We start from the raw sequence: 57671 nt of genomic DNA on the forward strand, positions 1-57671 counted from the left end.
TACTACCGCGTGGTGGAATCGCAGCCGGAGTATTACATGGATTATACCGGTACGGGCAACACCCTGGACCTGACCCATCCGCGCGTCCTGCAACTGGTCATGGATAGCCTGCGGTACTGGGTTGAGGAAATGCATGTCGACGGCTTCCGGTTCGACCTCGCCACGGCGCTGGCGCGAAACGAACACGAAGCCGGGCGGGTATCGTCGTTTCTGGACACCGTTGCGCAGGACCCCATCCTGGCCCGCGTTAAGTTAATAGCTGAACCCTGGGACATCCAGGCGTATCAGGTTGGGCATTTTCCGGTTCGCTGGGCGGAGTGGAACGGCCGTTTCCGCGACTGTGTCCGGTCGTTCTGGAAAAGCGACGAAGGCAAAGCCCACGAAATGACGCTTCGGTTGCTGGGCAGCCCTGATTTATATGGCAACGATGGTCGCTCACCGACACACAGCGTGAACCTGATTACGGCCCACGATGGCTTTACGCTGAATGATCTGGTGAGCTATAACCACAAACACAACTGGGCAAACGGCGAGGAGAACCGCGACGGCCACAACCATAATCTGAGCTGGAACCATGGCGCTGAAGGACCAACCAACGATCGGGGCATCATTGAACTCCGCGAACGTCAGAAGCGTAATTTCCTGACTACGCTGTTTCTGAGCCAGGGCATCCCGATGCTGGTGATGGGCGACGAATGCGGCCGTACGCAACACGGCAATAACAACGCCTACAACCAGGATAACGAAATCAACTGGTTTAACTGGAAGTGGACAAAGCGGCAGCAGCACCTGTTTAACTTTACGGCCCGGCTGATTGCCCTTCGGCGCGACATCCCGCTGCTGCACCGTCGCCGGTTCTACCATCATGAAGAAATTATCTGGCTACGTAGTGACGGCCTCCCCATGAGCCAGGCGGATTTTCATAACCCGCATACGCGTTGCTTCGGCTTGCTCATTGACGGCTCCAAAGTCGAAGAACAAGCCGAAGATGGCTCCCTGATCGGTGTACGTGAGGATAAACCGGAGTTGTTGCTCTGGATTCTGAATGCATACTGGGAAGAGCTTTCCTTTCATCTACCCCGGATTGGCCTGGCTGGCTGGGAGGTGGTAGTCGATACGGCCAGCGGGCAAATTTTCCCCAAACAGGCCCCCATTCAGGGTGGAAGCCCTTACTTCATTCCGGCCCGTTCATCAATCCTCTTGCGAGGACACCAATGAACGGGCAGGCGGTATCCGGGTCAGTAATGGTACGCCTACTGGCCCGGATACAGTCGCCGGATCAGTCGTTCCATGGTTAGCCCCTGCCCAATGACCGAGAACAGCACAACGGCATAGGTAATGGTTACGATAAAGTCTTTCTCCGGCACCGACGGATCGATTGACAACGCCAGCGCAACGGACAGTCCCCCGCGAAGGCCGCCCCAGGTCAGCATCAACGGCGCTTTATCGTCCAGATCGAGCCAACGCCGGGCCAGTGAAAACGGCAGCAGAATCGCTATATACCGCGATATCAGGACCAGTAGCACCACCAGCACATAGATGGTCCACTGCGTTATCTCGAAGTCGATCAGGAGCAGTTCAAAGCCTATCAGAACAAAGAGCAGTGCGTTCAGGATCACGTCGATTGTTTCCCAGAACCGGTCAACGTACTCTTCCGTCAGTTCGCTCATTACATTCGGCTGGGCATTGTGTCCCATCAGTAGGCCTGCTACTACCATAGCCAGCGGCCCCGATACGTGCAGGTACCGCGCCAGCAGATAGCCCCCCATCACAGCCGCTACGGTGATGATGACTTCCGTCTGGTAATGATCGATGGAGCGCAGCGCAAAAAAGAGCCCGTAGCCGATGGCCAGCCCCAGCACAACGCCCCCGCCAGCTTCCTTTATAAACAGCCAGGCAATCTCGCCCCCGCTGATGCTGTCGGCTCCGTTGAGCACAACCTGGTAGATGGTCGCAAATACGACGACCCCAACGCCGTCGTTGAACAATGACTCACCAACGATGTTAATCTTGACGCTTTCCGGTAGTTTAAACTTGGTCAGAATACCCAGTACCGCAATTGGATCGGTGGGTGAAATCAGGGCACCGAACAACAGGCAGATCGGGTACGACAGGTTCAGAGCGAGCCAGTCGGCCAGCAGGTAGAGCCCCGAACCGATCAGAAAAGTACTGAGCATGACCCCTACGAAAGCAAACAGAATAACCGATCGGCGCTCAACCCGTAGCTGAGCAACGTCCGTATGGAAGGCCCCGGCAAATAACAGGAAGCTGAGCATGATGTCGAACACGACCCGGTCAAAATCAATCTGAGCCACCGTTTCGCGCACAATTTGTAGCCATTCTGGCCGTATAGAGTTAAGACTGTTGAGCAACAACGAAACGCCCAGCGACAGCACCATTACACCGATGGCTCCCGGCAGTTTAAGCAAACGGGTATTCAGGTATGAGAAAAGTGCAGTGGCAACGATAAGAAGGGTAAACAGGTCAAACAAATCCATTGGCGGAATTAATTAGCTAACAATTGTGCTATATTTCGTTTAAGTATATAACTAAATTCTGTATTCGCCCGCAGCGAACCTGATTTAATGATTATTAATGAACGCAATACCTCCCCCACCAAACGGCCAGACGTACTGACCCGCATTGGGCATTTTCTACGCGACCACTTTAGTCTCGAAGAGGACAAAGACGACGAAGCCGGGATTATCCAGTCCATCAGCCGGGGTATTGAGTTTCGGGGCGTTAATCTCTGGACCCTCATCTTCGCCATATTCATTGCATCAATCGGTCTGAATGTCAACTCTACGGCGGTAATTATCGGGGCCATGCTGATTTCGCCCCTAATGGGCCCCATCATGGGTATTGGGCTGGGGGTTGGTATCAACGACCTGACCATGATTCTGCGGGCATTGAAAAACCTAGGCATCGCGGTTGGAATCAGTTTGCTTACCTCCACTGTCTATTTTCTCATCAGCCCGTTGCATATCGCGCAGTCAGAATTGCTGGCCCGTACCTCACCAACGGTCTGGGATGCCTTCATTGCCTTTTTCGGTGGCCTGGCGGGTATTGTAGCCGGGTCGCGCCGGGAGAAAGTTACCAACGTAATTCCGGGGGTTGCCATCGCTACAGCCCTCATGCCACCTCTCTGTACGGCCGGCTACGGAATCGCTACCCTGAATCTGTATTACTTTGCTGGTGCCTTTTACCTGTTCATGATCAACAGCATCTGCATCAGTCTGGCTACGTACCTGATCGTGCGGTTCCTGGGTTACCACCAGAAGGAGTACCCAAGCGAGTCCGTCGAACGGCGCGTACGGCATACCATCTGGATAGCGGTTCTGATTGTTTTTGTTCCCAGTACGTACCTCGCTTATCAAATTGTCCGGAAAACCATTTTCGAACAGGCAGCTAAACGGTTCGTGACCAATGAATGCAATTTTCAGTATCGGCAGGTCATCAATTACGCAGCGTACTACGGTCGGCAGCAGAGCATCCTGGAGCTGACCATGGTCGGCGAGCCACTCCCCACCGACTCACTGAATGTTCTCCGTTCGCGCATGCCCGCCTATGGTCTCGGCGATGTAAAATTGACCGTCAAGCAAGGCAGCTTTAAAAACGAAGACGTTGACGTTAACGCCATTACCAGCACCGTTACCGACCAGGTGATCAAATACAGTCAGTCGTCCATCGCCCGCAAGGATCGAACCATTGATTCGTTGCAGCGCCGGCTCGAACAGACGCAGTCGTCGGGTCTGCCCGTTGCCGATCTGCGTAATGAACTGAAGACACTCATGCCCGACGTGCAGAATTTTACGGCGGCCCAGACATTAATCATGGACCGAAATACGAATCGCCCCGATACGGTTACGCTGGTCTACGCCCGTTTTGCCCGCCGACATACCGCGGCCGAACGCCGACGTATTGAGCGGTGGCTGCAAAGCCGAACCAAAAGCAAAAAAGTCAAGCTCCTGGTTGAATAACCTGACCAACCAGATACGCGAGTTCCTGTGCGGTTGCAGTTCCCCCGGTCTTGAAATACACGAATGGCATATCCGTAAGCCAGACAATCAGCAGCGTTAAAAGCAGTAACCCAATAATGAGCAGCACCAGCCAGTCGGGCCGGCGGGGTGGCTCTTTGTTCGTCGGGTTTTCCTGCGAAATAGGCGGCATCTCCAGCCGGTTGTTGATCGGTGGAGGCAACGGTATAGACTGATGCAGTGATTTTTCGTCTGTCATTGAATACATTAATCCTGATGAAATGTATGCAAGCAAAGATGCTCACTGCTGCTTAACCCTATCTAAGAATTTGCTTAAAATGTGCTTAGAACGGACTAAAAACTGATCGGCTTTACTACCAGAAATTGCTCCTGTTACAGCATATAAAAACGCCGTTGGCCCACGGATTTCCCGCTGCGCAACGGCGTTGCTGTATCAAACGTATTGAGGAGAACCAGTCTGTTAGCGACTCGGTCGGCGGCTCCCGTTACCTTTATACGTCACATAAAAGTACGGCTTCTTTCAGGCTCACCAGTGGGTCGCGTTTCGGAATAAATTCCTGCGCTACGTATCCCTTAAAACCTGTGTCGACAATAGCCTTCATCACAGCCGGGTAGTAGATTTCCTGCGTATCGTCGATTTCATTACGACCGGGATTTCCACCTGTGTGGTAATGCCCGATGTATTTACTGTTCTCGCGGATTGTCCGGATAATATCCCCTTCCATGATCTGCATGTGGTAGATATCGTACAGGAGCTTGAAGTTATCTGAACCAACGGCCTTGCATAGCTCAACGCCCCAGGCCGTGTGATCACACATGTAATCTTTGTGGTTCACCTTGCTGTTGAGCAGTTCCATGATCATCGTGATACCGTACTTCTCCGCGCTCGGCATCAACCGTTTGAGTCCCTTTGCGCAGTTGGCAATCCCGTCGGCGTCACTCATGCCCCGGCGGTTGCCCGAGAAGCAGATGATGGTGTTCAGTCCGGCGTCTTTCAGTTTTGGGAAAATGGCCTCGTAGCTAGCTACCAGTTCATCGTGCAGCTTAGGATCGTTGAATCCATTTTCAATGCCTTTGCCGGCTCCCTGTGGCAGAGCGGAAGTCAGACCGTACTTTTTCAGAATGGGCCATTCGTCGGGCCCGGTCAGCTCAATTGACTTAATCCCGATTTCTTTTGCAGCCTTGGCGAGATCTTCGAGCGGAATTTTGCTGTAGCACCACCGGCATACCGAATGGTTGATGCGGCCTTTGAGGAGGGTTGGCGCAACACCGGTACCCGGTGCGGCTGGTTCTGACTCTTTCATGAATTGAGCAAAGGTTTCGGTGCCCACCAGCGACAATGCTGCGGAACCGGTCAGGGTTTTAAGGGCCGTTCGGCGGATCATAATGAGCGAATGAGTGAATGGGCGAAAGAGTGAATAAGTCGAAGCGGCCGCATTCACTCTTTCGCGGATTAATTAAAGTTCACGAATACGGATGTTACGGTACCACACCTGATCGCCGTGATCCTGTAGCGCAATTTTGCCGGACTGGGCTTTACCGAAAGCCTCCCAGCCCTTGAATTTGCTGTTTTCCACCATCTTGTCCCACTCGGGGCCGCTGGTAGGGTATTCAACGATCTTCTTGCCGTTCAGGTAGTGCTCGGCTTTGCCGTTATTGACCACAATCCGAACCTTGTTCCACTCGCCGGCGGGTTTGTAGGCCGACGCGTCGGAAGGCGGCAGCATGTCGTATAGCGACCCGGCCGTACGGTTGCCGTTACGTCCCTGCTTGGCGTCGGGATGGCGCTCATTGTCAAGCACCTGCACTTCCGGGCCGGTCATATACGTAGTTTTATACTTCGGGTCTTCAACAACATGGTACATGATGCCGCTGTTGCCTTTTTCCGCGATCTTCCATTCGAGTTCCAGCTCAAAATTGCCGTAATCTTTGTCCGTTAGAATATCGCCTGCCCCGCGGCCGTTCAGGTGAATGGCACCGTCCTCAACCTGCCATTTGTCGGATACCGGCTGACCGCTTTTGAGGTAGTTGTGCCAGCCCGTCAGCGTCTTACCGTCGAAGATTTTTTCCCATTTGCCTTTCTTCATACGCTTGGGCGCATCGGGTGTATCGGTAGCAGTGGCATTGAGCGTTAACGTCAGCGCAGCCGTAAGAAGGCTACTCTTGAAGATCAGAAAGTAATTCATAGTTAGTAAAAAAACAGTTTTATGGACTAAGCCTTTTTTAAAGAGCAATTTGGCAAAACCGATTGAACTTTGAAACGAATATCAGATAAAGCACGGCAAAACATGTATTTACTTACATCAAAAACGGTTGTAGCCATAACGAACGTTTAAGATTCGTTATGGCTACAACCGTTTTTAATGCATCACAACCCGAACAGGTGTCAGGAACGTCGGCGGTTAGCATACAGCCGCTGATCGTCAAAATAACGCTGGTCGTAAAATGAGCTGTCGCTGCCAACGGCGGGCTCTTCGGTTCGTACCAGCTCCGAACCGGCGTTTTGATCCGGGTCCGATCGCCAATAGTATCGAATTATTTTTTGTTCGTAATCGCGGTTAATCAGCCCACGGCGCCCCGTAGGGTAGGCCCGTAAACTGTCGATGGAAGCAATCTGATCCAGATACACATCGTCGTCGTTGTCGTCGAGCCGGGCCACTCCGATCGGCACCAGTGCATGGTCATTGTCATCGTCCGACCGCACGTCTTGATTTATTTCCAGATCGATGTATCGAACTTTCATCGCTGTTGTATCCACAATGAGATCGTCTACCTTACCAATCACCGAACCGTCGCGTGTTTTAACCGGCCAGCCCCGAATGTCGGGGTTATCGTCGGCAACCTCATAATCGTCGAGTTCATTCAGGCTGTATAAGTGGCGATTATCTGAGTTATAGTCATCCTGAACGTTTGTTACTTCTTCTGAATGTGCCATATTGGTACGAGTTTAGAGTTAATCTACCTGCATATCCATTTTGCGCACTACGTCCGCAGCCGCCCGAAAAACGTCTTTCACCTGCTTGCGCTGATCGAGCGTGAGCGTGCTCGTATCCATGTCGTTGATCTGCTGCGTTACCGTGGCCACATCTTGCTGTAGTTCCGGAAACGAAGTCTGTTGCAGGTCACCCATTACGTCGGCGCTGGCCCGAAAGGCGTCCTTGATCATGTCGCCGTGCTTACCGCTCTTCCAGTTGCGGGTAATCTCATCAGCTCTTGCTTTCATGACGTTAAGTTTGCCATCGAACTGAGACCGGTTTATGCCCTCCGCCTGGTCGGCAACGGCCGCGAGCGCGTCGGCGAGGTTGGTCAGGCCATTGTGCGTAAACTCGTGGTCAAGACCCATCTCCTTGTTGTCCATGTCGCCCACCCAACTGACGTAGGTATTGACCGGCTCCGACAGCGTACCAGTATTCGTGGCGGTAGTCGTCGCGGTCGTGTCGGATACGGGTACGACGGCAGTTTCAGTTTCGTCATCGCGGAACCAGAAAACGTACGCCAGAACGACTATTAAAGCCAGCAAGGCCAGAATCCACGGCCAAATTGGCGAGGAGCTTTTCTTTTGAATATCAATCTCTGCCATAATCAGTACGTGTTTGCTACTGATTATATAACCCTATAAAATCTACCCTGTTTATAGAAAATTACTTGAATTCCATTTTTGCCTGATAATCAGAACAAAATATACCATATTGATTACCATAAGCTTATCAACATTAAACCCGGCTAAGCTGCTTAGCCGGGTTTAATGTTGATAAAAGAGACGAAAATTCGCCGGGTAATGACCCAACACGGAAATCGGGTAGTCAGGTATTAGAAGGAGTCCACGGTCTCTTTGAGAAAGGCCTTAAATTTTTCCGCAAATTCGGGGCGCTTCAGGGCAAACTCGACGGTCGTTTTCAGAAAGTCAAGTTTATTGCCGATGTCGTGGCGTTTCCCCTCAATACGGTGTGCGTATAGGTTTTCGCGCTTGAGCAGGAGTCGCATCGCATCGGTCAACTGGATTTCGCCGTTTTTACCAACGCCCGTTTGCTCCAGCATCGTGAAAATTTCCGGCGTCAGCACGTACCGACCCGCAATGGCCAGGTTCGACGGGGCTTCGCTGATGGCGGGTTTCTCCACGAGCGTATCCAGTTCCAGAATCCGGTCGCTCAGCGACTTTCCGCCTACAATACCGTAGCGGTTCACCTTATCGTGCGGCACTTCTTCAACGCCGATCACCGAGCAGCCGTACTGCTCGTACGTATCAATCAGTTGCTGCGTGACCGGGATCACCGAATCCATGATGGTATCCCCCAACAGCACGGCAAAGGGTTCGTTACCGACATGGTGACGGGCATAACGAATGGCATCGCCAAGCCCATTCAGTTCGCGCTGGCGAACGTAGTGCAGATTGGCCATATCCGATAACCGACGCATCTCGTCGAGCAGGAGTTGGTCTTCCTTCTCTTCCAGTCGGTTTTCTAATTCAAAATTGCGGTCGAAATGGTCCTCGATGGCCCGCTTTCCCTTTCCCGTAATGATCAAAATGTCTTCAATTCCGGAATCAACGGCTTCCTGAACGACGTACTGGATCGTTGGGCGGTCGATGATGGGCAGCATTTCTTTAGGCTGGGCCTTCGTAGCAGGCAGAAACCGGGTACCAAGTCCCGCAGCGGGTATAACAGCTTTCGTGATCATAGTTTGTGCATGGGCTGAGGGCTGAGGAGGTGGGGGTGGCCGATGTGCCCTAGTCCCCATGCCCCCAGCCCTGCGCTAGACTACATACGGTTTTATAACACGGGCATTAATTTTCTTTAGTTCAACGAACAGCCGGTTCAGCATGGCATCGTCGCGGTATACACCGATGATCGAGCCGCCCGAGCCGGTAAACGAAGCCGATGCACCACAGGTCCGGGCTGTTTCGATCAGGCTCAGATTCCGTTCACTAATTGTGTAGATTTCCCGGCGCAGATCAAAGTTCCGGTTGATGAGACCGTGCAGCGCATCGGTATCGTGCTGCAGCAGAGCCTCGCGTCCCTGAAGGGCAACGTCGGCAATGGCGCTCATAGTCTGCACTACTTTCTCTTCGCCTTTCTGCCAGCGTGTCCGAACATCGTTGTGCACACGTCCCGACTGCTTACCCAGCTCGGTATTGTAAGCGATGTAGAGCTTCGGGAGCAGTCGCGGGTCCAGCGGTTCATACTGGCCGTATCCCTGGCGTTCCATCGTCGTGCGGTCGAAATCCATATACACGCAACCTTCGTAGCATTGAATCACACGGTCCTGCAGTCCGGCCGCAATGCCCAGCTCGTCGGTTTCGGTAGCGAGTACCAGATTAGGCAGCACTGGCTGAGGAATGTCCACACTGTAGAACTGCATGAGTGCCCGGAACGTAGCGACGATGATGGCGCTGGACCCTGACAGACCCACCTGCCGGGGAATCGACGTTTTATAGCGGATCGAAAAATTCTGATTCGGTAATCGGATCTGCTGCTGTTCGCAGTACTCGGCAAATTTCTTGATAGCAGCTTTGATGAGCGGCACCCCCCCATGATATCCTAAGGTACCGACAGCATCGCGCAGGTGAAAAATGCTCCGGAAGATGTTACTGTCCTGCAACTGCGCTTCGATGTGCAGTTCCGGAGAGGGATACAGCGTGACGGATGCGCCGAAATTACGAACGGAGATGGCAATTGTTTTACCAAAAAAGCCGTCGGACGGATTGCCAAGCAACCCCGCCCGGGCATATGCACGGGTTTCGATGAGCAAAACTAAGGGGCGGACCGCCTGTCCGCAGTAATGTGAAGGGGCAAGTTTACAAAAGAACTACAGTAAAAAAAGCGGCCGGGTGGTCTGCCCTACTCAAAAAAACAGCCAGACACAAGGCTATAACACCCTGGCCTGGCTGTAGAAAGAAATAAGCCGCGCTCAAACTGCTTACTTTCTATCGTTATCTTTTTTCTTTTCGTTGTTGCTATACCCCACATTGTGCGGGTCATATCCCTGGTTCGGATCGTCATCCTGTTCGAGATACGTAGCATCAGCCCGGTGGAACAGCGCATCGTCCGACGGGTTTTCGGCTACTTCGTCCAGTTTCCGCGAAGCCTCGTCGCTCATCATATGCCCTTTCGGCTGAGTGGTGATGGATTCGGGATTAACGTCCCACTCCATCGTTACGCCGTAGTTCTCGCCCGCGGGTAGATCTGGGTCTCCGACGTTGACGTTCTGTTCCCGGCGAACGGCCATATCTTCCGAGGTTTCGCCCCGGTCTTTAGTCGTTACGCTGTTATACTGAGCATTGCCAACCCCTTCCGATTCACGGCCATAATCCGAGTCGCCGTGCTGATTAGGGTTTTGCGAATAAAATTCTGGATCAACGTTATCCGGATCAAATGGTGATGTAGTTGCCATGTCGTTGAGTGGTTTTTGAGATATAACCCAAAACAGAGCAACTTGTTTTCTGAGAACGAGAACAGAAGAAGGTTGGCAAAGGACAAAAGAATGGCCCTAATACGTCCTGTTCCAGTCACCGTTTAGTTGTAGCACAAGCCGGATAAATGGGCGTCATGAAAACTCCCACTAAAATTATTGACGGTTTAATTAGACATCTTCCTGACAGAAAAGCCGGTTATCCATTAAACCGGTCATTTTGTTGCAACAAGTACAGTAAACCTATCGTAAAGGCTCCTTTCTTCGTGTAAAGATTTTTCTTATAACTAAAAAAATTATCATATTCGCAGCAGCTTGAATTTGAGCTAACCAGAGCATTCTCAATTGTCCGCCCAGTCGTTGGTGAGTCCAGAAACATAACGTCGATCATTCACAAGCCAGCCCGCCGGCGCATCCATACCCCGGCCGAGGTAATCAGGTAAATTCATAAAGTTTTTAAATCAACACCAGCTTTGTTCAATTCTAAAGTCCTTTTCATTGGTCACGATGCAAATCGGGCAGGCGCGCAATATCTGCTCCTGCACCTGCTTACTTACCTGAAGCAGGCCGGTGTGCAAACCTCCCTGCTGCTAACCGGCGACGGCCCCCTACGCCCCGAGTATGAACGGGTGACAACTGTCTACACGGGTTTCGTCCATCCGCATAATCCGTCGATCGGCACCCGAATTCTACGTCGGTTGCAGACGGGTAACCGACAGAAGCCGGCCTCGCCCGTTACGGTGTTGCCCGCCGGCCTGCTCGATACGCTCCGGGCTCAGCAGTTTGACCTTATTTTCTCGAATACCATTGCCAACGGTTCTGTTCTGCGGACCTTGCAGCCGCTGGGCATTCCGTTTGTATCCTACGTCCACGAACTGCAAACCTCCATCGGCATTTACACCCATCCGGCCGATCTGCAATTTCAGCTTAGTTTCTGCCGCCACTTCCTCTGCGGCTCCGGGGCCGTTCAGGATAATCTGATCAATAATCATAAGGTAGATCGCCGGAAAACAACCGTACTTAACTCCATCGTGCGGGCCGAAACCCTGACCAATGCACTGGCGAACGTAGACCGGCTTTCTGTTCGGAAGCGACTCGGTATTCCGCCCGATGCGGTTGTAGTGGGTGGCTGCGGCAACGCGGAATGGCGCAAAGGTGTGGATTTGTTCGCGCTGGTGGCGCAGCAGGTGCTTAGCAAAAATAATGCCCTTGCACGCCCCGAAGTACATTTCATCTGGGTAGGTGTGCCCCAGGCGAGTGAAGAATACCAGCATCTGACGTATGATCTGGCGCGTATGGGCCTGACCGACCGGGTTCACCTGATTGAACCCGGGGGCGACTACCTCAACTACGTGGCCTGCTTTGATCTCTTTACCCTTACTTCACGCGAAGATCCGTACCCCCTGGTAATGCTCGAAGCCGGGTTAAATTACAATCCAGTACTGACTTTTCAGGGATCAGGAGGTAGCGCCGACTACGTGGGGCACGACACGGGCTGCCTCATTCCTTACGCGGATGTATCGGCGATGGCGACTGTGCTCGATCGCCTGATTAACGATCCTTTTGAGCGCCGGGAGTTAGGCGAAGTTTTTTATCAACGGGCTATGGCGCACGATACGAGCGTATTGGCCCCTCGTTTGCTGTCTATACTAAGTACCTTTATAAACCACCAGCCCGTTTCTCATGGTTATCGGTAATGGGATGATTGCCCGGCGCTTCAGTTCACTGGCCCACAATGATGAAGTTATCCTGTTTGCATCGGGCGTATCAAATTCAAAAGAGACCCGGAGTGAGCCATTTGTCCGGGAACGAAAGCTGGTCGAACACTGGCTTCATCAGGCCAGGGGCCGTCTATTCGTTTATTTCAGTACGTGTAGTGTAAATGATCCGACCGAACGTAATTCGCCCTACGTAGCCCACAAACTCGCTCTTGAGTCGTTGATTGCTGAGCGGGCCGACCGATACCTTATCTGTCCGGCGTCGAACGTAGTAGGTGGTACGGGGAACCCGAATACGGTGCTCAATTACTTCATGGCACGGTGCCGGAGTGGTGAGTACTTTGACGTTTGGCAGGGGGCAACCCGCAACCTGATCGACGTGGATGACCTGTATCAGGTTGTTATGCAGCTAATCGAGGAACCTGTTTTTCACAACCAGGTCATCAATGTGGCTTATCCGGTCAGCATCAGCCCGCTGCAGATTGTACAAGGCATCGAACGCTTCACCGGCCGGCCGGCCCATTACCGCCTGATTGACAAGGGGCATCCCTTTCGGATCATAGCTTCCGAATGTGCGGCCATTCTGGAGTCGTTCGGCAAACTGATTGACCCCGAGTGTTATCTCAACGCCTTATTGCACACCTACTATCAGTGGGCGTTTGAACCTTGCCTGGTCTAGTGTTACCCCTTCGCAAAATCATTCTTCCTCTCCAATCGCATTCAATAACACCAACGGCCGATCGCTCGATCGGCCGTTGGTGTTACAAGTGTAGCAGTTTGTTGGCTTAGCCCCCTTTGACTGACCATCAATGGTGCTGTTCAGCTTTTCCTCAATGAGCAGGAAGAGCAGGTAAACTCCCAGATTAGGCAGAACACGCTGAGCTACTTAGCGTTCAGCGCAGCCAGTTCGGCCCGCAGCAGATCGTTCGTTTGCTGGAGCAGTGCCATCCGTTCATTGAGCTGAAACAACAGGTACTCCACGTTACGTAGCCGTTCTTCCGTAGTAATGGCCGCCGAGGGCGAATCGAGCGTCTTGAACATGAGCCCTTCGCCCCGTAGCAGCCAGTCGGCGTTGACCTGCGGATAGGCCAGCAAAATTTTTTCAATGGTATCGTAGCGGGGCTTCAACCGGCCGTGCAGAATATGGTACACTTTTTCGCCCCGTCGCTCGCCTAACTGCCGGGCAAACTCCAGCACACTAATATCAAGGGCGTCGATCAGTTCCTGCAGGCGAGTGTGAATATTCATGAGGCTGGCGGGATAAATTTACACAAACTTATGTAAAAAATAGTTGTCTCGTACCGCCCTGACTGACACGTCCGCCAAGGGGGCTAAAAGTGGGACAATACGGGCAAAACAACAGCTTTGACAGGTGATTTCATTCGGCTCGAAAACTTTGCTGAGCGGCTTTGCAGATTACACGAAACTGTGTATATTTACTTGTTAAACGAACCCCCTGTAAAAGGCAAAAGGGACCGCAATATGGGCCCCCTGCTTGAACAGTAAACAACAAATACTAATGAACACGCAAAACAAAAACACAATTGAGACAATTCAAAGCGTTGGCGCCTTGAAATCTTATCAAAAAGTGCATGAAGTGACTGGCGAAGTCGTAAACAAATATAAATATTTGGAAGGACATCCGCGTCAGTACCGTTTTGACGCTAAAGAAGGCGTGTTCAATATCAACGGAACTGACAAACTGGGACGCACGCTGACCTTCCAACCAATTGCCTGGCGGATCTTCACCGACAACATCCTGAACATGGGTACCAAGAACTGGGCGGAGCTCTTTTTCATCGACGAAAAGAACTGCGTTTCGGCGGTGCTGTTCCACGGCTATTCAGTCGACAATATCTTCCGGCTCATCGAACCGCTGTACTACGATGACCTGACACTGGCCGACGTAGTGATTACGGCTGTGGCGGAGAAAAAAGAAAACACGAAGATTCAGCCGAAAGGCGTGTACTACATCGCTACGTTCTCGTACAAGATGGGCGACCCTGAGAAGACCAAAGAATTGAAGCAGTTTGCGCAGGATGTCAAGGTTTTCCGCCAGGAGACGCTTACCGACATTGCGAACATCAAAACGGCCTTCAACTACTATAACCCATTTGCCCACGCAGCCGAGGAGCCCGAACTCCTGACCAGCGGAGAAGGGTGAGAATACGGTTTACGGGATTCGGTATTCAGTTCACGGTGGACGGGCACGTGAGGCTCTAAAACCGTAAATTGAATACCGTAAACCGGCTAGTATCCTCTTACCCAGATTGTTCAACCCAAAACACATGCACAAATGGATTATCGTGCCATTGCCCGGGTATCGAACTCGGATTTGACGCGGCTTAAGGAAGAACACCTCGGCTACTGGTCGGTGCCGTCGGCGCGCTGGGCTACCGAACAGACCAAGACCTTCGGCAAGGCGTTTCATCAGCACCTGCTGGAACCAGAATCGGTTGGTACTGTACTTGAGCAACTCTTACCCGACCTGGCTCCCAAGCAGGCCGTGCAACTCGGTACCCTGATGCAAACGATCCGGCAGGATGCGTTCTGCCGCCGGTACCTGCGGCTGTCGGAGCGGGAGCGGGTGGTTCTGTTTACGGACCCGATGAGTGGAATTGACTGCAAGGCCCGGCTCGATATGGTGTACACGAGTCCTAAACGCCGGAATGCGCTGGTGATGGACATTAAGACCACCTCAGCCCGAACCCAGGCGCAGTTTCTACAATCGTGCTACGATTACGACTATGACCGGCAGGCTGCGTTTTACCTTGATAGCCTCCGCTACGCCGATCACGACGAATGGGCCACAACCCGCCAATTTCGGTTTGTGTTTATCGGCGTGATGAAACAGAAACCCTACCGGCTGTTTGCCGTCGATGCTACGTCCATCCCGGGGTTTATTGATTATGGCCGGAAAAAGTATCGCTTCTGGCTGCGCAAATGGCGCGACGAACAGGAATCGGACCGCCGTCCGACCGACCGCGTATCATCCGTGACGGCTCACCCGTTTCAGCGGGTAGCCTGACGTAATCAACAACGCTATGAACATGACCGTCATCACACTGACACCAAGCCAGCTCCACTTCGACTGGGGCACCGATGGGCTGGTGTTATGGATTGAAGAATTAGACGGAGCCGACACCCTGATCGGCGAGATGAACGAAGTGCTGAGTCGAATTGGGTTCGCTATCGAACTGCAAACCGGCTGGGACCACCGTACCGACGGCAATACACTTCATCCTCTCTACGGCTACAAGTTGCTGCTCCGCGATGCCAGCGGTCGCTGGAATGCCATCCGTACCGACGAAGCCGGACAGTTTGCCGGCCTGATTCCGCTGGAGGAAATGGACTACGAAGTCGCTTATGACAAAGTGATGTGGCTGGACTAAGCTACTTTTCATACAACCTGATCTGAGAGCCGGACCGCAAAGTCCGGCTTTTTCATTTATGGAGTTCATCATGCAACCCACCGTAGCGAAACTGCATCTTTGAGAAAAACACGGAAAACCGCCCATGAAAGCACTGTTAACTTCCTTCCTGCTTGCCGTCGTTGCGTTGTCGCCGGCGCTGGCCCAGCAAACTATCAACGCTAAGGAAATTATTGCCAAACTAAACCGCAAGGAAGCCGTTTCGTACCAGAACGTAATCATCAACGGAGACCTTGACCTCACCAGCCTCGACAACCGCAAACTGGAGCGGGAGGGTAGCTGGCGGGGCGAAGCCGAAAACTACCGCAGCACCGTTGAGGTACCGATTTCGTTCCGCAATTGTACTTTCAAAGGTAAATTTCTGGCGTATTACGCCGATGAAGGCCGGATCATGAATATCAATAATAAAGTTTTCAACGCCGACTTCCGCGAATCCGTTACGATCGAGAACTGCACGTTCGAAGACGACGCAACGTTCAAATACTCAGATTTCCGGCAGCGGGCTATATTTACCGGTAATATGTTCCGTAACCTGGCTTTGTTTAAATACGCCCACTTCAACGATGCGGCTGATTTCAGCGGTTCGAAGTTCCGGGGCTATGCCGACTTCAAATACACCAGATTCAACGAAACCTCCGCATTTCAGCAGGCTACATTTGGCCGGTACGCTGATTTCAAATACACCAAGTTTGACGAACCGGCTGATTTTCGGGATGCCCGCTTCTCGGACATGGCAAGCTTCAAATACACGCACATGCCCCGGGGCACCAGCTTCGACAACGCGGCCTTTGAGGGCGCAACTGACTTTAAGTATGCTACGCTGGGTGGCCGCAAGTTTTCGCCAGGCCGGTAAGTCCTCTGTCAGTTTTGTGAGTAACAACCGAAAGCCTTCCTGTGGGGAGGCTTTTCGGTTGTTGTAACCCTATGCGTGTTTTTTGGTTTTAGTATCCAGTCACCAACGATATGAATAGCTTTGAAACGAACAGGGAAAATTTTGCTGGCACTTGTGGTGCTGATCATCATAGCCCGACTACTGTTACCGTATTTCGTGCTCCGGTACGTAAATAAGGTCCTGGCCGACATGGGTAGCTATACGGGCCACATTGAGGATGTGGATATTGCCTTGCTACGGGGCGCTTACCAGATCGACGATCTCCGCATTCAAAAGATCAATAACAAGATTAAAGAACCGTTCCTGTACATTCCCAAATCAGATCTATCGGTCGAGTGGAAATCGCTGTTCAAGGGGAAACTGGTCGGTGAGGTTGAGTGCTACGAACCGGAGCTGAACTTCGCGTTCAGCGATGATGAAGCAGCCAGCCAGACGGGAGCCGAGGTCGACTGGACGCAGTTGGTCAAAGATCTGCTACCCATCCAGATCAACCGTTTTGCCGTAATCAACGGCCGGGTCGACCTGACCAGTCTGATCTCGCAGCCCCGCGCCGACGTATCGCTGCAACAACTCAACGGCGAAATCCGTAACATCCGGAACGTAGAGGAAAAACCGGGGAGTTTGCCGTCGCCGGTCTGGGCTACGGGCAACATGCCCGGCTACGGCGGCACAATGCGCTTCAACGCTAATATGTATCTGCTCAAGCCGATGCCGGATTTCAACTACAACCTTGAGTTTCGGGATGTGCAGTTGGTGAAGATCAACAACCTCGCCCGCGAGTACGCCAATCTGGATTTTGAGCGCGGTACGGTCAGTGTTTATAACGAAATGGCCATGAACGACGGGAAGTTGGCGGGCTACATAAAACCACTGACCAAAGACATGAAGATTTTCAAGCTCAACGAAAACGAGAACCGGAGCGTTGGGCGATTTTTCACCGAACTGGTGGCCCAGGTCGGAACGGCGGTGCTGAAAAACCAGAAGAAAGATCAGGTTGCAACTCGAATTCCACTCAGCGGCACGGTCGACAACATCGAAACAGCCGTTTGGCCGACCATTTTTGGTGTGCTCCGTAACGCATACGTTGAAGCGTTCCGGGGCGAGTTCGACAATACGATCACCTTCAAGGATGCCCTGGAAAACGTCAAAAACGATTTCAAGGCCAAGCGGGCGGAGCGCAAAGCCGAACGGCAGGAACGGCGCGAAGAGCGTAAACAGGAGCGCAAGGAGCGACGGGAAGAACGTAAGCAGGGCAAATAGATCGGCTTACGTTCGGGTTTCGGGCCGCTCGCCATTGGGAAGCCGCCAGTCGCGCTGCGGCCCGAACGGCATTTTGAGCAGCTTCATGAAGGTAAGCTCGTGCTCGTCGCGATAAGCCGGTACGCCAATGTCAATCTTGTCCTGCGGAATGTCCATGCGCCATGTACCATGCAGCCGGTCCCAGAATGAAAATACTGTTCCCCAGTTCGAATTCAGTTCGTCGCGAATGATGGAGTGATGAATCCCATGCAACCTTGGGGTTATGATTACCTTGCTCAATACGTCCTCAACCCGTTTGGGCAGCCGCGTATTGGAGTGGTGAAACTGTGTAGCCAGTTCAAATACGCCTTCATAGATCACAGCCGCCCAGAAGCCGATCCCAAAGACCAGCACCACCAGCGCCCGGAACACGGCCCCGACAACCATATCTGAAAAGTGGAAACGCACGGCCGTCGATACGTCCATGTCGAGGTCGGTATGATGAACATTGTGGAACCGCCAGAAGGCTGGCCAGTAGTGTGTAGCCTGATGCCACCAGTAATAGCTGTAATCGAACAGCAGAAACCCCAACGCCCCCTGCACATACTGCCAGCCGCCCGTTTCGGGAAATAACCAGTGCAGTAACCCGATTTCCTGCCGTTCGGCCCACAACGCCGTCAGCAGCGGTACCGGTATCAGCAGCAGCCGGAACACAATGAACATCGGGATCGAGACGCCAACGTTACGTACTACCCGGCGCAGGGTACTGGTCCGCTGCCGACGCAACGGCCGACGCCACTGTACCCAGAGCAGCAGGCTAAAAGCCAGCACCATCAGGGGAAAAATGACAAAATCGAAAGGCGGAAACGGAAACAACGACATACCAAAACGTTGAGCGGGTTATCAGTACGATAACCCGCTCAGTATGGATAGGTTTACTTAGTTTGGCTATTGTCCCGAATGATCACCGAACGGTGTCGACGCGCGTAGCTCCACCCCGACGTAGCGAGTCGGGCGGCAACCGACGCTGTCGCCGGTTCCTGGGCTGCGTCGTATCAGTTGGCACCTGGTCGCGCAGCCCGCTTTTTTTCATTTTAGTTTTAACGGGACTGGTGGTGCGCGTGTTGGTTGTTGAGGTCGACTGTTGCATGGTCGGTGACTGGTTCTGAGCCAACGCACCCGTTGTCACGCCCAGCCATAATGATATACTTAAAAACAGGAAGCCTTTCATACCGTTGCTGATTGATTGTATGTAGTCAACAACTACCCTGCCCATAAGTTTGCACCCACTCCTTTCCATCAGGCGCTTACCGTCATGCAGCGTCTGGTACGAAAGCCGAGCTGTTTAGAGAAAATCGCTTTAAATCCTGTTTAGGTGAGACAAAAACTATCTCCTGATTGAATTTAAAGTATAAAAATTTAGGCTATTTTTAGGAAAATTATCTTTATTGGTTTCGTCTAGGCCACAAGCGGTATAAACAGGTTAATCAGGAAGTTATTACAGGCACCAGGCCGTTTCTTATGAAAGCTTTTCTCTACGTAGTAGTACCTGTCCTTTTATTCACTGCTTGCCGACGTAATCAGCAAGAACCCACTCAACCTGCTGCTCCAGGCACTGCCGATTTTAGCCGCTATCTGGCCGTAGGGAACGCCCTGACCGCCGGATTCAGCAACGGTGGCCTTTACCGCGAAAGTCAACTCAACGCTTATCCGAACCTATTGGCACAACGGTTTCAAACGGCTGGCGGATCAACCTTCGTGCAACCCCTTTTCAACGAAGATCAGGCCAACGGTTCCGGCTACCTCCAGCGCACCAACGGGCCAGTCATAGCCGGTTTCCCCACCCTCGGATACGTCACCAGCGGAACGGCGGTCCGGAGCTGGAATCCGATGCTGTTTACCAAATACACCGGTCCGGCCCCGGCCAATCTTGGCATTCCTAACCTGCGGCTGGCCGATCTTACCACAGCCGGTTACGGCTCCGCACAGGGCAATCCGTTTTTCGAACGGTTACTGGTCACCGGGCAGGAACAGAGTACGTACCTCGATTATGTTCAGGCACGGTCGGCGAGCCAGAACGGGCATACGTTCTTCACCTGTTCGGTGGGCAGCGATGATGTTATGCAGTTCGTCACAAGTGGGGGACGCGAAGCCATCACCAGCACAACAACATTCACCTCCAATCTTCGGCAGTTGCTCGACGTTCTGACGAACCGACAAGCCAAAGGGGTACTCAGCAACATACCCGACGTTACCACACTGGCCTACCTGACCACCCGCACCATAGCCGCTTTGCAGGGACCGAACAAAGTGATTGTGTACATCCGAACGGGCAAAGGCGTTGTGCGACCGGCAACCGCTGAGGACCTCGTTCTGAACGACGCCGATTCGATTGGACTGGCCAACAAGACAGGGCTACAAAAAGGGTACTTTTCGGCGTACCCGCTTCACAACGAAGATGTACTGGATGCCGACGAGGTCAAACAGGCTCAGGCTGCCGTTCTTGCTTTCAATACCCTTATTCAGGCCGAAGCTACAGCCCGCAAGCTGCCCGTTGTTGATCTTTATGGCCTGTCGGGGCGACTAAAAGCGGGACTAACTCAGGACGGCACCACTCTCAATACAACCTTCCTGACGGGTGGGTTTTACTCCCTTGATGGCCTGTATCCAACGTCGCGGGGATACGCGCTGATTGCCAACGAATACATCAGCGTGATTAACAAGGCTTACCAGAGTAATTTCAAAGCCTTTGATCTTAATACGTTTAAAGGAGAATAACAAAAAGCGGCCTTGCGAGTAATTCACACGGCCGCTTTGATACGATTGTTACGTACTTATAAACCCGATACAACCGGCACTCCATTCAAGGTGCCGGGCATGGACGGAGCAGGTTCCGGAGCGTGACCGTTCTGGTGCGTAGCAGAAACCCGGACCCACTGTTTCTTGTCGAAATCGTAGTGCTTGATAACCCGCGCCGGATTACCTACCACCACCGAATACGGCGGTACGTCTTTGGTCACCACGCTGCCGGCTGCTATCACCGAGTGTTTGCCGATACGCACACCGGCCGTTACGACGGCATTTGCGCCAATCCAGCATTCGTCTTCGATAACCACCAGCCCCGTCGTGACGGGTTGTTTCCGAATCGGCATAGTTACATCGTCGTAGGCATGGTTAAGGCCTGAGATGACGACGTGCTGAGCGATGATGACATCATTGTCGATCTGTACGGGTCCGATCACGACCGAACCAATACCAACGCGGGTATTAGCCCCCACACTCACCGGACCAACACCGTTATTGACAACGCAGTAATCTTCAATGGTAGCCCCCACACCCATCTGGAAAGGCTGAAACGGCAGCACATCAAGCCGAACCGTCGGGCGAACGACCGCTCCGCGCCCCTTGGGATGCATGAACGGATTGACGAACCAGCTAACCCATCGCCGTGGACGAGCCTGTCCTTTCGGAATGAGCAACCCATGGACGAACCATTTTAACTGCTCGTTTTGCTTGATACGCTGTCCCAGTGATGCAATCATACAGTTACCGGTTTTTGTTGAATAACCTCCTGCACAGCCCGATCCAGAGCCGCTACTGAAGCAGCCCACGTATGCGAGCGGGCAAATTGAATACACTCGTTCGGGCTAGCCGGCCCGCCGTCGCGCAATGCCTTATCTGTTAACGTAATAAACGAATCCGGATTGTCGGCCAGATACACGTGCCGGCTGAACATGGCCATAGCCTCCGTCTGCACCGCTACCACGGGTTTGCCCATAGCCAGGTACTCGTCAATTTTTCGAGGGTAGTTGCCCACCGTCACGGGATTCAACTGCTGCGGATTCATCAGCACAGCCATATGATACAGGTAGGCAGGCAGTTCGTCGCCCGGCTTAGGGCCCAGGAAGTGGACGTTACGTAGCGTGTGCAATCGGCTGTTCCGGAAGGCCTCATCTTCGGGACCAACCAGCACAAGCTGCCAGTCAGGGCGTTCAAGCGCCACAAACTCCAGCAGATTCAGATCGAGACGCAGTGCACTCAACGCACCCACATAGCCAATACGTGGTCCCTGAATGCCAGCCAAATCGACGGGCACAGCGTAGGACTGAGCCGGATCGAATCGCGACAGATCACACCCCTGCCCAATATCGACAGAACAGGGATTGTGCTCAGCCGCCAGCCGGGCCAGATAGGCCGAGTTGGCCGCCACCAGATCGGCTTTTTTCATCAGAGCCGGTTCGAGCCGGGCGCCGTGCAGTTGCCAGTACTCGACCGCCAGCAGGTTGTCCCGGCTGTAATAAATCATCAGTTCGGGCTGTAGCCACTCGTCCAGGTAGTAACTTCGCAGCATGTCACTGTCGTTGAACAGCACGATCCGCTCAAAGCCCAATTCCTGGATTGCCTGCTGAATTGACCGGGCCAGCCGCTCATTATTACGTCGGTTGAGGGAGTCGAACAGACGCCCATCGGGCAGCCGATTGATGGATTCGAGCGTTACCGTAGGATAAAAAGCCCATAGCCGTTCCGACACTTGTTGCAGAGCGGGTTGAGAAGAGGTTTTGCCCCCACCGAACAGGGCGTTGATTCCTCCGCGCCGAAAAGCCGTAATTCGGTCTAATGGCGGATTAACGTACAAAACGCGGCATTGTTTGGCTAGCTCCATTGCAATGTCGCGGCAATTGCTGCCAATTACCGAATCAAAAGGTTGAAGCCCCACCACCACAACATCATAGCCTGCTAACCCAGCCGGAATTGCATCGCTTACTAAATTTTCCATGGGCCTAATTCCCTTTGCCGTAACTTTCTGACAAAGAAATCAAATTATGCTCTTCCAACTACTACTCTTGCTATCATGAGGAAACGTATGTTTACTTTTCGGCCAGCAATTTTCTTTTCGGCCTTCCGATTCGGAAAACTTTTGTTCTTGGGTATCTGGGCGGTGATGAGTAGCAATGTGTATGCTCAAAACAAAGTATCGGGCGGTGAAGGAACCAGACCTACATCCTCAGCAGCATCCGTTATAAGTGATACGGTTTTCTTTGATTTGCAGCGTAGCATAGCCGACCAGCTCGTTCCATTTGACAGCCTGGTGCAAATCGGCCTTCGTAATTCACCAGCTTTAAAAGAAGACGACGCCACAATTGAAGGGCGGCTGGAGCGGTACCGGTTCACCAAAACGGTGGTGTTTCAGTACGTTTATCCGTTTGCCAACTTCACTTCCGGCAATCAGTCTTTGTATTCAGTTGGTACATTCAATACCGTTGATCAGTATCAGCTCAACAACGGTTATCGACTAGGTATGCACGTTCAGATTCCGCTGGGCGAATTTCTGGGCCGGAAACACCGCATGCGCGAAGCTTACGCCGATTATCGGACGGCCATTGCCAGGCGGGAAACCACAAAGCAGCAGTATCGCCGGGAACTCGTCCGGCTGTATCAGGCCATGCTGACGTCACAGAAACTGTTGCAAATCCGCATTCGTGATGAGCAGGCCACGAAGGTAGCGTTCGACATCGCTGAACTTGACTTTCAGGGCGGTAAGATCAATCCGGCCGACTTTTCACGGGCCAGTAACCTATATGCCACTGCTCAGGCTGGTGTAGCTGAACAGCGGGGCGCATTCTCTCAATATTTCTATGAACTGGAGACACTGGTTGGTGTCCCTCTGTCTGATCTGAAAAAATAAGTATCCTTAAGTTATCCGTATGAATATAGCTACGCTTCTCCGACTACTCAAACGAAATTTGATCTGGCTGGTGGCTCTGCCGCTTGTTACGGCTATTACCGTATACCTGCTCACGACAGATATGTCGGGGCAGTATGAATCGAGTGCTACGCTGTACACCGGACTGGCATCGGGCTATTCGATCCGAAGCGATGAACGCGGTAAAGTCGACTTTTACGCGGTTGCCAACTCCCTTGATAACATCGTAACAACGCTTGAATCGCCTAAGACAGCCGCTAAAGTAGGGCGTCGGTTGCTGGCTCGCCACCTGTTGCTGAAGAAGCCAGACCCCGCCGTATTGGGGGAGAAAGGGTTCAAAGCACTTCAGGAGACAGTTAGCGACAGCGTACGGATGCTGGTTGTAGTGCCCGGATCGGAGGATTCAACAGCCGCCCGCATCGATCAGTTGATGAGCCGGCCCGGCGTAAATGGCCTTACCGACCTACTGTCGTCGGCTAGCTCTCGCTACTCGTCCGACGGTATTAGCGAAAACTTGATTGCCAAGCGGGAGAATATGAGCGATATCATCTCGCTGAAATACAAAGCCGATGATCCGGCCGTGACCCAGCAGACCCTGAATCTGATTCTCGACGTGTTTGCGGATCGGTACATGGACAACAAAACGGCTGAAACCCGGTCGGTCGTTCGCTTCTACGAAAACAAAACCCGCGAGGCTGCCGGTAAATTGCAGGCTGCTGAATCCCAGTTGCAAAGCTTTGGTGCCGGTAATGACATCATTAATTTCGATGAGCAGGCTCGTACCACTGCGTCTGGTCGCAGCCAGTTAGAAATGGAATATCAGCGGGAGTTGATGAACAACCGGGCGGCCAGAGCTGGTGTCGCTACGCTGGAAAAGCGCATGAAAGAACGCGCTAACTACTTGACGACCAGTAGCGAGTTACGGGCTAAGCGGGACGAACTGGCGGCTGCTCAGGTTCAATTGGCCAACGCCGAGGTAATGGGTCGCGATGCTAAAACGCTCGACGCGCTGCGTAATCGGGTTACCCGCCTGACGGCCGATGTGCAGGCTGTGGTTCAGAAATATTATGGTGAAGGCAACTCGTCGGATGCAATGCCGCAGGAGTCCCTCACGAACGAATGGCTCGCTAAAGTACTGGCCTTTGATGAATCGACTGCCCGGCTGGAAGTATTTGAAAAGCGGCTTCGCGAATACGACGCATCCTTTAAAAAACTGGCTCCACTGGGTCCGCAATTAACTCATCTGTCGCGTGAGGTACAAGTGGCAGAAGAAGAGTACAAAGCCGTCCTGAATGGTCTGAACAAGGCGAAGCTGGAGCAGAAGAGCGTTGAAATGGCCAGCCCGATCAACTCCATTGATCGTCCGGATTTCCCGCAGAAAGCCTCAAACGTTACCCGTTGGCTGATCATTGCCGGTTCGTTCGTAGTGATGCTGTTCCTTGGCATTTTCGTACTCGCGCTCCGTACCTGGATGAACAACCGCCTGCAGAATCCGAGCCGGGCCGAGCAGATTACCGGCCTGTCGCTGGCAGCTGCTTTCCCGCTCATTCAGGGTCGGTTTGTTAACAGGTTGAAGTCGGTGAAACATTCGATGGTTGAACAGCTCCGTAGTGCCATTGTGGTCGAACTGAGCCAGCAGAGCCGGCCTCAGCCGTATCTTATCACAATTCTGAGCACCCGGCCGGCACAAGGAAAAACCTGGGTTGGCACGGCGCTGAGCGCCAAGTTTGCAGCAGCCGGCCATCGGGTTGCCTACCTGTATCCCGAAACCAGTGTACTGGCGTCCGATGAAACAGCCTCAGCCGGCTTGTCGCGGGTTCAGGCCATCAGCTACCCGGTTCAGGATGATTTTGTTGACACCCAACGAGCCGAGGTTCTCTTCGACGGACAGACGGACCCGCTACCAACCGACTACGATTATATCTTCCTCGAACTGCCGAGCCTGATGGAAACAGCCATTCCGGCCCACCTCGCGGCTCAAAGCAGTGTGTCGCTGGTCGTTGTAGACGCGCAGGCGGTCTGGACAAAAACGGATCAGTCGCTGGCTGACCTGTATCGCCGGGCTTCGCAACGGGGTTGCGTGCTGGGCGTCCTGAACCGCGTAGACATGGTGCTGATGGACGCTCTGCCGCAGACGGAAACCAGTGTTCAACGGCTGGCCCTCCCGGCCTCTACGACACCATCAACGGCCGTAGTCAAGTCGGTGTAAGCGCTCATGCAGCTTTCTGTCAAACGCCTGAGCCAGCTTCTTCGAAGTAATGCGGTGATTTCGCTGATGGGCAATGGCGCATCGGCCGTACTGGGGTTCGTCATGCTCGGTGTGCTGACCCGCATTATGCCCAAGGATGAATTGGGACGTTGGTTGCTGTTTCTGACGTATTTTACGCTCTTCGATGTGGTTCGTAACGGCTTCGTGCTTAACGGATTTATCCGGCACGCAGCGTCTGAACATACGAATGCACCTGTATTCAGACGGTGGGTAGGAGCTGCCTGGCAACTAAGCGCCCTACTCACCGGCTCTATCGCTCTGTTTATCCTGGGACTGGCCGTATTTGTTCCACTAATCGCTCAGTCAGGTCTGGTTCCAGCCGACTGGTTCAGTGATTCAGGTACCTCGTCCGACGGCTTTGGCTGGTTCCTGACGCTCATGCTTGTGTCGATGCCCGCGTCGCACAGCATGTGGTTCTGGCACGCTCAGTCTCGATTTACACCGATCCAGATCATACGACCGGGTATTCAAGCCTTACAGTTAATCCTGATCGGCATTGGCTGGGCAAAGTATGGTCAACTGAGCAGTACGTGGCTTTACCAGTCGTATGCTCTGGCTTACGGCAGTGTGAGTGTCGGCGTGGTACTGTTTGGTGGAAGTCGGCTACGGGACGTCAGGCGGGGAACACGGACAGAACGGCGAGCCCTGTTTGACTTTGGCAAGTTCAGTACAGGTACGCTATTGCTGTCGAACCTGTTGCGGAGTTCCAGTACGTTTCTGATCAGTGCCTTCCTGGGGCCGGCTGCTGTTACAGTCTACACCCTGCCCCAGCGGTTGCTGGAATTAGTGGAGATGCCAACACGCAGCATAGTGATTACGGCCATCCCTCAGCTTGTCGCTCTGCATCAACAACAAAAGGTTGGGCGATTTGCCGACGAATTTCACCGGTATGCCGGTCAGCTATGGATTGCCTTATTACCCGTAGCGGTTGGCGGTTTCATTTTTGCCGAGCCGCTGGTAACGCTGCTGGGTGGGTCTGGCTATGAGGACAGTGTGCTGGTACTTCGCTTTTTTATGATTTATGCAGCCTTATTGCCCCTGGAGCGGTATTCCGGCGTAGGACTTGATGCGTTAGGTTTACCAAACCGAAACCTGCAGAAAGTCATCATCATGTTGCTGGTCAACGTCGTCGGCACCGTCATCGCGCTGTATCTATTCAAATCTGTGGCAAGTGTAGCGTTTGTTTCCATTGCCACCTTCCTGTCGGGACTGTTGCTGGGCTTCCGGATGATGAAGCCTTACGCAGCCGTCTCGCTGCCGACCACAATACGTGTCGGCTGGCAGCAGGGGAGCTATTTATTAAACCGCGTTCGTCATGAGTTTGCTCGCTGAATCCATTCCCGCCCCCAATGCCCGCGACATAAAATGGGCCGTTATTGGTACTGCTGCTGCCATTGGCATTGGGGCATTTATTGCCGTTGGCAAGCTACTCGCCCTGGCGGCTTTGATTGGTATACCGATTCTCATCGGCCTGGCCGCTATCTGCCTGACCCGCCCTCTGGCCGGTTTGATGATTTATTTCAACATCAATTTTTTTATCCTTGGTCTCGGTCGTTTCCTGCCCGATGCGCCCTACGGTCTCTTGATTGACCTGATGCTGGTGCTTATTTTCATGGGTATCTTTTTCACGATCAAGCGAACGGGCGAACAACGGCTCCGGAATCCGATTTTTTACCTGGTCTTAGCCTGGTTCATGTACACAGTGCTGTTGTTTTTCAACCCGCTGTCACAGAGCCAAGTGGTGTGGTTTTTTGCTATTCGGGGGCTGTCTCTGTACTGGCTGCTGGTTGTTATAGCCGGTTTCCTGCTGCTGGATAACCCCAAACACCTGTACTGGCTCGTTACGTGCTGGCTTGTCTGGTCCCTGCTGGGCGCCTTGTGGAGTTTTAAGCAGTACTACATCGGCCTGACCCCGGGCGAACAGCAGTGGCTGGCCGAGGGGGGAGCCAAAACGCACCTACTCTTCGGTAAGCAATTCCGGGCTTTCTCGTTCTATTCCGATGCAGGCCAGTTCGGGGCCGATATGGCCCATGCCGCCCTATTCTGTGGCATCATGGTCATTGAGTCCAAAAACTTTGCCCGGCGGTTGCTATTTGCTGTACTGGCTGGGGTGTATTTCTGGGGGTTTGCCGTAGCCGGTACACGCGGTCCTTTGTTTATCTTCTTCGCCGGTCTACCGTTGTATTTTATCATCAAGCGGAACATCCCACTGATCATTGTCGGTTTTCTGGCGCTTGGTCTGGCTTTCTCGGTCTTGAAGTTTACTCGCGTTGGCCAGGGAAACTACCAGGTTCTTCGTATGCGTAGTGCGTTGAACATGGAGGATAAATCCCTGCAGGTACGTATTGTGAACCAGCTAATCCTGATGGAATATTTAAAAGATAAACCATTTGGCGGGGGCGTTGGGTCCGGAGGTGACTGGGGGCGTCGTTTTTCACCCGACTCGTTTTTGGGTCACGTAGCACTCGATAGTTGGTTCGTGAAAATCTGGGTGGAAGGCGGTGTAGTAGGTCTCATTTTCCATTTACTCTCGCTGATTGCCATTTGCATAATCGGCTTTAGGAATGTAAGCAGGCTTCGAAATCCGCTCTTTAAATCCACAATGATTGGGATTTATTGCGGCTTTGTTGGCATTCTGGTTGCGAGTTACGGAAACCAGCTCTTTGGCCAGCACCCAATCGATGCAGAAATGTATTTGACAATGGTCTTTTTTGCCATCTGTCCGAAGTTAGATAAAATGTTGCCAGGTCCGGAACTGGAACAGCCCCGTTTTTCTCTCTTTTGAGAAATCTCCGCACACTCATCTACCACTACCATGTTCGACTTAACCATTAACCACCCGTTCTTAGTACTCTTCACATTGTATCTGTTATTCAATGTGTGTTATCTGACAGTATATGCATGGGCGGGTGCGCTGAAACGCCGTCCGAAAAGGTTGCCGGAACCAGTCGCTACATTCCGGAAAATTGCGGTGTTGATGCCGGCGTACCGGGAAGACGCCGTTATTGTCGATTCGGTTATGGCCAATCTGCGTCAGGCGTATCCGGCCGATCGGTTCGACATTGTTGTGCTGGCCGACTCGCTGCAGCCCGCTACCGTGGCAACCCTGCGTAGCTTGCCCATTAAAGTGGTGGAGGTGGATTTTGACGTATCCAGCATCGTAAAATCAGTCAACGCGGGCATTGCGGCCCTAGCCGACACCCCGTATGATATTGCGGTGATGGCAGATGCCGACAACCACATGGCAAGCGACTTTCTGAGCCGCATCAATGCTGCCTTCGAGCAGGGCTGGCGGGTTGTGCAGGGTCACCGCACGGCCAAGAACACCAACACACCGGTGGCTATCCTGGATGCCGTCAGTGAGGAGATCAACAACCACATCTTCCGCAAGGGCCACCGGGCGCTGGGCCTATCGTCGGCCCTGATTGGTTCGGGTATGGCCTTTGAGTACAGCCTCCTCGAAGACCTGATGGCACAGTCAAACGCGTTAGGTGGTTTCGACAAGGAGCTTGAGATGCGTATTCTTATGAACAAAATTAAGGTCGAATACCTTGAGGACGTGTATATTTATGACGAGAAAGTGCAGACCGGCCATGTCTTTGAGAACCAGCGTACGCGCTGGATAGCCGCCCAGCTCCGTTACCTTCGGCTCGAACTTCGCTCCGGTATAACCGAATTGTTTCGGGGGAATATCGACTACGCCGACAAGGTTTTCCAGACGATGCTCCTGCCACGTCTTCTACTGCTGGGAGTACTTGTGTGGTGTACTATCGTTTCGGTGCTCGTTAGTCAGTCGCTTTGGTTCTGGATTTTTAGTGTTCAGCTCGTTACCTTGCTTGTCACACTCTACATATCCATCCCGGCTTCGCTTCGGCTACTCGTTAGCTGGCGAGAATTGATGCAGCTTCCGATTTTGTTTGTTCGTTACATTCGGTCAATTGCCCGGTACAGAAGAGCCCGTAACCGCTTTCTGCATACGCCCCACGGAACAGTTCCCCTGACGGCCGGCAATGGATCATTTGTTTCCAAAAGTTCACCCGTTAATTAACTCACGTTATATTTCGTTTACTGACAATTGTATGGCTACTTTCACTTTTCTGTTGGCTTGGGTTATTTATGGTTACACGGCAATCATCACCGTTTACCTGTCGGTGTATGCCATTGCCGGGTGGTTACGCCGGAGCCGGTCAGCAACTCCTTCTGTTGCTCCCACTACGCTCCGACGAATGGCTGTGTTGATTCCCGCCTATCGTGAAGATGCTGTCATTATTGAATCCGCCAGAACAAACCTGCGTCAACAATACCCATCCGATCGTTTCGACGTTGTTGTGATTGCAGACTCATTGCAACCCGATACAATAGCAACCCTACGCTCGCTGCCCATTAAGGTGGTACCTGTTTCGTTTGACGTATCGACCAAAGCAAAGGCCCTCAACGCGGCCCTGGAGCAACTACCGGGATCCTACGATGTTGCGGTTATTCTGGACGCCGACAACCACATGGCAAGCGACTTTCTGAGCCGCATCAATGCTGCCTTCGAGCAGGGCTGGCGGGTTGTGCAGGGTCACCGCACGGCCAAGAACACCAACACACCGGTGGCTATCCTGGATGCCGTCAGTGAGGAGATCAACAACCACATCTTCCGCAAGGGCCACCGGGCGCTGGGCCTGTCGTCGGCCCTGATTGGTTCGGGTATGGCCTTTGAGTACAGCCTCCTTAAAGACCTGATGCCTAAGGTCAAGGCGATGGGTGGTTTCGACAAGGAGCTTGAGATGCGTATTCTGAAGCAGAAGATTGGTGCCGAGTATCTCGAAGATGCTTACGTGTACGACGAAAAAGTGCAGTCGGGGGCGGTGTTTGAGAAGCAACGGACTCGCTGGATAGCTGCTCAGTTCCGTTACCTGAAGCTGAATGCCAAGCCCGGCTTTAAGGCGTTATTACAGGGGAATTTTGACTACGCCGACAAGGTTTTCCAGACGATGCTCCTACCGCGCATTCTGTTACTGGGTGTACTGATGGTGGGCTTCCTGATTACCCTGTTAGTCTGGGGCGACTTTCCGGTAGGCTGGTTTGTGCGGGTACAGCTCGTTCTACTGATGCTTACGTTCTACATCTCGGTACCGAGCAGCCTGAAATCGATGGTTGGTCTTACTGAATTAATGAAGCTGCCGGGCCTGTTTATCCGCTACCTGCGGTCAGTTGTAAATCATCGCCAGGCCCGGCATACCTTTATTCACACTCCTCACGGTACCGATTCAAGCGCGGGTTCGTGAGTCGAATTTGGGAGATCGTCCGCCCGGCGGGCTTTCTCCCAAATACCATTATGGCCTCCACGGTGATACCGCACAAATCCCAGCAATACGCATACGTTCATAAACGTGAAATAAAAGGGCACGAACAATGCCTTGTTCCGAATGCGTCTGGCCTCCAGTTGATAACCGGCGTAAGCGGCCGTGTAAAACGTAATCTGACCGGCCAGCAGCAACCACCAGAACCAACCGCCGTCGATAGCCACAATCAGCGCGTTCAAAAGCACCAGAATAGGCAGGCAGAATGGCGTAACGGCCCAGCGCATTGCCCGGTGCGATACGTACTGAAACGTCAGCCAACCGTGCTTAAACGGATTCAGCAAATCTGTCAGGCGGGCAATTGATTGAAACCCTCCGGCTGCGATTCTTACTTTACGTTTCTGTTCTTCCGATACTGAGAACGACGGCCGCTCCATGGCGTAGGCTTCGGGTTCATAAACAACCCGGTATCCGCGCCCGGCCAGCCGTAGCGAAATCATGAAATCATCGAGCAGCGTATCGAACTCTACCGGTTCGTAGAGCGCCGTACGCATCGCAAAGAATTCGCCGGCCGCTCCAACAACCGTGTGTAGTTCCGTATCCAGTTTTTTCAGAAAGGATTCGTATCGCCAGTAAAGCCCCTCACCGGCACCAGCCGCAGCTTCACTGTTATCAGTCATGATACGTTTTTCACCGGCAACGGCCGCCACTTCGGGGTCCTGAAAATGCCGGACGGTATTCCGAATAGCCTCCCGGTTCAGCACTGTATTGGCGTCGGTGTAGATTACGAGGGAGGTTTTAACCTGCTTCATGGCCCGGTTCATGGCTTCAATTTTTCCGAGTCGGTCGCCCCCCCCGATAACCTTCAGGTTTGGGTATTTGGTCTGTTCCTGCTGCAAGTACGCGATGGAGCCGTCGGTCGACCCTTCGGCCACAAACAATAGACTCAGTTTATCGGCAGGATAATCGAGGGAAAGGCAGTTCGCCAGTTTGTCGGGCAGACACCCCATTTCGTTGTAGGCTGGTACAACCAGTGTTACGTCAGGCAGGTACGTCGTACGCCAGTTGGGCTCAGCGTGACCCTTACCCAGCCAACGGCGAATTTTTACAATAGCCCATACCAGTACCCCATAACCGAGGTAGGTGTAAACAGCCAGAAAAAGAACTATCCAGAAAGCGATTTTCATAAGTTATTGAATGTCGGATAAACAAACCTTCTTTATACTCGACTGGGCAGCTTCTGGTCCGTAAGCGCCATGCCCCAAACCAAAAACCGCCCAGCCTGACTTTACTTCTGTATGCACTACGTTAAGACAAGGACGCGTACACCTCCTGGTAGGTAGCCAGCACTTCGCGGGCGGTTCGCTGCCAGGAGAAGGATTCGACTCGCCGAAGTCCCTGTTCCACTTTTTGCCGCCGAAGGTCCGGATCATTGTGAAGCGTAATCATTGCCTGGGTAATTTCTTCCGGACGGAACGGGTCAACCAGAACGGCTACATCGCCCCCGACTTCCGGCATGGAGGTGGTTGTAGACGTAATGACGGGTACCCCGCACGACATAGCTTCCAGAATTGGAAGGCCAAACCCTTCACTCAACGACGGATACAGATACAATTCGGCCTGGGCGTAGAGGCCGGACAAATCCTCCGCTTCGACGAATCCAATGAATCGCGTGCGCTCAGCTAAAAGCTCATTCCCCGGCTTCGCAATCAGTTCATCCCAGAATACGGGTGGCTTACCGGTTACGACCAGTTCCACATCGCCGTCGACTTTGGTAAAGGCTCCGAAGGCGTTCAGTACGTTGCGCATGTTCTTGCGCGGGTCCCGATTACCGAGATAAAAAAAGTAGTTCTCCGGGAGGTTATACCGCTGCCTGATTTCGGGTAACCGTTCCTTTTTCAGGGATTGAGCCAGCTTTGGGCTAACCCCCAGGTAGGATACCTGCACCTGCCGCTCGGGGAGCCGGAACAACTTCAGAATATCCTGCCGGGTGTACTCCGAATCAGCCAGGACCCGCCGACAACGTTTGGCTACCTGCGGCACAATCAACCGCCGGTATTGATTACCTACCCGCTGATAGAGCGTCGCCGTATTGTCGCCCTCGCTTTTCTCCATGTAGATCAGGTCGTGAATCGTTACTACCACTGGTGTAGTTGGGAAAAGCGGTGCCGTATTACTGGTGCAGTGCAATACGTCTACCCCATATTGTTTGGCCGCCCGGGGCAGGTTGATCTGCTCCCATAGCGCATAATTGCCGCCCGGAACGGTCACGATCCTGAAATTATCGGTTTCTTTCAGGCAGTCTTTATCTTCATCGTCTTTTACAAAGACGACGTACTCGTTCTTCTTATCCAGTTGTTGAAGCGCCTTAATCACCTCCAGCACGTAAATATCCATCCCGTGCTTTTCACGTCGAAACAGTCGCTGGCCTTCAATACCAATTCGCATGGTTGAGTGGTTTATTTGTTTTCACAGTGACGCAGAAGAATAGCAGACAGCCGAGCCGGTCGCCCACCATTTTCACTTTGTTAGCCAGCCACTTATCACCCCCCGACCAAACGCCTTCAGGTGCGTGAACTGACGCCGGGCTGCATACGTCAGCATGTGTTTTGGTACGGCTAACCCCGTAAAGAATAGCCCGAATGCCATCCGCTGCGGTAAGGGTGTGTTCCGGCGCATATACAGAATACGGTTTCGGGTCATGTAGTATACCTTCAGCGGGCTGGTCTTACCAACCGAAGCCGATTCTTTGTGGAATATCAGCGCTGTCGGCTGGAAATAAATCGTGTAGCCGCCCCGCCGGATTCGGGCCGACCAATCCAGTTCTTCGTAGTAAAGAAAAAACTGCTCGGCAAACATGCCTACCTGTTCGGCAACGGACCGACGTACCAGCATCGCACAACCATGCGCAAAGTTGGTCGGGCCAGGCGTATCGAAGCGGCCATCGTCGACCTGATGACTGCCTACCATACCCGCCTGGCCCGTGTACAGATTCATGGGATGATAGCCTGCATACTGAATTACGTCGGGCTGGTCGAAGAATCGGATTTTAGGGCAAACAACACCGATAGTCGAATCGGCCAGCATGGGTTCCATCAGTTGGTCGAGCAGATCGGGCGTAACCTCGGTGTCGTTATTAACAATGAAGTAGAAGTCCCCCTTAGCCGCCTGCATCCCTACGTTATTACCACCCGAAAAACCCAGGTTTTCGCCTGTCAGCAGCAGCGTTGCCTCCGGAAAGTCGCTACGGCGCACATGGTCAGTCGGATCTTCTTTCGACCCGTTATCCACAACGATAACTTCAAAATTTGGGTAAGAAAGCTGACTAACGGAGTTCAAAAACAGCCGGGTAAGCTCAGGCTGGTTATAATTGATGGTAATGATCGAAATCAGCGGCCATTCGTGGCCCGGCCATTCGCTACCTCGCCCGGAGGTTCCAGGCGCAGTCGACGCGGCCAGGTCGTCCAAGCTGACGGCATTCATCAAACGTTCTCCTTCTGCCATACCGCCGTTATGGTTTTTAGCATAATCTGGAAGTCAGTCCGGAACGAGAACGTTTCGGCGTATTTGATATCCAGTTGTATTCGCTCCAGATCCGACATGCGCGGTTGTCCTTTGGCACGTTTCATCACCTGCCAGAGGCCAGTCAGGCCAGCCGGAGCGGCAAACCGTTGTGCAAAACCAGTGGTTGTCAGGCGCTCGGCCTCATACAAAGGAAGGGGCCGGTTCCCAACCAGCGACATATCGCCCAGGAGGATATTAAACAACTGTGGCAGTTCGTCGATACTGGTGTTGCGCAAAATACGACCAAGGCGCGTTACACGAGGGTCCTCGCGAAACTTCATGAACATTGCCTTGTTACGTTGTGTATCGCGGTAGGTGTGTTCACAAACCTGCTTGTCGTTGAGAAACAGAGGACGCTGACATTCGACACCCGCTAACTGGCAGTTCTGGCAACGCTCGGTTTCCGGCGCTTCTTCCGGTTTAGCCTGGCTGTAGATGTTCTGAGCGGCCAGCGAACCAATCATTGCATCGGCCCCCGTTCGCATGGTCCGGAACTTATACATATCGAATACGCGATAGCCATAACCAACCCGCTTGGAACGGTACAGAATCGGACCTTTGGAATCAAGGCGGATAGCGAGGGCGACAACAGCCAGCAAGGGTGAGAGGGCCAGCAGCGTCGACGCTGAGACAGCGACATCGAGCGATCGTTTCCAGATCGGCATCCGCGCTGGTGATTGCATCCCCTGGAGCGACCGGTTGGCTAGTGGAGCCGGAATCGTTACACTGGCAGTCGACCACGTTACTCCATTCACGGGAATACTGCGCTCAGCCAGGTATTGCTTGCGTCGAATGAGGTAATCAAAGCGAAGGCGGAGATCTTCTTCCGGAAAATTGACCGGGAAAACATCAATTGCTTTCAGTTGCATGGCTCGTCGCTGAACGGCCGGGCTCAAATCAGACGTCATCAGCAGCACGGGTGTGTTCTGCAGAAACGGGCTGCTACGGACGGTTTCAAGAAAACTCACCCCCCCTAACTGTTCATTAATGACCACCACATCTACCGGATTGCCCTCCCGCAGGTATGCGATGGCTTCCTCCGGCTCATCAAGCGTTTTAATGGCCACGTACTGACCAAACGCCCGAATGAACAACAGGGCGGCTTCCGGATCGCGCTCCAGGTACAATACCTGAAAATGCGGCCCGGTCGAAGAAGACGTAGCCATAAGCTGATTACTAACGATTAATACGAAGCGACTAAGCTGGCCGTGCTGGGTTGTGTCCGGCGCAGAATAGCCCGGATTTTAGCCCGAACCTCCATCGGATTGAATGGCTTGTTGATATAGCCATCAGCGCCCCGATCCAGGCAATCGATCCGCGTTGCACTGTCGTCAACAACTGACAGTACCAGAATTGGAATATGTCCAAACAGATTACTTCCCCGCACAAGCTGTATCAGTTCCCGTCCATCAAGGTGTGGTAATTTCAGTTCGGTAACGATAATATCAGGCTCATGGCCTTGCTCAAGCCATGACATTGCTTCGATGCCGTTGGGCAAGGTTGTAATGGTAAACTCCGCCGAGAGTGTGTGCCGAAGGATGTTGCGAATAAAAACATCTTCGTCAATGAACAGTACGTGGTAGTTTTCGCTCATCATAAGCCTTGGATAAAGAGATTAGTTTGTCAATAACAACCAAAAGTTAGCCGATTTCGCAAAAGTCCTAAAGGAAAAATTAAAATTGTTTTTAAGCGGTTGCTGTCCTTAAACGCTTCAAATACAGCTTAAAAAGCAATTTCTCTACTAAACGGTACCTTCCATTGTATTAATTAAATACAAAACATTCATTATTGCATAGCCAGCAGATTTTACTGCTTCACAAACCGGCCAGTACCCATACCGACCGAGGTTGTTACCCGTACCGTATACAGGCCACTGGCATACGGCGACACCACGATCTCGCACTGACCTGTTGCTTCCCGGGCGGCAAACCGCCATTGGTTAACCTCCTGCCCCGTAAGGGAATAGATGGCAACCCGCCGAATCTCCACGCCCGGTCCGACCGTTATCTGTAACCGATCCGGACAGGGCACCGGCGAAAGCGCCAGTTTTATTGGTGCCACTGGCTCTTCCACTCCCGTTATCACTTCAACCGGTGGCAGCGGTGGTGCCTGCACCCCGGGCTGCAACGTAACATAGCCAATCCGGGTTAATGTCGTTTCACACCCTTCAGCACCCGGTACAACCGGGGCCAGTAATTCACCAAATTCATAAGCGCCTACATCATAGCCTGCTCCCTGCGGACGCAGTCGATCGGCCAGATCAGAAACCACCCCCATGCTGCTCACGTCCGTGCCCTTATCGATCAGGGGGGAGTTGTTCAAAAGCTTAAAATCGCCTTTGGCATGATCTGCAAACCGCAGCGTCGCTACATCCTGCGTTATCATGTTGCCGGTTTGTTCGGCGGTTGCGTTCTGCCCAAACGACACAGCCTTGTAAGGCGACTTGCTGTTCTGAGTATTGATGTTGGCAATGACATTATTAACCAGTACGTTCTTCTGGGTTTCGTTATACAGCCGAAACCCATCTTCTCCGCTGTTTACGAACGTATTGTTGATAAAGCGAATGTTACTGTTGGGTAGTGATCCCGTACGTTCGTCGCAGAAAACAGCCACACCTCCCGAATTAATGACTACGTTGTTGGCCACTGTCATATCACCGAGATGCCCTACGATGATGAGACCAATGTCGTGCGCGTCTTGCAGATAGTTGTGATGCAACTGTCCGTCGGCTCCTCCGCCAATCTGAACGCCATTATCCTGGTCGGGCGTAAAGGGGTCGATTCCCGTTGACCGTACCACGTTATGGTGAACATTGAAAGCAGGTGCACACCCAATCTGTATGCCTTCCGCTCCAGTTCGTTCAACAAGGTTGTGGTGGACATGCAGGTTAGTAATATTGTGCGGAAACAACCGCATTTTTACTCCGTTGCATGTGCGCTCCTGCCCCGATCCCCAAAACGAATTACCGATGTACATTCCCTCGCCTTTCACATCATGGATGTAATTGTCGTGGATGTGCAGATTCGTCATCGTAAAATTGCCACGCCACGCGGTCGAGTCACTGCAACTGGGATCGGTCTTGGCCATGATTCCGGCAAAACCTGCTCCGGCTATTTCCACAAACTCTACTTCAAATTCTGTACTCTTATCATGAATGTGCATCGCCGACACATCCTGATAGGTCGTCTGAGCTGTAATTCCGTACTTCACTCCTGGTTTGCCGCCCCCCGATAGCTTAATGTTGCGGCAATTGTAAAAGTCCAGTGCGCTTTCCTTGCCCGTCGATTTTATGACAACTGGACCGCCATAATTAATGAATGTCAATGGCTTATCCGCTTCTCCGGCGAAGTTGTAAAACTTCAGCGATTCATACTGCCCCGCCTGAATACAGATCGTACTGCCGGCCGGTGCATTGACCTGTTTGGCGTAGTAGGTGCCACTGGTTTTGATCAAGTAGTCGCACGGGCATTTCTTCGACTGGGCCTGTACCGATACAGCCCAACCCGCCCCAAGCAACCATATCCCAACCCACCATATCTGGCCTTTCATCGTGTCAACAAGGTCAAGTACCGGAAACGAATTTAGATTGATGCGTGTCTCGCAACTCTTTATGTTGACTGAATGGACCAGCTATTTACTGGACGGTGTGTAGATGATATATTCGCCTGATCATATAATCGATTGGAACCTATACAGATTTGCCTACCAGCCAAACGAGGATACTGATCCGTTAGTCTTTTAAAAAGCGGCCTGCGTGCGTTTGGTGCGCCGTTTTGACCTGAAGCAGATACAGGCCGTTGCCCAACCCGCCAACAGGCATAGTCACTTCCGGGCTGGACAATGCCGGAATCCGACGCAGCAGCCGGCCAGCCGCATCCGTAACGGCTACCTCTGTAATCGTTTCCCCGCTACTCAGACGGATGCTTATCTGCTCTCTGGCGGGCGATGGATATACTCTGACAACGACGTATTCACTGGCTTCGGTTACTTCAGCGGCTATCCGACCGCCTGAAGATGCAGCGCTGTATTCATAGGCCCCAATATCATACTGGGCTCCCTGAGGTCGTGGCCTGTTGTCCAGATCGAAGGTAACGCCCCAGTTACTGGCATTACGTCCTTTATCGATCAGGGGCGATCCGCCGGCCGGCCGATAGTTCCCACCCGCTGGATCAACCAACTTAGCGTCAGTCACCGAGGCCGAGGTGTAGTTATTCTCCTTAACCAACGGAAAGGTTTTATTCGTGACCGTAATCGCTTTGTTCAACGTTACACCCACGATGGCATTATTGGCCGCGTAGTTCGTATTGTTCTCATTATAGAAGCGAATGCCACCGTCGACGGCCGTAACGATGGTATTATTAGCGACGACTACATCCACCCCCGACAGTGAACCTGTTCGGTTGTCGATATACATCCCATTAATGCCCGAATTCGTAATCAGATTATTGTAGATGTAATTAGGGCCGCGGTGTCCGATCATACTGATGCCATCGCCCTGCGCATTCTGGATAATATTATTATAAAAACCGCCACTGGTACCTCCGCCAATCTGTACGCCATTATTTTGATTGACACCGAACGGCGATACGCCCGCGTAGCGAATGGTGTTGTGGTGAACCTGCGCACCCGGCGCACACGAAAACTGAATACCTTCAGCACCGGTATGATCAGTCAGGTTATTGTAAATCTCAAGACCCATGATCTCATGCGGATACTCCAGGGTTTTTACCCCGTTGCAGACCACATATACCCCATTCCCCCAGTTTGAATGGCCAATATACAGTCCCTCGCCTTTTACATCATGGACGTAGTTATCGTGAAGCTTTACGTTATACATGATAAAGTTGCCCCGAAAGGTTGAAGGGTCGCAGGCCTTAGGGTCCGTTTTCGCCATAATCCCGGCAAAGCCCGCTCCGGCTATCTCGACATGATCCACTTCGCAGTCAGAACTCTTAGCCAGAATATTCAGCGCTGTTGCATCCGTACCGGTTTTGGATACCTTGATACCGTAGTTGTAGCGGCTATCGCCCGTTCCAGTGATGCGGAAATAGCGACTGCCCTGAACATTCAGGCCGCTCTGAGTAGTCTTATCGGAGCTGAAATCAACCAGGCCGTCACAGTTAACGAAGGTAATTGGATTACCCGGAGCGCCGGTAAAGTTGTTGAGACGCAGGTATTGGTACAACCCACCTTTGATACAGACCGTTGCACCCGGCGCAATTTTTAACAGGGCTCCGTCATACACACCAGTCTTTGTGATCGTGTACGTACAGTTACAGATGCTGGTCTGAGCCTGGGTAGCATGGAACAGAAGTATGAAGAGGATACCGGTAAACAGTTGTTTCATGGATAGGGTGTGGTTTAAAAGCAGCTTAAAGTTGCTACTCTTTTGTATGAAACTACTGACAATCAACCGACAACGACTACAACTTATTGAGTAAGCGGAGGTTGATTTATTGGACGGCGCCTTCCTCTTTACCTATCACTCATCAATAAAAAAACGTCGGCATGCTACCTGATCAGGTAGCATGCCGACGTTAGTGTATGCTTAACGCTATAGCCTAGTTTTTCAGGAATCGGCCACCGTACTGCCGCGACGCAGTGCCAACACGCAGCAGGTAGATGCCCTTGCCCAACTGACCAACCGGTACGCTCAGCTCACTGGCGGGCGTGCTGGCCGTATGACGACCCAGCTCGCGACCATTGCCATCAACAATGCTCACCTGCTCAATCAGCTCTTCGTTACTCAGCCGAACCACCAGTTGGTCCGTGGCCGGCGAAGGATACGCCCGCACAAGCACCACCGCTGACTCGGCAGCCGCTACCGCTTCGCTTTTTGCCCCCTGACGAGCCCCCGACTGACCGCTTTCGTAGGCACCTATGTCGTAGGTCCCACCCTGCGGACGAGCCCTGTCGTCAAGGTCTGTCACCACACCGTAGCGGCTTGTGTTCTGCCCAGCGTTAATCAATGGAGAGCCACTAGCCGGCCGCAGGTTGCCCCCATAGGGGTCAACAAACCGAGCCTCACCCGGATTGGCTGAAGTATAGTTGTTCTGAGCCGTGAAGCGAACCTTACTGCTGAGCGTGGAGATGTATTTGTTACTACCAACCATCACGACCGCGTTGTTCAGAATCGATGTATTCTGTGTTTCGTTGTAGAGCTTGATGCCCTCCTCACCCGCTGAAACGATTGTGTTATTGACCAGAGCGACCTCGGCGTTAGGCAATGATCCACTACGCTCATCGACGAAGATACCGTTCGAAACGGCCTCAGCGATGATGTTGTTGTAGATATAGTTAGGCCCTAGGTGACCCACGATGATCAGCCCAATGCCCTTGGCCTTGTGGATGGTGTTGTTGTAGAAGCTGCCACTTACTCCACCCCCAATCTGCACACCATTGTCCTGGTAAGGATCAAAGGGATCAATCCCAGAGTTTAACACCGTGTTGTGATGCACCTGCGATTCCGGGGCACAGGCATACTGGATGCCCTCACAGCCCGTGTTGACCGTGCGGTTGTAGCTGATCTCCAACCCATAGATGTTGTGAGGCAGCACTTTCACACTGGCACCATCACATGTGCGGCTCTGGCCCTCATTCCAGAACGAGTTGCCAATGTAAAGCCCTTCACCCTTGACATCATGGACGTAGTTGTGGTGCACCTTCACATTGTACATGGCAAAACTTGACCGCTGGGTGGACACATCGCAGGTGGGGTCGGTCTTGATCATGATGCCGGCAAAGCCCGCGTTGGAGACCTCCAGGTGGTCCACCTCACAATCTGAGCTCTTGCCGGTGATGTTCAGCCCGGAGATACCGCTGCCGGTAGCCGAGATGCGGATGCCGTATTCCAGTCCGGGCGTACCGGTTCCGGTGATCTGGAAGTAGCGGCTGCCCTGGATGGCGATGCCGGTGGTGGAACCGGTGGGGTAGTTGACGTCGACCAGGCCGCCACAGTTGACGAACTTGATGGGGTTGTCAGGTGCACCGACGAAATTATTGAGTCGGAGGTAGTTGTACTTGCCGGCCTGGATGCAGACAGTGGCGCCAGGTCCGATCTTGAGGGTTCTACCGTCGTAGGAGCCAGCCTTAGTGATAGTGTACGTGCAATTGCATGATTGCGCCCAAGCCCTCCCGGCGAGCGTCATCGTGAGCAGGATCAACCAAATTCTCATAGTGTAGTAAGAGGTATAATTAAGTGCATTTTTTGGTGGCTAAGTGTACAATAAATCAACAAAAAAATCAAATTGTTAATAGACGACCAACCGCTCAGTAAAACCCCATCAAGTCGATAGATTTTTGTTGCACTCCTCTACAAAAATGAGTATTGATTTTGCTTTATAAAAACAAGGTTCTTTGTTATATTAATTTATCAAATGGTATTTTTAAACATGAAAACTATATAATATATATAAATGAGTCACTTAACACTGGATGTGTTTAATTTTATCGTTGAATTGTTTAATAAACTTCGAGTTTTCCTCCTTCTTATTCTATAAAGTTGCTGCATTAAATTTCTTTTAAAATTTTTTAGATGGCTGAATTTTCTGACAATCAGTCCTGCTCCGATCCGTAAAATGACACAAAATTTTACTAAAAACCGGTTGTGGAATCGGTGTTCTTCGTTCATCTAATAGATAGTGATGCCTTACGCATGCTGGTCAGACTATGTTTTTAAAGCGTTTCCGCAGACCCAAACCGATTACCGATGCCGAGTACCTGGCGGCTTACCGCAGTACGGGCGATCTGGTGACTCTGGGTGAGCTGTATGAACGCCATATGGACCTTGTTTATGCCGTTTGCTATAACTACCTGCGGGACCAGGAAGAAGCCAAAGATGCGGTTATGCAGCTATTTGAGCAGTTGGTTACTGACCTGCAACGACACGAGGTGCAGCATTTTAAGACTTGGCTCCATACTGTTGCCCGCAACTACTGCCTTATGCAGCTTCGCAGGCGAACAAGCCAGCCGGTACGTATCGATGCGGTGGTGGCCGATGCCTCGGGGGCTGATTTCCAGTCGTCGTCGTCCAACATGACTACCCTCAACCTGGATGATGATTTAGACCTGGAAGAAGACCTCACCAGGATGGAAGCGTGTCTGCAAACGTTGCCGACCGAACAACGAACCTGTCTGACGTTGTTCTATCTGGAGCAGAAAAGCTATGCTGATGTTTCAAACCTTACCGGCTATGACCTGAAACAGGTAAAGAGTTACTTGCAAAATGGTCGCCGAAATCTTAAACTTTGTATGCAGAAATAGGAACCCTGTTTCCGCATCAGTACATTAATGATGGATAACCAATTGACTTTCGATGACTTGCGGGCTTATCAGGCTGGGCAGCTTAGTGGCCCGGCGCGGCACCGCGTGGAGCGGTTGCTGTTGGAAGACCCGTTTTACGCCGATGCGCTGGCTGGTCTGGAAGCCATGCAGCAAACCGGCACTCCCCCCTCGACGCAGTTGACTGAACTGCGGGACGCCCTGCAACAACGTATTCATGAGTCGGCTACCAAGAAACGACTCTGGCCACTCTGGATCGCTACGACAACGGCAGCTATCCTGTTTATGCTGGCGATGGCTATTTATTTCATTTTCTTCGCTCCCAAACAACCGGCGAAGCCCAAAAGTGTTCCATCTTCTCATACCAGCCACGTACTGTCGTCACGCGACACGCCCGGTCAGACCAAGGCTGATGGATTCGAACATAAACCGGTAGAATCGGCCCAAATGCCTGTGTATATGCCTGGCAGGCCATCATTCATGCCCAATCAAGAGTCGCTTGTCTTTCCTTCAGAACCAACAGTTGAAACAAATACTCTTGATTAAAGCACCGGTACCTCTTGCTTCTTCCTCTTTGGTTAGTTTTAGTCCTGTCTGTGTACAGTTTCATCTTAGTTACACACAAATCTAGTCGTACGGCAGATTATTGCTTTCACTAAACTTGATACAATGGATAAAACATTTATCGAACATCCGGCGTTAACGGGGCATATCACTCAATTTTGTTTTCTATGTTAAAATCAATTTTTCTACGTTTCTCTCTCCCTATTCTCGCCATCTCGTCTATCTGTATATCAAACGCTTACGCTCAGCAACGCTTCAGTGCTGGCCCCCGCGTCGGCTTGAACTTGTCTAATTACTGGGGTAATGCTGATAATATGAGTTTTACACCGGGCTTTACGGCCGGTGCGTTTCTGATGTATAGTTCGCTGAACCATTTTGGTATCTCAGCCGACGTACTTTACTCGCAACGCGGTACGCGGTATGATGGTCCGCTTTTCGTTTCGCCCGGACCAAGCAATACGATCGACTTTCGGCAACGGGTCAATTACCTCGAAATTCCGGTTGTCGCCCGCTACTTTCTGACACTGGCGGGTAATTTCCGACCAAATGTTTTCATTGGCCCCTCAGTAGGCATTAAACTTAATGCCAAACGGGCCAATGCTGAACTGAACGGGGTCGAAGATGATCGCTTCAATGGCGACAACAGCAACGACTTTAAAGATCTGGATCTGGGCGCTACGGCGGGTTTCCAGTTGAACTGGCGGGCCGGCGAGCGGCAGCGCTTCCTGATCGACGCCCGTTACACGCTTGGCCTGGCCGAAGTTCAGTCGAATCTGCCGAACATCTGGGGACGGCGTGAATCCCTCAGCAACTCTGCTTTTACGCTGACACTTGGCTACGGATTCGGCGTAGGCCGCGAGTATCCAAGCCGTTATCGTCGGTAGACAACACCCAATCCTTTTTGAAAACCCCATACCAAGCGGTATGGGGTTTTTGTTTGTATTATCAAAACGATAATTTTCACCACCGACATGAAGTAATCCATCCTTCATGTCGGATATTCGTGTCTCATTTCCACGTCCATGCGGCAACTGTTCGTCTTTGGCCTGATTCTCTGGTTGAGTCTCCCTTCATTGCGGGCTCAATCGAGCGCTCATCCGTCTCCTCTTCATTATGAAGCCGAGCTGGGGGGTATGGCAACGACCACCGACCGAACGCCGTTCTGGCTACGTACGAATCAGTACGGTATCGTGCCAACCCGCGGGCCGTTCGGAACGATCCGGGCAGGTGTTTACCGTACGTACCGCCCAATACCTGATAGTTTGGCATCTGCCCCCCAACGAAAAATTGATTGGGGTTTTGGCGTCAACGTAGTGGGAAACATCGGATCAAACGATCGGCCTGAAACACGGCAGCTTCTATGGCCTGAACTGTATGGCAAGATTCGTTTCGGGAAAGTAGAGTTGTTTGCCGGACGACGGCGCGAGGTGTACGGCCTTGGTGACACAACTTTAACGTCCGGTTTCATTTCCTGGTCGGGCAATGCAATTCCGTTTCCTAAAGTGCAGATCCACACCCCGGATTATATTCCACTACGTTTCCTGAAAAACGTTTTAGCCCTTAAGGGCGGGTATGCGCATGGCTGGTTCACGGCTGCGTACATCAAAGGGGTTTATCTGCACCAGAAATTTCTGTATGGCCGTTTGGGTAAACCTACCTGGAAAGTCAAGCTTTACGCGGGGTTGAATCACCAGGTACAATGGGGCGGCAGAGCCGATTACCTGATTGGAACCCCACTGGCGGTTAACGGGAACCTGCCGACCTCCTTTAAAGATTACGTTTCGCTCATTACGGGCCGCTATCCGGAAGCTATCAGCACGGATCAGTTTACGGACTTCGACGGGACGAACCGAATTGGCAACCACGTGGGCAGCTACGACTTTGCGCTTGAGTGGACCCGGCCCAAACGAACGCTGACGCTTTATCACCAACATCTCTACGAAGATGCGTCTGGCCTGGCGTTTCAGAATTTCCCTGATGGCCTGACGGGAATCCGGCTGCATAACCGCCCGACTAATGCCCGGTTTCACCTGGAGCGACTGGCCCTCGAATTCCTTACGACCACCGATCAGGGAGGGGCCGTGTTTGATATGACGGCTCGTTATCAGGGCGCGGATAATTACTTTAATCACAGCCAGTATCGGGAAGGCTGGTCATACAATGGGCGAACGGTTGGGACACCATTCATTGCCCCGAGGACCGAATTTACACCAGAGGTCAACCGGCTGGAGGGTGGTGGCTTCTTCCCCAACAACCGGGTCGTAGCCTGGCATTTGGGTGCCCAGGCCGTCGCGTTCCGCAACGTAACGCTGACGGCCAAAGCATCGACCAGCCGCAACTTCGGTACGTTCAATCAACGTTACGTTCCGCCCTTCCGCCAGTTTTCGTCGCTGCTGTCCGCCCAGATTCATCCTCCACGCTGGTCAGGTATCGTCATGACAACGGCCTTTGCCCTCGACCACGGCGAACTATATCCCAACACGTTCGCGAGCTACGTTAGCGTGAAGAAAGTCTGGTAAAGCCGACCGGACATTCTGCGGCAAGACGCTCGGTCGGCTTTACTGCCTCAGAACCGCCCGAATTCTTCGTACACGTCGAATGGATTCCGGCCTTCGGCCATCGCCTGCCGACTTTTAGCTTCGCTGGCGAACCACTCTTCGGCCAGCTCCAGCACCTGAATCGTCAGGTCGAAAGGTACAACAACCACACCGTCATTATCACCGAAAATGTAGTCGCCGGGATTAATTTTCAGGAGTCCGTCCATACCCTTTACGTAAATTGGAATCTGATAATCCACGACCATAAACCGGCCAAAAGCCTCGACCGGATTCCGAAACCGACAGAAGGTCGGAAAGCCCATGTCGATGAGGTAGTTTGAATCGCGGGTGGACCCATCGATAACCGCACCAACGCAGCCGTGGGCGTGAGCCGCCGTAGCCGAAATCTCGCCGAACTGTCCGCACGACGTATCTCCCTGCGTATCGCGCACCTGAACGCAGCCCGGCGTCATGCTCTTGAACATCCCCAGTCGGATGTCATGCACTTTCTCGTCGCGGCTGGGCGTAGCGATTCCATGCGCGGTAAAAGCCGGTCCTGCTACTTTCATGGTGTGGGTAAGCGGATAGATACCACTGGCCATGCACTGACTGTGGTAACCGAGATGTTCCAGCGCGTCGGACACTAAACCGGCATATAGCCGTAGGTACCGCTCCCGAATTTCCTGCCAATCATAAGTAACGTTGAACTGTCGGACTGGATACGAATTGGTTATGACTTCCATGCTTTTGTGTGTTTTACTGATCTATTACTTGCTTGTTCTATTACGATTCTCTGTCCTTTTCGAAAAACCACTTTGCCGCTCCGGCAATCAGCAAACCACCCAGGATATAGGCCCCTGACAAACTGGCCAGGCCTGCCGTCAGCCCCAGCGTTGGTTTTAATACACCGAGGAGATACGGCGCCGATGCCCCAATCAGAAACGCGCAGGCCAGCATAAGCCCGTAGGCCGACGACCGGATGCCGGGGGCTACCACTTCATACAGCGAAGCCACAATGTTTGAATCGTACCAACCCCGAAAGATGCCGAACCCAAACAGAGCCGCGTAGGTCATGACCTCGGTATCGCTCTGGCTGATGAAGTAGATGAACGGCGCACCAAGCAACAACCCCAGCGACTGCACGACGAGTCGGCTACGGGGGTTTGTCCGGGCGTAGTAGTCGGCGATTCGCGCACCGGACAGGACTCCGAGGAATGCGCCGAGGTGGTGGTAAAACAGCGACGAGAAGCCAGCATCGGTCAGGCTCAGACCGAACTTATCGACCAGAAATGAGGGCATCCAGGTCAGGTAACCGACGTTGACGAACACCATACAGCCAAAGCCCAGCGTCAGCAGCACCACAGTCGGCTTCCGAACAACGATTCGGGCCGTTTCGGCTATTTCAGCCAGCACAGGCCGCTGGCCGACAACCCCAACGTTAGGGTCATCCTTCGGTATCCGGCTGAAGAAAATAAAGGCCAATACAATACCGAACCCACCGAACAGATAAAACGCCCGCTGCCAGCCGTAGTGCTCACCCACGTAGCCAGCAATCAGTCCACTGAGCACAATCCCAAAGTAGACGGCCGTCTGATGAATTGACAGTACAAACGAGCGGTTCTTCGGATAGTTCTCTCCCAGCAGCGCGTTGGCCGACGGGGCATAGAACGCTTCTCCCCCGCCCGTTGCCATGCCGCGCAGCAGAATGAACTGCATGAGCGTGGTGCAGAAGCCGGTAAACAGCGTCGCCATCGACCAGAATAGCAGGCAGACCCCCAGAATATTCCGGCGCGAAAAACGGTCGCCGATGAAACCAGCAATGGGTACCAGCAGGCCATAGGTCCATACCAATGCCGATGCGATCAGCCCCAGTTCAGCGTCGGTCAAGCCCAGGTCCTGGCGAATGAGCGGCAGGACTACACTGAATATCTGACGGTCGGCCTGGTTCAGAAAGAACGCCAGCCAGAGCAACACCAACAGCTCCCACCGGAAACCGGCCCGGCCACTGGTTACGAGGGAGCTGGCAGGCTCAGGTTCGGTTATGAAGTTTGGTTTAGACATGCTTTTATTTCCCCAGCTTTTGAACGGTGACAGACTTTGTATCCAGTAATACCTTCACCTCTGGTGCGTTCCAGGCCGATGCTACGACCGATACGTCCCGTGCTGGTGTTTCGCGCCAGAGCACGTCGGCCGATACCGCACGACTCTCGCCCGGAGCCAGCCAGAAATAATTATCGTCGGCAACCAGCGCCCGCTTTACGCCCGCTACGTCTATTTTAGTCATGAAGGCGGGCGTTGATCCGGCGTTGCGGACCCGTACGGTTACCTGCGAGCGGGCATCGTCCAGTTGTTTCATGGCCACCAGATTACATTCCAGCCGCGTAGCTGACTTCTGCACAGTTGGCTTCAGAAATGGACCCTTCTCCAGCGTTGGCCAGGCAATGGGTCCTGATACGTATTTGTCGTAAAAGGCTTTGTCGTCCAGCATCGTCAGCGAACGGGGGAAGTACAGCGAGCGGGAAATCAATTTGCCGGACGCATCTTTCAGCTCGGCCACCACAAACAGAAAGCGGTCTTTGTAATCGGCCGGAATAGTAAACGCACCTATCCTGGCCGTATTAACCGAAGGCCCGGCGCTGATAGCGAGCGGCTTTTCTGAGTTCCAGAGCGGTTTAAAAGCGTCATCAAATACCGTTACCGTTACTTTATGCCCTGCTAAGGCGCTATTAGCGTGCGTTACCTTAGCGGTAAGGTCAATCGACTCGCCTGATTTCCAGAGCAGACGGGGTAGATCAATAGCTACGTGGGTCGGTTCGTACGTCCGTTTCAGGAAGTAATACGGCGCGGCTGCCTGCCCGAACCAGTCCATCATCTGAATGGCAATCACCGGCCAGTGACGTTTGAAGACCCAGGGCATCAGGCCAGCCGTTACGGGGTAGTTACCCTGCATTTTCTCCGACAGCACCTGATAAAACTCACCAGCCCCAATCTGCGACGCTTCCGAAATGGCCTCAATAGTCGGGTCGGTCACGTCGGTGATGTGCGAGGCCCGGCTCAGCATACGTGGCACCCGACCGGGACCGTATTCGGTGAAGTGGTGAATGAACTCGGGGTGCGACGCCCCGAAGTTTTTATCCCACATCTTGCCGAGGCCCGTAAACTCCTTATTGTCGACGGTTTCGTAGAAAAGTCCCGGCTCCGGAATGCTGTGCATACCCGTTTCCGACACCCACGGCTCAAACTTGTAGCTGCGATTGTACCAGGTCGGGTCCATGTCGGGGTAGGCGTGCATCGACCCATCGTCGGGGGTGGTGCGCACGAAAAAGCGTTGTTTATCGAAGATGTCCAGGTTCCGTTCGATGATGCCCACGGATGCCGCATTGCCGTAGGAATACGGGTTAAATTCATTACCTCCGTTCCAGATGACCAGCGACGGATGGTTCCGCAGCCGGAAGATGTTCTGCACGACCTGGGCTTCCCAGATGTCCTGCGGGTAGTCGGGCGTGTCCTGGTTACCAATCGGGAAATCCTGCCAGACCATCAGGCCAAGTTCGTTGCAGATAGTATAGAAGTGATCGGTTTCCAGCAATCCACCGCCCCAGATACGGATGAGTTGCACGCCCATTTTTTTGGCCGCTTCGAGCGTCCAGCGGTAGCGCTCGGCGGGCAAATCGAGCAGGATATCCTGCGGGGTGAAGTTCATGCCCTTGACGAAAATCTTCCGGCCGGCCGGCGTTCCGGCGTTGACGATGAACTGCCAGTTTTCCCAGCGGTCGGCGATACGCGGCCCGGCCGTGGCAATCCGCTCGATGGTACGGATGCCGTAGTCGAAGCTCAGCCGGTCGATGGGGCTACCGTTTTTCTTCAGCGTCAGGTTTACTTTATATAGGTTCGGCTCACCCAGGCCGTTCGGTTGCCAAAGTTTAGCATTAGGAAGATTCAAATCTTCTTCCAGCCAGATACGCCCGTCGTAGGCTGTCACGGGAAACTCCTTGGTCAAAGCCGTGTTTTTCCCATCCATCAGTTCTACCTGCACACTAAGCTTATCGGTGACCGGCTTGAAGCTGGTGCCCTTCTCGTTGGGATGGTTCAACTGGGTGTTATTCCAGGGATGGAGCCGCATAGTGAGCGAGTGCGTATTGGCAAAGACTTCGGCTGAAAGGTGCAACTGGGCCGCATTGTTCGCTACGCTTTTCGTAGTCAGGTACGGCCGTTCGAGGTGGTACGGGGGCACAATTTCCAGCCGGACACCCTGCCACATACCGACCGTAAAGAAGGCTTCGCCACCCGAGCCGCCTGAGATAACCCACGGCTTGATAATTTTGCCGCTGGCGCGGGGGTTGTAGCCGGTCCGTTTCGAGTAGTCGAACTCACCCGACGCCGTGCGCGGCAGGTTTTCATAGTCAGTAGCCCGATTGCCCCAGTTGCCCGCCCGCACCTCAACGGTTACTTCGTTTTTGCCGCCAATCGTCAGCAGTCGGCTAATTTCTACCGAGGGACCACCGAACATGCCTTCGTGAACGCCCACCAGGCTGTCGTTTACCCAGACTTTTGAGAAGTAGTCAACGCCGTCGAAGCACAGGAATACGTAGTTATCGCGAGCTGAGGCTGGTACGTCAAACGTCTTTTTGTAGTACCAGGCTTTTTCCTCCGCCCAGCGATACTGGGTTGAATTCCGGGCGTAATACGGATGGGGTAACTTCCCGGCTTTGTACAACGACCAATGCACCGAATTGGGCACGCTGGTCTGAAAAGGGTCTTTGCGGGGTGCTTTAGGGTCAGTTACTGGCTTGTCGGCGTGGGATAATTCCCAACCCGAACCCGACAGATCAATGTGCTGCGCGCCCGTTCGGGGTGTGATGCGATAAGGGCTCCAGAGTTTAGGCGCGTCTGATGTAGCCTGCTGTCCGTAAACAGTTCCGGCTAATGCCAGCAAACAAACGATGAGTTGTTTCATAATACGTGTTTGGAATAGTCTGTTTGTTAAAGGCTCATACCTCCATCGACAAAAATGTCCTGACCCGTAATGTACCGCCCGGCTTCGGAGCAGAGCAGTAAGGCCAGCCCGGTACAATCGTGGTTTTCCCCAAAAAAGCCAACCGGAATCCGGCTCCGTACCTGCTCGCGATACGTTTCGTCTGACAGGGCCTCGGCGTTACGTTCGGTCAGGATTACGCCCGGTGCCAGGTTATTGATGGTGATTCCATCTTTTCCCAACTGCACCGCCAGATTGCGGACCATATTCACAACCGCAGCCTTCCCGGCCGCGTAGGCAATCATCTGCGGATGGGGTTTTATCTGCTGGACACTACCGATGGTCAGGATACGGCCCCAACCGGTACGTTGCATAGTCGGCGCAAACTGCTGGATCAGCTCCAGCGACCGTTGCCAGTTAACGGTCACCTGCTCCGTAAATTCGTCAGCGGTAACCTCGGCCCACGGCTTCCGGATCTGAACCGACGCATTCAGCACCAGAATATCAATTGCGCCAAAATGCCGGGCCTCTTCATAGATGCGTTGGGCGGAGTGTTCATGCGCTAAATCGGCCTGAATCAGACCAGAGGCAACACCCAGCGCCCGAATCTGCTCAACAGCCTGTTCGCCTGCCACGGCCTCATCCCGGCAATGAATCAGGACATTAGCTCCCTGCTCCGCCAGGGCAACGGCAATGGCCTTACCAATTCCCTGACTTGATCCAGTGACCAGGGCGTTCTTACCCGTGAGGTTGAAAAGATTCATTCGTTATGCCTCCGTTTTACGACTGGTTCCGCCATCGTCTTCATCTCTTCGTTCGTCAAGGCGCGGTCAAAGACCGCCAGCCCGCCGATTTGCCCTCTGAACCGATTTCCCATACCCGCTTTGAGCAGGACCGCTCCGACCGTAAAATCAGAACCGTTATTGCCCATTCCGTCCGGGAAATAGTATGGATTTTTGGATTGAGTCAGCCCGTTGGGGTAGCCATCAAATCCGGTCGTGTGGTCGATTAACTCCGGTGCCCGTTCCTGAAATACTCCGTTGAGATACGACCTTATGTGCTTGCCATCGTAGGAGAAAGCCACGCAGACCCATTCGTTGGCGGGCACTTCCTGCTTACTCGCCGAATAGTCGATGGAATACGGAAAGGGCGGGGTTGGTTTGCCGGTTCGGGATATGTGTCCGCACACCTGGTTCCGGCCGTTGTAGTACGGCAGCGACACAAACAAACCATATTGCCGTTTGCCGCCGTCCTTGTATTCGTTCCACATACCGCCGACAAACCCGGTTTGGCCACCCTGCCATTTGACATAAGCTACGACCGATACAGCCTGGTTCTTCCCGTGAATGTTCAGTCTGCCGGTTTGCGCATTGGGCAGGGAGAGAAACGCATCACCGGCAAATACGGCCGAATAGCCGGACAGCGGCCCTTCATTGGCCCGTGGCAGCGAACCCGCTGTTTCTTTCAGCGGAAACTGGGCCACACCTTTCGCCTTTCTTTCCTGCCCCTCCGGTTCGCTAAAATCCCACAAGGCCACCAGATTAGGCATTGACACAATTGCCCTGATCCGGTCGTCATGCCGAACGGGTGTACCTTTCCTGAATGAGCCAAGCAGCAGGGTTGCCATAAGGCAGGTCAGCGTTACAGGTATGTTGGTGATACGGCTCGTCATAGCATTTTCTTTCCTTGTCAGATTCCACCCACCGTCGGGAACCAGTCGGGGCGGTACGGGTCCTGGTGAAAGCGGGCGTAGTAGTCGCCTTTCTCTTCGTAATATTTCTCGTAATGCTTCATCTTGTCCTCGTCGAGCGATACGCCCAAGCCCGGTCCGCTCGGTACCCTGATGCACCCGTTTTCGTACTTCATCAGGCCACCTTCAATGATGTCGTCGGTGAGGTAATGGTAATGCGCATCGCCCGCGAAGGTCATGTGCGGAATGGTTGCGGCCGTATGGATCATGGCCGCGAGTTCAATCCCAAACTCAGCTCCTGAGTGCATGGCGACACCCAGATTGAATGTCTGGCAGACAGCCGCTAAATCCTTCACACCGCGCGGTCCTTCCCAGTAGTGAATATCCGTCAGCACAATGTCGACCGATCCCATACGGATGGCCGGAGCCAGGTCATCGAATTTGGCAGGATACATATTGGTAGCCACCGGAATACGTATCTGTTTGCGAACAGCCGCATTACCTTCCAGTCCCCACGATGGATCTTCGAAATATTCGATATTGAGCTCTTCCAGTCGACGACCAATCTGCACAGCAGTCTGCACCGACCAAAGGCCGTTCGGGTCGATACGCAGCCCGAAATCATCACCGAGTTTCTGGCGGCAAAGCTCCAGGACCCGTGCCTCTTCTTTAGGAGACTTTACGCCTGCTTTCAGCTTCATCGACTTGACGCCCAACGTTTCATGAAGCTCCACGCAGAAATCGGCCATGTCTTCAGCCGTTTCGTCATGCTTACCATCACCAGGGCGGTCATAACGCCAGAATAGGTAGGCAATAAAGGGAACTTCATCGCGAACACGTCCGCCCAGCAGATCGCTTAGTGGCCGGTTCAGCACTTTGCCCTGGATGTCGAGACAGGCCATTTCGATGGCTGCGTAAAGTCGGGCGTTCGACAGGTAATAGATACTCCGCAGTACCTTCAGCTTGATTTTTTCAAGATGAAACGGGTCTTCACCAATGATGCGCGGTTTCAGTTTCTGCAACGCTCCGCGCTGATCGCCACCACCAACTTCACCCAGGCCCACGATCCCTTCGTCGGTGATGAGTTCGAGAATGGTACGTAGAAAATAGCCCGGATGCACGCCGGTGTTATGACGGAGCTGAGCATTGAGCGGAATAGCGACACAGCGAGTACGTAAATCGATAATCTTCATGATGTTTTGTTTAACGCAACGTGGCACAATGAGCGCAACGTATCCTTGCGTACGTAGCGAAATCGTAGCGTCCTTTGCGTTTAAAGATTTATTTTAACTTCGGTTGATTTGTTCTTCAAAAACTGCACGCGTTGCTCAGTCACCTTTTTTCCCTGCCTGATCCGCACGACGTACTCACCATAAAAACCCCGGAACCGAATCAGGTCAGTATCCTTCTGTTGGGCTGTCAGGCTGGTTTTCCATTCCTTATTGATGAGGTCATTCAGGGCGGTATAAGCCGGTTTGGGCGAAAAATCGTTGTTGACCAGGCCACCGTTCCATTTGTCCTCGCCCGCTACTGCGGTGCCGTCGGCAACATTCCACCAGATAATGGCACCCACGGCCGGGTGGCTGAACCAGAGCCGATAGAAGTTGCGCGTGAGCGTAGCCTGTCGCTGCAAACCCACCTCATTGTACGGCAGTGTCGGGATAGTAATCTCCGATACGTGAAGCGGTACGCCGAACTGCCCGTAGAGGTCAAGTACCCGCAACAGGTCGCCGGGGATCATGGCTTTACCATTGGCGACGTCCTCATGCAGTTGTTCATTAAAAAAGTGAAACTGTAGCCCAATCCCGCCAATTCGAGCCCCTTTCGCTTTCAGGCTCTCAATGAGCAGGTAATACGGACTATACTCCTTCCGGTAGTTCTGCCACGATTCGGGTGTCACCTCGTTGATAAACAGGCGAGTATCAGCCGGAAAAGCTTTCTGCGCTTCCCGAAAGGCAAAAAGCGCGTACTCCCGGGGCATGGGTATATCCGGGTGCCCTTTCAGGACTTCGTTAACAACATCCCAGGTTTTAATCTGGCCACCGTAGCGGGCCGCTATCTCCTGGATTCGCTTCGCAATCAATCGTTTCACTTCCGTTGTATCGGCGGGTAACCAGTCAGGAACGCCATGCGTTGGGTGGTCCCAGACCAGTGTATGCCCTTTGAGCATCAATCCGTTTGCCTTGCAAAAGTCAACCACTACGTCGGGGGGCGGACGACGGTAGATGGAGGAGCTGTTAGCTGCAAACCGTAGCTTGCCCTGCTCAGGCTCCAGTGTTTTCCAGTAAAAAGGCACGCAGGCCGTATTGAATAGTGACCTGAATGTTTCCTCGTAGTGTCGGTTATCGGCTTCAGTCCTGAAACCATTCAGCATAAAGATGTTGGCTCCAAACTGAAAGTCGTGTCCAATCTGCTGAATCTCGACCGTTGCGTTTCGTAGCGGCTTGCCTTGCTTATCACTCAACACCAGCGTAAAATCACCCTTACGATGGGTTTCTATTCCATTGGCAATACGGGCTTCCAGGACCGGGTCGTTCCAGAGCGAGTCCAAGCGATTCGACGTAAGAGGCTGTGCCTGTAGGTAACAGCAGCTCAGCATAAACCAGCATAATCCTTGGATTCGGTTCATTGTAAGTCCAGTTTAACGACCACCGATCGGGTGAAGTCTGGGAGCATAATGGATTTGCCTGATAAGTGCCCGTTCGTCCATTGATTCGTCCACGGATTGTAATACCGTACCCGTTTGACGGAGGAGCTGGTCAGGGATAGGGCGGCACCTCGTACCGTTCGGGCAGGCTGTGAGCTGGCCAGTTCCGTTTGCCAGGTAGTAGCGCCGTCTCGTATCCAGAGCAGCATCTGTCTGGTACCCCGCAGGCCATATACGCTAAGCTGATCCGGCAATTGTTCCTGAAAGGCTACGGTACGCTGGGCAACCGGATCAAACCCGTTAATGGCTTCAGCGAAGCGGCCGAAGTGCCACCAAAGGTTATTTTTCTCTACGTACGAGTCCCAATGCCACGCATGACCAGGACCAGCCGCCCCGGCAAAAAATGGAGCAAAGAGTAGATCATGCAGCACTACTCCAGCCGTATCGTTTGGGTATAGTTTCCACGGCCCGGCATGGTTAGGCTCTACTGCCCCAATCTCGGCTATGAGCAGGGGCTTGTTTGCTTTAGCGCTCAGCAGATCAATAGCGCCCTGGCTGGCTAACTGATCCACCGGCGCCTGGCAAATGGCCCAGCGAGCCCCTTCATCAAGGTATCGGTGCACCTGCGCTACATCATTGGCAGGCAAGGATGCAATTCGATGATACATAGCCCGTTTCTGCTCACTATCGTAGCTGCCAAGGCTCTGCATGACCAGGTGATTGGGAAATAGCTGCTGACATTCCTCCAGCATAGTTTTTGTCCAGCTTTCCCAACCCGTTGCTTTTACAGCATCCATCTCGTTCCAGAGCTCCCAACCAAATACGTTGGGGTGGGCTGCCAACCGCTTTGCCAATGCCTGCGCCCGTTGCCGGAACAGCCGCTTCCCTGCATCACCCTGCAGGTACTCGTTCATATCTGTCAATGGTCCTCCCCTGGAAACGTGGTAGATCGGCCGGTCAAAAGGCACTGACCCCGCAAACTTGGGCGGGGCGTCAGTGAGCTGCCGAAAATTTTCAAGGCACAGCTTCAGCCGGATACCATAGCGCTGAGCCAGGTTCATAAGCTTGTCTAACCGATCCAGTTTCTGGTCGCTGTACACTCCAGCTTTGTCCGGCTCTATTTCCCAGAATGGTGCACTCAGCCAGATACGGGCGTAGTTGCCGCCATTTTGCTGTAATTCTTTGAAATAGAATTCCATCTTGGCTAATCCCTCTGCCTCATTATCAATGAAACGCGGCCAGCACAGGTTAAGCCCCACAGGAATGAACGTTTGCTGATCTGTTGTTTCAAAATAGGCTGGATACGTCGAACTAACCCGGACATAGGACACTGACTGGCCTGGTGCCAGTTGAGGAACCAGCCACAATGGTGTCAGTATCAATAACCGGCTTATAATCCTGTTGAGTATCATGGGACGGAATGAGTTGCGGAGAAATCAGGTAGCCAACTCAGTCAGCTACCTGACCATAACTAACCTATGAACAAAGTAATTAATACCCCGGATTCTGGTCGGCCTTGGCGTCCAGCGCCGTATTAAAATTCAATTCTGATACGGGAATCGGCCACAGCAAATGCTTATCGGCTACGTCTTTGCCGGTTCCGGCCTTAACGAACTCCTTAACGCGGCCGGTACGCTTGAGGTCGAGCCAGCGCTTGCCTTCATACTGCGTTTCATAGCCGCGTTCCTTAATGACCAGATCGGTAAAGGTCTGGGCATTGTAATCCGCCAGCTTGAAATCCACATCTGAGGGTTGGGTCGAATTTTTACCATACGCCCGTCGGTGCACCTGATTGAGAGCTTCCAGAGCCGCAGCCGTTGGTCCATTGGCGGCCCGGTTGGCGGCTTCCGCGTAAAGCAGCAGAACGTCGGCGTAGCGGTAGAGCGGGTAATCGTTGGCAGCCGCCGAGGCTCCCGTAGCCGCCGGATCGCGGAATTTACGGTTCAAAAACGTATTGGCTCCCAGACCAATGTTATAGGGATACCAATTGTACTCCTTCCGCAGATCTTTGCTGTCCCAGTTTTTGTATACGTTATTCAGATTGCTGTCGGTGTAGTGCGCAAAGTAACCACCCGCTCCGTGCAGACGCGCCCCCGGATGATGCGCAAACATGACCAAATTGAAACCCTGTCCATTGAGCCGAGTGTACTTCAGATAGAAAATCTCTTCGCTGGTTGAAATGACGTCAGCACCGAAAATCTTCAGGAAATCCTCCGACGTCGTTACTGGTACGAGCGAATACGTATTGGACTTGATCACTTCGTCAGCTTTGTCACGGGCTTCGGCGTATTGCCCCCGGTAAAAATATACGTCAGCCAGCACCATTTTGGCCGACCATTTCGACGGCCTGCCCGACTGCGCAGCTTTGGCCGGCAGGTTTTCCTCGGCAAACTTGAGATCATTGATAACGAGCTGATACACCTCATCGGCGGAGTTCCGCTTCAGGCTCATCTCGGTCATATTGGCC

51 protein-coding genes (2 of these 51 running past the window's edge) are annotated in these 57671 nt (G+C 52.8%); 20 read left to right on the forward strand and 31 right to left on the reverse strand.

Features of this window, described 5'->3' with window-relative positions; translation table 11 throughout:
* A protein-coding gene (gene glgX / locus BN8_RS23880; protein WP_040006482.1) for a glycogen debranching protein GlgX crosses the window boundary here: on the forward strand, window positions 1-1218 show its 3' portion. Its footprint begins 909 nt before the window's first position; the window shows 1218 of its 2127 coding nt (coding positions 910-2127); its start codon lies off the left edge, out of view; the stop codon is at window positions 1216-1218.
* 35 nt (window positions 1219-1253) lie between these two features.
* Here the strand turns inward: glgX and BN8_RS23885 are convergent, their stop codons facing one another.
* On the reverse strand, window positions 1254-2498 hold the full coding sequence (locus BN8_RS23885) for a cation:proton antiporter (protein ID WP_009284517.1): 1245 nt from the start codon (window positions 2496-2498) through the stop codon (window positions 1254-1256).
* 87 nt (window positions 2499-2585) lie between these two features.
* Here BN8_RS23885 and BN8_RS23890 point away from each other — a divergent pair, with 87 nt between their 5' ends.
* A complete protein-coding gene (locus BN8_RS23890; RefSeq protein WP_009284518.1) occupies window positions 2586-3980 on the forward strand; it encodes a DUF389 domain-containing protein in 1395 nt (464 codons plus the stop codon).
* Here BN8_RS23890 and BN8_RS23895 read toward each other — a convergent pair.
* The 8 genes from BN8_RS23895 to BN8_RS23930 form a co-directional block, all read right to left on the reverse strand.
* Window positions 3961-4236 (reverse strand): hypothetical protein, encoded by a 276-nt coding sequence (locus BN8_RS23895; RefSeq protein ID WP_009284519.1) that lies wholly within the window; start codon window positions 4234-4236, stop codon window positions 3961-3963. The two genes, BN8_RS23890 and BN8_RS23895, sit on opposite strands and share 20 nt — an antisense overlap.
* A 253-nt stretch (window positions 4237-4489) precedes the next feature.
* Window positions 4490-5383 carry a hydroxypyruvate isomerase family protein gene (locus BN8_RS23900; RefSeq protein WP_009284520.1) on the reverse strand — a complete coding sequence of 298 codons (894 nt, stop codon included), beginning with the start codon at window positions 5381-5383 and terminating at the stop codon, window positions 4490-4492.
* A gap of 72 nt (window positions 5384-5455) precedes the next feature.
* The gene (locus BN8_RS23905; RefSeq protein ID WP_009284521.1) at window positions 5456-6184 is read right to left on the reverse strand and encodes a 3-keto-disaccharide hydrolase; all 729 of its coding nucleotides are present in this window, start codon (window positions 6182-6184) and stop codon (window positions 5456-5458) included.
* Between the two features lie 200 nt (window positions 6185-6384).
* Complete coding sequence (locus tag BN8_RS32055) at window positions 6385-6933, reverse strand: PRC-barrel domain-containing protein (protein ID WP_009284522.1); 549 nt, start codon at window positions 6931-6933, stop codon at window positions 6385-6387.
* 18 nt (window positions 6934-6951) lie between these two features.
* A complete protein-coding gene (locus BN8_RS23915) occupies window positions 6952-7578 on the reverse strand; it encodes a hypothetical protein (RefSeq protein WP_009284523.1) in 627 nt (208 codons plus the stop codon).
* Between the two features lie 230 nt (window positions 7579-7808).
* The gene (gene galU, locus BN8_RS23920) at window positions 7809-8675 is read right to left on the reverse strand and encodes a UTP--glucose-1-phosphate uridylyltransferase GalU (protein ID WP_040006483.1); all 867 of its coding nucleotides are present in this window, start codon (window positions 8673-8675) and stop codon (window positions 7809-7811) included.
* A 75-nt stretch (window positions 8676-8750) separates the two neighbouring features.
* Window positions 8751-9746 (reverse strand): mevalonate kinase family protein, encoded by a 996-nt coding sequence (locus BN8_RS23925; protein ID WP_009284525.1) that lies wholly within the window; start codon window positions 9744-9746, stop codon window positions 8751-8753.
* A gap of 168 nt (window positions 9747-9914) precedes the next feature.
* Window positions 9915-10388: a hypothetical protein gene (locus BN8_RS23930; protein WP_009284526.1), complete on the reverse strand. Its 474-nt coding sequence runs from the start codon at window positions 10386-10388 to the stop codon at window positions 9915-9917.
* 491 nt (window positions 10389-10879) lie between these two features.
* On the opposite strand from BN8_RS23930, the gene BN8_RS23935 reads away from it, so the two are divergent.
* Together BN8_RS23935 and BN8_RS23940 are read left to right on the forward strand one after the other, a co-directional pair.
* A complete protein-coding gene (locus BN8_RS23935; RefSeq protein ID WP_009284527.1) occupies window positions 10880-12103 on the forward strand; it encodes a glycosyltransferase family 4 protein in 1224 nt (407 codons plus the stop codon).
* Complete coding sequence (locus tag BN8_RS23940; RefSeq protein WP_009284528.1) at window positions 12090-12803, forward strand: NAD-dependent epimerase/dehydratase family protein; 714 nt, start codon at window positions 12090-12092, stop codon at window positions 12801-12803. The genes BN8_RS23935 and BN8_RS23940 overlap by 14 nt, the downstream gene beginning before the upstream one ends.
* A gap of 203 nt (window positions 12804-13006) precedes the next feature.
* On the opposite strand, the gene BN8_RS23945 is transcribed toward BN8_RS23940, so the two are convergent.
* Window positions 13007-13372, reverse strand: a complete 366-nt coding sequence (locus tag BN8_RS23945) for a helix-turn-helix transcriptional regulator (protein ID WP_009284529.1) — start codon at window positions 13370-13372, stop codon at window positions 13007-13009.
* Between the two features lie 271 nt (window positions 13373-13643).
* Here BN8_RS23945 and BN8_RS23950 point away from each other — a divergent pair, with 271 nt between their 5' ends.
* The 5 genes from BN8_RS23950 (at window position 13644) to BN8_RS23970 (ending at window position 17707) form a co-directional block, all read left to right on the forward strand.
* Complete coding sequence (locus BN8_RS23950) at window positions 13644-14288, forward strand: hypothetical protein (RefSeq protein WP_009284530.1); 645 nt, start codon at window positions 13644-13646, stop codon at window positions 14286-14288.
* A gap of 132 nt (window positions 14289-14420) precedes the next feature.
* Window positions 14421-15152, forward strand: a complete 732-nt coding sequence (locus tag BN8_RS23955) for a PD-(D/E)XK nuclease-like domain-containing protein (protein WP_009284531.1) — start codon at window positions 14421-14423, stop codon at window positions 15150-15152.
* Window positions 15153-15168: 16 nt separating this feature from the next.
* Entirely contained in the window at window positions 15169-15516 is a 348-nt protein-coding gene (locus BN8_RS23960; RefSeq protein ID WP_009284532.1) for a hypothetical protein, read from the forward strand.
* Between the two features lie 124 nt (window positions 15517-15640).
* Entirely contained in the window at window positions 15641-16408 is a 768-nt protein-coding gene (locus BN8_RS23965) for a pentapeptide repeat-containing protein (protein WP_009284533.1), read from the forward strand.
* A 120-nt stretch (window positions 16409-16528) separates the two neighbouring features.
* Complete coding sequence (locus BN8_RS23970) at window positions 16529-17707, forward strand: DUF748 domain-containing protein (RefSeq protein ID WP_040006484.1); 1179 nt, start codon at window positions 16529-16531, stop codon at window positions 17705-17707.
* 6 nt (window positions 17708-17713) lie between these two features.
* Here the strand turns inward: BN8_RS23970 and BN8_RS23975 are convergent, their stop codons facing one another.
* Together BN8_RS23975 and BN8_RS23980 are read right to left on the reverse strand one after the other, a co-directional pair.
* Window positions 17714-18568 carry a sterol desaturase family protein gene (locus BN8_RS23975; protein WP_009284535.1) on the reverse strand — a complete coding sequence of 285 codons (855 nt, stop codon included), beginning with the start codon at window positions 18566-18568 and terminating at the stop codon, window positions 17714-17716.
* A gap of 82 nt (window positions 18569-18650) precedes the next feature.
* Window positions 18651-18917, reverse strand: coding sequence for a hypothetical protein (locus BN8_RS23980; RefSeq protein WP_040006808.1), 267 nt, complete (start codon window positions 18915-18917; stop codon window positions 18651-18653).
* Window positions 18918-19207: 290 nt separating this feature from the next.
* Here BN8_RS23980 and BN8_RS23985 point away from each other — a divergent pair, with 290 nt between their 5' ends.
* Window positions 19208-20464, forward strand: coding sequence for an SGNH/GDSL hydrolase family protein (locus BN8_RS23985; protein WP_009284537.1), 1257 nt, complete (start codon window positions 19208-19210; stop codon window positions 20462-20464).
* Window positions 20465-20520: 56 nt separating this feature from the next.
* Here the strand turns inward: BN8_RS23985 and BN8_RS23990 are convergent, their stop codons facing one another.
* Both BN8_RS23990 and BN8_RS23995 read right to left on the reverse strand, forming a co-directional pair.
* Window positions 20521-21228 carry an acyltransferase gene (locus tag BN8_RS23990; RefSeq protein ID WP_009284538.1) on the reverse strand — a complete coding sequence of 236 codons (708 nt, stop codon included), beginning with the start codon at window positions 21226-21228 and terminating at the stop codon, window positions 20521-20523.
* On the reverse strand, window positions 21225-22463 hold the full coding sequence (locus BN8_RS23995; protein WP_009284539.1) for a glycosyltransferase: 1239 nt from the start codon (window positions 22461-22463) through the stop codon (window positions 21225-21227). Before BN8_RS23995 ends, BN8_RS23990 begins: the two co-directional genes overlap by 4 nt.
* 75 nt (window positions 22464-22538) lie before the next feature.
* On the opposite strand from BN8_RS23995, the gene BN8_RS24000 reads away from it, so the two are divergent.
* Genes BN8_RS24000 through BN8_RS24025 form a run of 6 tightly spaced genes read left to right on the forward strand, consistent with a single transcriptional unit; the run spans window position 22539 to window position 30932 of the window.
* Window positions 22539-23372 carry a TolC family protein gene (locus BN8_RS24000; protein WP_083882528.1) on the forward strand — a complete coding sequence of 278 codons (834 nt, stop codon included), beginning with the start codon at window positions 22539-22541 and terminating at the stop codon, window positions 23370-23372.
* Window positions 23373-23391: 19 nt separating this feature from the next.
* The gene (locus tag BN8_RS24005; RefSeq protein WP_009284541.1) at window positions 23392-25599 is read left to right on the forward strand and encodes a GumC family protein; all 2208 of its coding nucleotides are present in this window, start codon (window positions 23392-23394) and stop codon (window positions 25597-25599) included.
* Between the two features lie 6 nt (window positions 25600-25605).
* The gene (locus BN8_RS24010) at window positions 25606-26991 is read left to right on the forward strand and encodes a lipopolysaccharide biosynthesis protein (RefSeq protein WP_009284542.1); all 1386 of its coding nucleotides are present in this window, start codon (window positions 25606-25608) and stop codon (window positions 26989-26991) included.
* Window positions 26975-28444, forward strand: coding sequence for an O-antigen ligase family protein (locus tag BN8_RS24015; protein ID WP_009284543.1), 1470 nt, complete (start codon window positions 26975-26977; stop codon window positions 28442-28444). Before BN8_RS24010 ends, BN8_RS24015 begins: the two co-directional genes overlap by 17 nt.
* 30 nt (window positions 28445-28474) lie before the next feature.
* On the forward strand, window positions 28475-29707 hold the full coding sequence (locus tag BN8_RS24020; protein WP_009284544.1) for a glycosyltransferase family 2 protein: 1233 nt from the start codon (window positions 28475-28477) through the stop codon (window positions 29705-29707).
* Between the two features lie 31 nt (window positions 29708-29738).
* Window positions 29739-30932: a glycosyltransferase family 2 protein gene (locus BN8_RS24025; RefSeq protein ID WP_040006487.1), complete on the forward strand. Its 1194-nt coding sequence runs from the start codon at window positions 29739-29741 to the stop codon at window positions 30930-30932.
* On the opposite strand, the gene BN8_RS24030 is transcribed toward BN8_RS24025, so the two are convergent.
* The 8 genes from BN8_RS24030 to BN8_RS24065 all read right to left on the reverse strand — a co-directional run bounded on the left by BN8_RS24030 (window position 30902) and on the right by BN8_RS24065 (window position 41686).
* Window positions 30902-32134: a glycosyltransferase family 2 protein gene (locus BN8_RS24030; protein WP_009284546.1), complete on the reverse strand. Its 1233-nt coding sequence runs from the start codon at window positions 32132-32134 to the stop codon at window positions 30902-30904. The two genes, BN8_RS24025 and BN8_RS24030, sit on opposite strands and share 31 nt — an antisense overlap.
* Window positions 32135-32255: 121 nt before the next feature.
* Window positions 32256-33395: a glycosyltransferase family 4 protein gene (locus tag BN8_RS24035; protein ID WP_009284547.1), complete on the reverse strand. Its 1140-nt coding sequence runs from the start codon at window positions 33393-33395 to the stop codon at window positions 32256-32258.
* Between the two features lie 72 nt (window positions 33396-33467).
* Window positions 33468-34451, reverse strand: a complete 984-nt coding sequence (locus BN8_RS24040; protein ID WP_229368301.1) for a glycosyltransferase family 2 protein — start codon at window positions 34449-34451, stop codon at window positions 33468-33470.
* Entirely contained in the window at window positions 34430-35677 is a 1248-nt protein-coding gene (locus BN8_RS24045; protein WP_009284549.1) for a sugar transferase, read from the reverse strand. The genes BN8_RS24040 and BN8_RS24045 overlap by 22 nt, the downstream gene beginning before the upstream one ends.
* A gap of 17 nt (window positions 35678-35694) precedes the next feature.
* Complete coding sequence (locus BN8_RS24050; protein WP_009284550.1) at window positions 35695-36108, reverse strand: response regulator transcription factor; 414 nt, start codon at window positions 36106-36108, stop codon at window positions 35695-35697.
* Between the two features lie 209 nt (window positions 36109-36317).
* Complete coding sequence (locus BN8_RS24055) at window positions 36318-38060, reverse strand: right-handed parallel beta-helix repeat-containing protein (RefSeq protein WP_009284551.1); 1743 nt, start codon at window positions 38058-38060, stop codon at window positions 36318-36320.
* Window positions 38061-38241: 181 nt separating this feature from the next.
* Window positions 38242-39858 (reverse strand): right-handed parallel beta-helix repeat-containing protein, encoded by a 1617-nt coding sequence (locus BN8_RS24060; RefSeq protein ID WP_009284552.1) that lies wholly within the window; start codon window positions 39856-39858, stop codon window positions 38242-38244.
* A gap of 214 nt (window positions 39859-40072) precedes the next feature.
* Window positions 40073-41686 carry a right-handed parallel beta-helix repeat-containing protein gene (locus BN8_RS24065; RefSeq protein ID WP_009284553.1) on the reverse strand — a complete coding sequence of 538 codons (1614 nt, stop codon included), beginning with the start codon at window positions 41684-41686 and terminating at the stop codon, window positions 40073-40075.
* A gap of 493 nt (window positions 41687-42179) precedes the next feature.
* Between BN8_RS24065 and BN8_RS24070 the strand changes: the two genes are divergently transcribed.
* The 4 genes from BN8_RS24070 (at window position 42180) to BN8_RS24085 (ending at window position 45874) form a co-directional block, all read left to right on the forward strand.
* Window positions 42180-42773 carry an RNA polymerase sigma factor gene (locus BN8_RS24070; RefSeq protein ID WP_009284554.1) on the forward strand — a complete coding sequence of 198 codons (594 nt, stop codon included), beginning with the start codon at window positions 42180-42182 and terminating at the stop codon, window positions 42771-42773.
* A 27-nt stretch (window positions 42774-42800) separates the two neighbouring features.
* Window positions 42801-43337, forward strand: coding sequence for a hypothetical protein (locus tag BN8_RS33700; RefSeq protein ID WP_009284555.1), 537 nt, complete (start codon window positions 42801-42803; stop codon window positions 43335-43337).
* Window positions 43338-43522: 185 nt separating this feature from the next.
* Entirely contained in the window at window positions 43523-44239 is a 717-nt protein-coding gene (locus BN8_RS24080; protein WP_083882529.1) for a porin family protein, read from the forward strand.
* A 138-nt stretch (window positions 44240-44377) separates the two neighbouring features.
* Window positions 44378-45874 (forward strand): capsule assembly Wzi family protein, encoded by a 1497-nt coding sequence (locus tag BN8_RS24085; RefSeq protein WP_009284557.1) that lies wholly within the window; start codon window positions 44378-44380, stop codon window positions 45872-45874.
* A gap of 47 nt (window positions 45875-45921) precedes the next feature.
* Here BN8_RS24085 and BN8_RS24090 read toward each other — a convergent pair whose 3' ends face one another.
* The 9 genes from BN8_RS24090 to BN8_RS24130 all read right to left on the reverse strand — a co-directional run.
* Complete coding sequence (locus BN8_RS24090) at window positions 45922-46635, reverse strand: RraA family protein (protein WP_009284558.1); 714 nt, start codon at window positions 46633-46635, stop codon at window positions 45922-45924.
* Between the two features lie 40 nt (window positions 46636-46675).
* Window positions 46676-47953 (reverse strand): MFS transporter, encoded by a 1278-nt coding sequence (locus tag BN8_RS24095; RefSeq protein ID WP_009284559.1) that lies wholly within the window; start codon window positions 47951-47953, stop codon window positions 46676-46678.
* Between the two features lie 4 nt (window positions 47954-47957).
* Window positions 47958-50849, reverse strand: coding sequence for a glycoside hydrolase family 2 protein (locus BN8_RS24100; RefSeq protein ID WP_009284560.1), 2892 nt, complete (start codon window positions 50847-50849; stop codon window positions 47958-47960).
* Between the two features lie 26 nt (window positions 50850-50875).
* The gene (locus tag BN8_RS24105; RefSeq protein ID WP_009284561.1) at window positions 50876-51631 is read right to left on the reverse strand and encodes an SDR family NAD(P)-dependent oxidoreductase; all 756 of its coding nucleotides are present in this window, start codon (window positions 51629-51631) and stop codon (window positions 50876-50878) included.
* Complete coding sequence (locus BN8_RS24110; protein ID WP_144051831.1) at window positions 51628-52494, reverse strand: LamG-like jellyroll fold domain-containing protein; 867 nt, start codon at window positions 52492-52494, stop codon at window positions 51628-51630. Before BN8_RS24110 ends, BN8_RS24105 begins: the two co-directional genes overlap by 4 nt.
* A 62-nt stretch (window positions 52495-52556) precedes the next feature.
* Window positions 52557-53750: an enolase C-terminal domain-like protein gene (locus BN8_RS24115; RefSeq protein WP_009284563.1), complete on the reverse strand. Its 1194-nt coding sequence runs from the start codon at window positions 53748-53750 to the stop codon at window positions 52557-52559.
* An 80-nt stretch (window positions 53751-53830) separates the two neighbouring features.
* Window positions 53831-55186: an endo-1,4-beta-xylanase gene (locus BN8_RS24120; RefSeq protein WP_051041125.1), complete on the reverse strand. Its 1356-nt coding sequence runs from the start codon at window positions 55184-55186 to the stop codon at window positions 53831-53833.
* Window positions 55183-56616 carry a glycoside hydrolase 5 family protein gene (locus BN8_RS24125; protein ID WP_009284565.1) on the reverse strand — a complete coding sequence of 478 codons (1434 nt, stop codon included), beginning with the start codon at window positions 56614-56616 and terminating at the stop codon, window positions 55183-55185. Before BN8_RS24125 ends, BN8_RS24120 begins: the two co-directional genes overlap by 4 nt.
* 79 nt (window positions 56617-56695) lie before the next feature.
* Window positions 56696-57671 carry the 3' portion of a RagB/SusD family nutrient uptake outer membrane protein gene (locus BN8_RS24130; protein ID WP_009284566.1) on the reverse strand. 515 nt of this gene lie beyond the right edge of the window, so the window shows 976 of its 1491 coding nt (coding positions 516-1491); its start codon lies beyond the right edge, outside the window; the stop codon is at window positions 56696-56698.

The organism is Fibrisoma limi BUZ 3 (assembly GCF_000296815.2).
GTDB lineage: Bacteria > Bacteroidota > Bacteroidia > Cytophagales > Spirosomataceae > Fibrisoma > Fibrisoma limi.

Excerpts from the sequence above, each read along its gene's own strand:
- BN8_RS24125 (WP_009284565.1), bottom strand. The coding sequence starts at position 56,616 with ATGATACTCAACAGGATTATAAGCCGGTTATTGATACTGACACCATTG.
- BN8_RS23945 (WP_009284529.1), bottom strand. The coding sequence starts at position 13,372 with ATGAATATTCACACTCGCCTGCAGGAACTGATCGACGCCCTTGATATT.
- BN8_RS24080 (WP_083882529.1), top strand. The coding sequence starts at position 43,523 with ATGTTAAAATCAATTTTTCTACGTTTCTCTCTCCCTATTCTCGCCATC.
- BN8_RS24025 (WP_040006487.1), top strand. The coding sequence starts at position 29,739 with ATGGCTACTTTCACTTTTCTGTTGGCTTGGGTTATTTATGGTTACACG.
- BN8_RS24005 (WP_009284541.1), top strand. The coding sequence starts at position 23,392 with ATGAATATAGCTACGCTTCTCCGACTACTCAAACGAAATTTGATCTGG.
- BN8_RS24055 (WP_009284551.1), bottom strand. The coding sequence starts at position 38,060 with ATGAAAGGCCAGATATGGTGGGTTGGGATATGGTTGCTTGGGGCGGGT.
- BN8_RS24090 (WP_009284558.1), bottom strand. The coding sequence starts at position 46,635 with ATGGAAGTCATAACCAATTCGTATCCAGTCCGACAGTTCAACGTTACT.
- BN8_RS24015 (WP_009284543.1), top strand. The coding sequence starts at position 26,975 with ATGAGTTTGCTCGCTGAATCCATTCCCGCCCCCAATGCCCGCGACATA.
- BN8_RS24120 (WP_051041125.1), bottom strand. The coding sequence starts at position 55,186 with ATGAACCGAATCCAAGGATTATGCTGGTTTATGCTGAGCTGCTGTTAC.
- BN8_RS24070 (WP_009284554.1), top strand. The coding sequence starts at position 42,180 with ATGTTTTTAAAGCGTTTCCGCAGACCCAAACCGATTACCGATGCCGAG.
- BN8_RS23950 (WP_009284530.1), top strand. The coding sequence starts at position 13,644 with ATGAACACGCAAAACAAAAACACAATTGAGACAATTCAAAGCGTTGGC.
- BN8_RS24035 (WP_009284547.1), bottom strand. The coding sequence starts at position 33,395 with ATGCGAATTGGTATTGAAGGCCAGCGACTGTTTCGACGTGAAAAGCAC.
- BN8_RS24105 (WP_009284561.1), bottom strand. The coding sequence starts at position 51,631 with ATGAATCTTTTCAACCTCACGGGTAAGAACGCCCTGGTCACTGGATCA.
- BN8_RS23965 (WP_009284533.1), top strand. The coding sequence starts at position 15,641 with ATGAAAGCACTGTTAACTTCCTTCCTGCTTGCCGTCGTTGCGTTGTCG.
- BN8_RS24065 (WP_009284553.1), bottom strand. The coding sequence starts at position 41,686 with ATGAGAATTTGGTTGATCCTGCTCACGATGACGCTCGCCGGGAGGGCT.
- BN8_RS24010 (WP_009284542.1), top strand. The coding sequence starts at position 25,606 with ATGCAGCTTTCTGTCAAACGCCTGAGCCAGCTTCTTCGAAGTAATGCG.
- BN8_RS23930 (WP_009284526.1), bottom strand. The coding sequence starts at position 10,388 with ATGGCAACTACATCACCATTTGATCCGGATAACGTTGATCCAGAATTT.
- BN8_RS24115 (WP_009284563.1), bottom strand. The coding sequence starts at position 53,750 with ATGAAGATTATCGATTTACGTACTCGCTGTGTCGCTATTCCGCTCAAT.
- BN8_RS24100 (WP_009284560.1), bottom strand. The coding sequence starts at position 50,849 with ATGAAACAACTCATCGTTTGTTTGCTGGCATTAGCCGGAACTGTTTAC.
- BN8_RS23960 (WP_009284532.1), top strand. The coding sequence starts at position 15,169 with ATGAACATGACCGTCATCACACTGACACCAAGCCAGCTCCACTTCGAC.
- BN8_RS24110 (WP_144051831.1), bottom strand. The coding sequence starts at position 52,494 with ATGGCAACCCTGCTGCTTGGCTCATTCAGGAAAGGTACACCCGTTCGG.
- BN8_RS23915 (WP_009284523.1), bottom strand. The coding sequence starts at position 7,578 with ATGGCAGAGATTGATATTCAAAAGAAAAGCTCCTCGCCAATTTGGCCG.
- BN8_RS23980 (WP_040006808.1), bottom strand. The coding sequence starts at position 18,917 with ATGAAAGGCTTCCTGTTTTTAAGTATATCATTATGGCTGGGCGTGACA.
- BN8_RS24095 (WP_009284559.1), bottom strand. The coding sequence starts at position 47,953 with ATGTCTAAACCAAACTTCATAACCGAACCTGAGCCTGCCAGCTCCCTC.
- BN8_RS24050 (WP_009284550.1), bottom strand. The coding sequence starts at position 36,108 with ATGATGAGCGAAAACTACCACGTACTGTTCATTGACGAAGATGTTTTT.
- BN8_RS24085 (WP_009284557.1), top strand. The coding sequence starts at position 44,378 with ATGCGGCAACTGTTCGTCTTTGGCCTGATTCTCTGGTTGAGTCTCCCT.
- BN8_RS23985 (WP_009284537.1), top strand. The coding sequence starts at position 19,208 with ATGAAAGCTTTTCTCTACGTAGTAGTACCTGTCCTTTTATTCACTGCT.
- BN8_RS23975 (WP_009284535.1), bottom strand. The coding sequence starts at position 18,568 with ATGTCGTTGTTTCCGTTTCCGCCTTTCGATTTTGTCATTTTTCCCCTG.
- BN8_RS33700 (WP_009284555.1), top strand. The coding sequence starts at position 42,801 with ATGATGGATAACCAATTGACTTTCGATGACTTGCGGGCTTATCAGGCT.
- BN8_RS23890 (WP_009284518.1), top strand. The coding sequence starts at position 2,586 with ATGATTATTAATGAACGCAATACCTCCCCCACCAAACGGCCAGACGTA.
- BN8_RS24045 (WP_009284549.1), bottom strand. The coding sequence starts at position 35,677 with ATGGCTACGTCTTCTTCGACCGGGCCGCATTTTCAGGTATTGTACCTG.
- galU (WP_040006483.1), bottom strand. The coding sequence starts at position 8,675 with ATGATCACGAAAGCTGTTATACCCGCTGCGGGACTTGGTACCCGGTTT.
- BN8_RS23990 (WP_009284538.1), bottom strand. The coding sequence starts at position 21,228 with ATGATTGCATCACTGGGACAGCGTATCAAGCAAAACGAGCAGTTAAAA.
- BN8_RS23940 (WP_009284528.1), top strand. The coding sequence starts at position 12,090 with ATGGTTATCGGTAATGGGATGATTGCCCGGCGCTTCAGTTCACTGGCC.
- BN8_RS24060 (WP_009284552.1), bottom strand. The coding sequence starts at position 39,858 with ATGAAACAACTGTTTACCGGTATCCTCTTCATACTTCTGTTCCATGCT.
- BN8_RS24000 (WP_083882528.1), top strand. The coding sequence starts at position 22,539 with ATGAGGAAACGTATGTTTACTTTTCGGCCAGCAATTTTCTTTTCGGCC.
- BN8_RS23995 (WP_009284539.1), bottom strand. The coding sequence starts at position 22,463 with ATGGAAAATTTAGTAAGCGATGCAATTCCGGCTGGGTTAGCAGGCTAT.
- BN8_RS24020 (WP_009284544.1), top strand. The coding sequence starts at position 28,475 with ATGTTCGACTTAACCATTAACCACCCGTTCTTAGTACTCTTCACATTG.
- BN8_RS23955 (WP_009284531.1), top strand. The coding sequence starts at position 14,421 with ATGGATTATCGTGCCATTGCCCGGGTATCGAACTCGGATTTGACGCGG.
- BN8_RS32055 (WP_009284522.1), bottom strand. The coding sequence starts at position 6,933 with ATGGCACATTCAGAAGAAGTAACAAACGTTCAGGATGACTATAACTCA.
- BN8_RS23905 (WP_009284521.1), bottom strand. The coding sequence starts at position 6,184 with ATGAATTACTTTCTGATCTTCAAGAGTAGCCTTCTTACGGCTGCGCTG.
- BN8_RS23895 (WP_009284519.1), bottom strand. The coding sequence starts at position 4,236 with ATGACAGACGAAAAATCACTGCATCAGTCTATACCGTTGCCTCCACCG.
- BN8_RS24040 (WP_229368301.1), bottom strand. The coding sequence starts at position 34,451 with ATGGCAGAAGGAGAACGTTTGATGAATGCCGTCAGCTTGGACGACCTG.
- BN8_RS24030 (WP_009284546.1), bottom strand. The coding sequence starts at position 32,134 with ATGAAAATCGCTTTCTGGATAGTTCTTTTTCTGGCTGTTTACACCTAC.
- BN8_RS23900 (WP_009284520.1), bottom strand. The coding sequence starts at position 5,383 with ATGATCCGCCGAACGGCCCTTAAAACCCTGACCGGTTCCGCAGCATTG.
- BN8_RS23885 (WP_009284517.1), bottom strand. The coding sequence starts at position 2,498 with ATGGATTTGTTTGACCTGTTTACCCTTCTTATCGTTGCCACTGCACTT.